General features: G+C 27.4%; 63 protein-coding genes and 1 pseudogene. 21 read left to right on the top strand and 43 right to left on the bottom strand.

The window, feature by feature from the left end:
• Positions 1–128: 128 nt before the first annotated feature.
• Positions 129–939 (bottom strand): annotated as a pseudogene (gene thyX / locus BVAVS116_RS06865) (FAD-dependent thymidylate synthase).
• Positions 940–1,148: 209 nt separating this feature from the next.
• Positions 1,149–1,967, bottom strand: coding sequence for an OMS28 family porin (locus BVAVS116_RS04740; RefSeq protein ID WP_012665701.1), 819 nt, complete (start codon positions 1,965–1,967; stop codon positions 1,149–1,151).
• 527 nt (positions 1,968–2,494) lie between these two features.
• Here BVAVS116_RS04740 and BVAVS116_RS04735 point away from each other — a divergent pair.
• From BVAVS116_RS04735 to BVAVS116_RS04690, 10 genes are all read left to right on the top strand, one after another.
• A complete protein-coding gene (locus BVAVS116_RS04735; RefSeq protein WP_012665700.1) occupies positions 2,495–3,370 on the top strand; it encodes a complement regulator-acquiring protein in 876 nt (291 codons plus the stop codon).
• A 170-nt stretch (positions 3,371–3,540) separates the two neighbouring features.
• Positions 3,541–4,392: a complement regulator-acquiring protein gene (locus BVAVS116_RS04730; protein ID WP_012665699.1), complete on the top strand. Its 852-nt coding sequence runs from the start codon at positions 3,541–3,543 to the stop codon at positions 4,390–4,392.
• Between the two features lie 241 nt (positions 4,393–4,633).
• Positions 4,634–5,416 (top strand): complement regulator-acquiring protein, encoded by a 783-nt coding sequence (locus BVAVS116_RS04725; RefSeq protein ID WP_012665698.1) that lies wholly within the window; start codon positions 4,634–4,636, stop codon positions 5,414–5,416.
• Positions 5,417–5,656: 240 nt separating this feature from the next.
• Positions 5,657–6,367, top strand: coding sequence for a complement regulator-acquiring protein (locus BVAVS116_RS04720; protein WP_012665696.1), 711 nt, complete (start codon positions 5,657–5,659; stop codon positions 6,365–6,367).
• A gap of 238 nt (positions 6,368–6,605) precedes the next feature.
• Positions 6,606–7,391: a complement regulator-acquiring protein gene (locus BVAVS116_RS04715; protein WP_012665694.1), complete on the top strand. Its 786-nt coding sequence runs from the start codon at positions 6,606–6,608 to the stop codon at positions 7,389–7,391.
• 86 nt (positions 7,392–7,477) lie between these two features.
• On the top strand, positions 7,478–7,879 hold the full coding sequence (locus tag BVAVS116_RS04710) for a complement regulator-acquiring protein (RefSeq protein WP_012665693.1): 402 nt from the start codon (positions 7,478–7,480) through the stop codon (positions 7,877–7,879).
• 100 nt (positions 7,880–7,979) lie between these two features.
• Positions 7,980–8,651 carry a complement regulator-acquiring protein gene (locus tag BVAVS116_RS04705; RefSeq protein ID WP_012665692.1) on the top strand — a complete coding sequence of 224 codons (672 nt, stop codon included), beginning with the start codon at positions 7,980–7,982 and terminating at the stop codon, positions 8,649–8,651.
• A 160-nt stretch (positions 8,652–8,811) separates the two neighbouring features.
• Positions 8,812–10,077: a complement regulator-acquiring protein gene (locus BVAVS116_RS04700; RefSeq protein WP_012665691.1), complete on the top strand. Its 1,266-nt coding sequence runs from the start codon at positions 8,812–8,814 to the stop codon at positions 10,075–10,077.
• 169 nt (positions 10,078–10,246) lie between these two features.
• The gene (locus BVAVS116_RS04695; RefSeq protein ID WP_012665690.1) at positions 10,247–11,122 is read left to right on the top strand and encodes a complement regulator-acquiring protein; all 876 of its coding nucleotides are present in this window, start codon (positions 10,247–10,249) and stop codon (positions 11,120–11,122) included.
• A 154-nt stretch (positions 11,123–11,276) separates the two neighbouring features.
• Positions 11,277–12,239, top strand: a complete 963-nt coding sequence (locus BVAVS116_RS04690; protein WP_012665689.1) for a complement regulator-acquiring protein — start codon at positions 11,277–11,279, stop codon at positions 12,237–12,239.
• Between the two features lie 119 nt (positions 12,240–12,358).
• Here the strand turns inward: BVAVS116_RS04690 and BVAVS116_RS06385 are convergent, their stop codons facing one another.
• Positions 12,359–12,535: an Lp6.6 family lipoprotein gene (locus BVAVS116_RS06385; RefSeq protein ID WP_012665688.1), complete on the bottom strand. Its 177-nt coding sequence runs from the start codon at positions 12,533–12,535 to the stop codon at positions 12,359–12,361.
• A 181-nt stretch (positions 12,536–12,716) separates the two neighbouring features.
• On the opposite strand from BVAVS116_RS06385, the gene BVAVS116_RS04685 reads away from it, so the two are divergent.
• The 4 genes from BVAVS116_RS04685 (at position 12,717) to BVAVS116_RS04670 (ending at position 16,552) form a co-directional block, all read left to right on the top strand.
• Positions 12,717–13,403, top strand: a complete 687-nt coding sequence (locus tag BVAVS116_RS04685; protein WP_012665687.1) for a hypothetical protein — start codon at positions 12,717–12,719, stop codon at positions 13,401–13,403.
• A gap of 352 nt (positions 13,404–13,755) precedes the next feature.
• A complete protein-coding gene (locus BVAVS116_RS04680) occupies positions 13,756–14,547 on the top strand; it encodes a hypothetical protein (protein WP_040351377.1) in 792 nt (263 codons plus the stop codon).
• A gap of 98 nt (positions 14,548–14,645) precedes the next feature.
• The gene (locus BVAVS116_RS04675; RefSeq protein WP_012665685.1) at positions 14,646–14,873 is read left to right on the top strand and encodes a hypothetical protein; all 228 of its coding nucleotides are present in this window, start codon (positions 14,646–14,648) and stop codon (positions 14,871–14,873) included.
• Positions 14,874–15,337: 464 nt separating this feature from the next.
• On the top strand, positions 15,338–16,552 hold the full coding sequence (locus tag BVAVS116_RS04670) for a hypothetical protein (RefSeq protein ID WP_012665684.1): 1,215 nt from the start codon (positions 15,338–15,340) through the stop codon (positions 16,550–16,552).
• A gap of 43 nt (positions 16,553–16,595) precedes the next feature.
• On the opposite strand, the gene BVAVS116_RS04665 is transcribed toward BVAVS116_RS04670, so the two are convergent.
• The 19 genes from BVAVS116_RS04665 to BVAVS116_RS04575 form a co-directional block, all read right to left on the bottom strand.
• Complete coding sequence (locus tag BVAVS116_RS04665) at positions 16,596–17,165, bottom strand: DUF777 family protein (protein WP_012665683.1); 570 nt, start codon at positions 17,163–17,165, stop codon at positions 16,596–16,598.
• Positions 17,155–18,093 carry a DUF693 family protein gene (locus tag BVAVS116_RS04660; RefSeq protein ID WP_012665682.1) on the bottom strand — a complete coding sequence of 313 codons (939 nt, stop codon included), beginning with the start codon at positions 18,091–18,093 and terminating at the stop codon, positions 17,155–17,157. The genes BVAVS116_RS04665 and BVAVS116_RS04660 overlap by 11 nt, the downstream gene beginning before the upstream one ends.
• A 77-nt stretch (positions 18,094–18,170) precedes the next feature.
• Positions 18,171–18,980 carry a hypothetical protein gene (locus tag BVAVS116_RS04655; protein WP_012665681.1) on the bottom strand — a complete coding sequence of 270 codons (810 nt, stop codon included), beginning with the start codon at positions 18,978–18,980 and terminating at the stop codon, positions 18,171–18,173.
• Between the two features lie 40 nt (positions 18,981–19,020).
• Entirely contained in the window at positions 19,021–19,584 is a 564-nt protein-coding gene (locus tag BVAVS116_RS04650; protein ID WP_012665680.1) for a DUF792 family protein, read from the bottom strand.
• 17 nt (positions 19,585–19,601) lie between these two features.
• Complete coding sequence (locus BVAVS116_RS04645) at positions 19,602–20,900, bottom strand: hypothetical protein (protein WP_012665679.1); 1,299 nt, start codon at positions 20,898–20,900, stop codon at positions 19,602–19,604.
• 8 nt (positions 20,901–20,908) lie between these two features.
• Complete coding sequence (locus tag BVAVS116_RS04640; RefSeq protein ID WP_012665678.1) at positions 20,909–21,127, bottom strand: DUF1322 family protein; 219 nt, start codon at positions 21,125–21,127, stop codon at positions 20,909–20,911.
• Positions 21,120–21,611: a DUF1473 family protein gene (locus BVAVS116_RS04635; protein ID WP_012665677.1), complete on the bottom strand. Its 492-nt coding sequence runs from the start codon at positions 21,609–21,611 to the stop codon at positions 21,120–21,122. The genes BVAVS116_RS04640 and BVAVS116_RS04635 overlap by 8 nt, the downstream gene beginning before the upstream one ends.
• 44 nt (positions 21,612–21,655) lie before the next feature.
• A complete protein-coding gene (locus BVAVS116_RS04630; RefSeq protein WP_012665676.1) occupies positions 21,656–22,078 on the bottom strand; it encodes a DUF1463 family protein in 423 nt (140 codons plus the stop codon).
• A complete protein-coding gene (locus BVAVS116_RS04625) occupies positions 22,078–23,148 on the bottom strand; it encodes a DUF787 family protein (protein WP_012665675.1) in 1,071 nt (356 codons plus the stop codon). The genes BVAVS116_RS04630 and BVAVS116_RS04625 overlap by 1 nt, the downstream gene beginning before the upstream one ends.
• Before the next feature lie 43 nt (positions 23,149–23,191).
• Entirely contained in the window at positions 23,192–23,731 is a 540-nt protein-coding gene (locus BVAVS116_RS04620; protein WP_012665674.1) for a DUF764 family protein, read from the bottom strand.
• A complete protein-coding gene (locus tag BVAVS116_RS04615; protein ID WP_012665673.1) occupies positions 23,712–24,086 on the bottom strand; it encodes a hypothetical protein in 375 nt (124 codons plus the stop codon). Before BVAVS116_RS04615 ends, BVAVS116_RS04620 begins: the two co-directional genes overlap by 20 nt.
• Positions 24,083–24,457 carry a DUF1506 family protein gene (locus BVAVS116_RS04610; RefSeq protein WP_012665672.1) on the bottom strand — a complete coding sequence of 125 codons (375 nt, stop codon included), beginning with the start codon at positions 24,455–24,457 and terminating at the stop codon, positions 24,083–24,085. Before BVAVS116_RS04610 ends, BVAVS116_RS04615 begins: the two co-directional genes overlap by 4 nt.
• Positions 24,454–24,924: a DUF3890 domain-containing protein gene (locus tag BVAVS116_RS04605; RefSeq protein ID WP_012665671.1), complete on the bottom strand. Its 471-nt coding sequence runs from the start codon at positions 24,922–24,924 to the stop codon at positions 24,454–24,456. The genes BVAVS116_RS04610 and BVAVS116_RS04605 overlap by 4 nt, the downstream gene beginning before the upstream one ends.
• A 2-nt stretch (positions 24,925–24,926) precedes the next feature.
• Positions 24,927–25,844: a hypothetical protein gene (locus BVAVS116_RS04600; protein WP_012665670.1), complete on the bottom strand. Its 918-nt coding sequence runs from the start codon at positions 25,842–25,844 to the stop codon at positions 24,927–24,929.
• Positions 25,845–25,860: 16 nt separating this feature from the next.
• Positions 25,861–26,469 (bottom strand): DUF228 domain-containing protein, encoded by a 609-nt coding sequence (locus BVAVS116_RS04595; RefSeq protein WP_012665669.1) that lies wholly within the window; start codon positions 26,467–26,469, stop codon positions 25,861–25,863.
• Between the two features lie 55 nt (positions 26,470–26,524).
• Positions 26,525–27,127: a DUF1357 family protein gene (locus tag BVAVS116_RS04590; RefSeq protein ID WP_012665668.1), complete on the bottom strand. Its 603-nt coding sequence runs from the start codon at positions 27,125–27,127 to the stop codon at positions 26,525–26,527.
• An 11-nt stretch (positions 27,128–27,138) separates the two neighbouring features.
• Positions 27,139–28,386 (bottom strand): anti-CBASS protein Acb1 family protein, encoded by a 1,248-nt coding sequence (locus BVAVS116_RS04585; protein WP_233486686.1) that lies wholly within the window; start codon positions 28,384–28,386, stop codon positions 27,139–27,141.
• A gap of 350 nt (positions 28,387–28,736) precedes the next feature.
• Entirely contained in the window at positions 28,737–29,345 is a 609-nt protein-coding gene (locus BVAVS116_RS04580) for a hypothetical protein (protein WP_012665666.1), read from the bottom strand.
• 148 nt (positions 29,346–29,493) lie between these two features.
• Positions 29,494–30,168 (bottom strand): hypothetical protein, encoded by a 675-nt coding sequence (locus tag BVAVS116_RS04575; RefSeq protein WP_040351376.1) that lies wholly within the window; start codon positions 30,166–30,168, stop codon positions 29,494–29,496.
• Positions 30,169–30,697: 529 nt separating this feature from the next.
• Here BVAVS116_RS04575 and BVAVS116_RS04570 point away from each other — a divergent pair.
• Positions 30,698–32,284 (top strand): peptide ABC transporter substrate-binding protein, encoded by a 1,587-nt coding sequence (locus BVAVS116_RS04570; RefSeq protein ID WP_012665663.1) that lies wholly within the window; start codon positions 30,698–30,700, stop codon positions 32,282–32,284.
• 150 nt (positions 32,285–32,434) lie between these two features.
• On the opposite strand, the gene BVAVS116_RS04565 is transcribed toward BVAVS116_RS04570, so the two are convergent.
• The 5 genes from BVAVS116_RS04565 to BVAVS116_RS04545 all read right to left on the bottom strand — a co-directional run bounded on the left by BVAVS116_RS04565 (position 32,435) and on the right by BVAVS116_RS04545 (position 36,113).
• Positions 32,435–32,974, bottom strand: a complete 540-nt coding sequence (locus BVAVS116_RS04565) for a hypothetical protein (RefSeq protein ID WP_012665662.1) — start codon at positions 32,972–32,974, stop codon at positions 32,435–32,437.
• A 174-nt stretch (positions 32,975–33,148) separates the two neighbouring features.
• Positions 33,149–33,337 carry a hypothetical protein gene (locus tag BVAVS116_RS04560; RefSeq protein WP_012665661.1) on the bottom strand — a complete coding sequence of 63 codons (189 nt, stop codon included), beginning with the start codon at positions 33,335–33,337 and terminating at the stop codon, positions 33,149–33,151.
• Positions 33,338–33,474: 137 nt separating this feature from the next.
• On the bottom strand, positions 33,475–33,870 hold the full coding sequence (locus BVAVS116_RS04555; protein ID WP_012665660.1) for a hypothetical protein: 396 nt from the start codon (positions 33,868–33,870) through the stop codon (positions 33,475–33,477).
• 293 nt (positions 33,871–34,163) lie between these two features.
• Positions 34,164–35,516 carry a PBSX family phage terminase large subunit gene (locus tag BVAVS116_RS04550; RefSeq protein WP_012665659.1) on the bottom strand — a complete coding sequence of 451 codons (1,353 nt, stop codon included), beginning with the start codon at positions 35,514–35,516 and terminating at the stop codon, positions 34,164–34,166.
• Positions 35,517–35,519: 3 nt separating this feature from the next.
• Positions 35,520–36,113, bottom strand: a complete 594-nt coding sequence (locus tag BVAVS116_RS04545) for a DUF603 domain-containing protein (RefSeq protein ID WP_012665658.1) — start codon at positions 36,111–36,113, stop codon at positions 35,520–35,522.
• Positions 36,114–36,247: 134 nt separating this feature from the next.
• On the opposite strand from BVAVS116_RS04545, the gene BVAVS116_RS04540 reads away from it, so the two are divergent.
• The 3 genes from BVAVS116_RS04540 to dbpA all read left to right on the top strand — a co-directional run bounded on the left by BVAVS116_RS04540 (position 36,248) and on the right by dbpA (position 38,155).
• Positions 36,248–36,556 carry a hypothetical protein gene (locus BVAVS116_RS04540; protein WP_012665657.1) on the top strand — a complete coding sequence of 103 codons (309 nt, stop codon included), beginning with the start codon at positions 36,248–36,250 and terminating at the stop codon, positions 36,554–36,556.
• A gap of 414 nt (positions 36,557–36,970) precedes the next feature.
• Positions 36,971–37,519 carry a decorin-binding protein DbpB gene (gene dbpB, locus BVAVS116_RS04535; RefSeq protein WP_012665656.1) on the top strand — a complete coding sequence of 183 codons (549 nt, stop codon included), beginning with the start codon at positions 36,971–36,973 and terminating at the stop codon, positions 37,517–37,519.
• Between the two features lie 129 nt (positions 37,520–37,648).
• Positions 37,649–38,155, top strand: coding sequence for a decorin-binding protein DbpA (gene dbpA / locus BVAVS116_RS04530; RefSeq protein ID WP_012665655.1), 507 nt, complete (start codon positions 37,649–37,651; stop codon positions 38,153–38,155).
• Between the two features lie 118 nt (positions 38,156–38,273).
• Here dbpA and BVAVS116_RS04525 read toward each other — a convergent pair whose 3' ends face one another.
• The 14 genes from BVAVS116_RS04525 to BVAVS116_RS04455 form a co-directional block, all read right to left on the bottom strand.
• Positions 38,274–38,705: a DUF261 domain-containing protein gene (locus BVAVS116_RS04525; protein WP_012665654.1), complete on the bottom strand. Its 432-nt coding sequence runs from the start codon at positions 38,703–38,705 to the stop codon at positions 38,274–38,276.
• A 573-nt stretch (positions 38,706–39,278) separates the two neighbouring features.
• Complete coding sequence (locus BVAVS116_RS04520; protein ID WP_012665653.1) at positions 39,279–39,824, bottom strand: chromosome replication/partitioning protein; 546 nt, start codon at positions 39,822–39,824, stop codon at positions 39,279–39,281.
• Between the two features lie 29 nt (positions 39,825–39,853).
• Positions 39,854–40,606 (bottom strand): ParA family protein, encoded by a 753-nt coding sequence (locus BVAVS116_RS04515; protein WP_012665652.1) that lies wholly within the window; start codon positions 40,604–40,606, stop codon positions 39,854–39,856.
• Entirely contained in the window at positions 40,582–41,166 is a 585-nt protein-coding gene (locus tag BVAVS116_RS04510; RefSeq protein ID WP_012665651.1) for a DUF226 domain-containing protein, read from the bottom strand. Before BVAVS116_RS04510 ends, BVAVS116_RS04515 begins: the two co-directional genes overlap by 25 nt.
• 43 nt (positions 41,167–41,209) lie before the next feature.
• The gene (locus BVAVS116_RS04505) at positions 41,210–42,406 is read right to left on the bottom strand and encodes a plasmid maintenance protein (RefSeq protein ID WP_012665650.1); all 1,197 of its coding nucleotides are present in this window, start codon (positions 42,404–42,406) and stop codon (positions 41,210–41,212) included.
• Positions 42,407–42,977: 571 nt separating this feature from the next.
• Positions 42,978–43,865 carry a lipoprotein P35 gene (locus BVAVS116_RS04495; RefSeq protein ID WP_012665648.1) on the bottom strand — a complete coding sequence of 296 codons (888 nt, stop codon included), beginning with the start codon at positions 43,863–43,865 and terminating at the stop codon, positions 42,978–42,980.
• A gap of 9 nt (positions 43,866–43,874) precedes the next feature.
• Positions 43,875–44,699, bottom strand: a complete 825-nt coding sequence (gene ospA / locus BVAVS116_RS04490) for an outer surface lipoprotein OspA (protein ID WP_012665647.1) — start codon at positions 44,697–44,699, stop codon at positions 43,875–43,877.
• Between the two features lie 202 nt (positions 44,700–44,901).
• Entirely contained in the window at positions 44,902–45,267 is a 366-nt protein-coding gene (locus tag BVAVS116_RS04485) for a BBA14 family lipoprotein (RefSeq protein WP_012665646.1), read from the bottom strand.
• The gene (locus tag BVAVS116_RS04480; protein WP_012665645.1) at positions 45,257–45,661 is read right to left on the bottom strand and encodes a BlyB family putative holin accessory protein; all 405 of its coding nucleotides are present in this window, start codon (positions 45,659–45,661) and stop codon (positions 45,257–45,259) included. The genes BVAVS116_RS04485 and BVAVS116_RS04480 overlap by 11 nt, the downstream gene beginning before the upstream one ends.
• Positions 45,658–45,837 carry a BlyA family holin gene (locus tag BVAVS116_RS04475; protein WP_012665644.1) on the bottom strand — a complete coding sequence of 60 codons (180 nt, stop codon included), beginning with the start codon at positions 45,835–45,837 and terminating at the stop codon, positions 45,658–45,660. The genes BVAVS116_RS04480 and BVAVS116_RS04475 overlap by 4 nt, the downstream gene beginning before the upstream one ends.
• Positions 45,838–45,860: 23 nt before the next feature.
• Complete coding sequence (locus BVAVS116_RS04470) at positions 45,861–46,895, bottom strand: DUF685 domain-containing protein (protein ID WP_012665643.1); 1,035 nt, start codon at positions 46,893–46,895, stop codon at positions 45,861–45,863.
• Positions 46,896–46,963: 68 nt separating this feature from the next.
• Positions 46,964–47,575, bottom strand: a complete 612-nt coding sequence (locus tag BVAVS116_RS04465; RefSeq protein WP_012665642.1) for a DUF735 family protein — start codon at positions 47,573–47,575, stop codon at positions 46,964–46,966.
• A 2-nt stretch (positions 47,576–47,577) separates the two neighbouring features.
• Positions 47,578–48,450 carry a DUF276 domain-containing protein gene (locus BVAVS116_RS04460; protein ID WP_012665641.1) on the bottom strand — a complete coding sequence of 291 codons (873 nt, stop codon included), beginning with the start codon at positions 48,448–48,450 and terminating at the stop codon, positions 47,578–47,580.
• On the bottom strand, positions 48,447–48,782 hold the full coding sequence (locus tag BVAVS116_RS04455) for a contractile injection system sheath initiator (RefSeq protein ID WP_012665640.1): 336 nt from the start codon (positions 48,780–48,782) through the stop codon (positions 48,447–48,449). The genes BVAVS116_RS04460 and BVAVS116_RS04455 overlap by 4 nt, the downstream gene beginning before the upstream one ends.
• A 170-nt stretch (positions 48,783–48,952) precedes the next feature.
• On the opposite strand from BVAVS116_RS04455, the gene BVAVS116_RS04450 reads away from it, so the two are divergent.
• The 3 genes from BVAVS116_RS04450 to BVAVS116_RS04440 all read left to right on the top strand — a co-directional run bounded on the left by BVAVS116_RS04450 (position 48,953) and on the right by BVAVS116_RS04440 (position 51,865).
• Positions 48,953–49,426 carry a BBA07 family lipoprotein gene (locus BVAVS116_RS04450; RefSeq protein WP_012665639.1) on the top strand — a complete coding sequence of 158 codons (474 nt, stop codon included), beginning with the start codon at positions 48,953–48,955 and terminating at the stop codon, positions 49,424–49,426.
• Between the two features lie 242 nt (positions 49,427–49,668).
• Entirely contained in the window at positions 49,669–50,925 is a 1,257-nt protein-coding gene (locus BVAVS116_RS04445; protein WP_012665638.1) for a hypothetical protein, read from the top strand.
• Positions 50,926–51,025: 100 nt separating this feature from the next.
• On the top strand, positions 51,026–51,865 hold the full coding sequence (locus tag BVAVS116_RS04440; RefSeq protein ID WP_012665637.1) for a S2/P23 family protein: 840 nt from the start codon (positions 51,026–51,028) through the stop codon (positions 51,863–51,865).
• Between the two features lie 110 nt (positions 51,866–51,975).
• Here BVAVS116_RS04440 and BVAVS116_RS04435 read toward each other — a convergent pair whose 3' ends face one another.
• Together BVAVS116_RS04435 and BVAVS116_RS04430 are read right to left on the bottom strand one after the other, a co-directional pair.
• Complete coding sequence (locus tag BVAVS116_RS04435; RefSeq protein ID WP_012665636.1) at positions 51,976–52,494, bottom strand: hypothetical protein; 519 nt, start codon at positions 52,492–52,494, stop codon at positions 51,976–51,978.
• Positions 52,495–52,825: 331 nt separating this feature from the next.
• Positions 52,826–53,311, bottom strand: a complete 486-nt coding sequence (locus BVAVS116_RS04430) for a P13 family porin (RefSeq protein ID WP_012665635.1) — start codon at positions 53,309–53,311, stop codon at positions 52,826–52,828.
• Positions 53,312–53,953 lie beyond the last annotated feature (642 nt).

Below are 53,953 nucleotides of genomic sequence, written 5' to 3'. Positions count from 1 at the left end.
ACTAATAAATGCTTAATGCATAATTCATATAGTTTTTTAAAAAAATTACACTTTATCCTAAAAATTAAACTTTGGCCATAATTTCTAAAATCTGTTTAATACTTAAAAAGATACTAAACAATACAAAGTCAATCAATCCCCGGTTTATTTTTTAATAAGTCCAATTTTTTAGCATCCATACTAAGCTTATTTAAATCCAAAGCATTAATAATTACTATTATTTCTTCACGAGAAAATCTCTTTCCTCTCAAACAATGACTTTCAAAACTGTTAAAAGAGATGGGGACAATTTCTTTTACTATACTTATTAATGCTTTGGCATATTCGCGCATTTCTTTTGGCGAATTTTCTTTAATTTCTTTTGGATTGTCTAAAGCTAATCTCAATTTAATAAAATGGAAAAGATTATTTAAATCAATTTGCCAATACCATTCAGTATATAAGATATAAGCTTAAAGGTAAAATTATTCTTGAAAGTTCTTTTGGAATATTAGAATTAACCATATCTTGATAAAGTTTATAAGAATTTTTTTGATGATGTTTTATTTTGTCTGAGAAACTTTTTTCCAAAGAATTTAATTCTCCTTTGGGTTGACTATTGCTAGAAATTTGATATTCCAAATCTTATGCCAAGGGAACATAAAATTCTTCTCTTGCCAAGCTGTAGTATCCATAAACTTCATTAATCCTTGCGGTTCCATGCTTCATCCATTGCCTTGCAATAAATATTGAGGCTTTAATATGAAATGTAAAAACCACCTGCTCCAATGGACTTTTATGTCCATTCCTTATTAAATAGTCAATAAGTTCCTCATCTTTCCTTTTAACACTGTCTCCTCGATAAGAAATTCTTGCAGCCTAAACTATTCTCTTATCATCTCCCATAAAATCAATAAGCTTTAAAAACCCATTGTATAAAACTTTGTATTCTTTATTCAAAAATTGATACTCCTTGCTTAAAGATAAATTTATTAACTTTTTAAGAATGCAAATATTTAGAATGCAGATGTTATATCATAAAAACAGCCTTAATGGGGGGCTTAATTTTATCTTAACAAAATAAAAAATAAAAAAAAGGCAGAAACTAATATAATTAGCCTCAAACCTTTTCCTTTAACCTTTAATAATTTATAAATCTATATAATCAACTATCTCATATATAAAGAAATGGACATTACTTTTGTAAGATCTCTTGCACCTTGAGCTACCTTAACAACACTAGAAATAGCCTTTGCAACATCTTTTTTTGCTACTGCTTGATCCTTATTTGATGGATTAAAACCATTAACGGTGTTGAGAACTTTTTGAGCCTCTTGAACGGTTTCATCTAAAGCCCTTTCAGAAGCCATTAAAGTTTCTTTAACTTGTTCTACTTTAGCAAATTCTTCTTTTGTCAATTCTAATTCCTTATTATTTGGAGATTTATTTGACATTATTTGCTTCTCTATTAAAAACATTGCTTCGCCTGCAACAGAAACAGCTTTTTGAGTTTCTTGAACAGCCTTTTTGGACATTTCAACAACCTTATTTGCATCCTCAGCAACCATTCCTGAGCACTTAGCTACAATTGTTGCTTCTTCTGATGCAACAACAGTCCCTTTAGCAACATCTGAGATTACAGACATTGAACCAACGAACTTTTTAACTATCCCCGCATCATTTGATTCTACCAGTGCAAGAGATGACTCTCTAACTTCCTCTAATTTAGTAGAAACATCTTCTGTCACCTTATTAATAATATCTAGAGCTTGATTAACTTGATCTTTTTGACCCAATTTTTTATCATCTTTTTGACCCAATTTTTTATCATCTTTTTGATCTAATTTTTTATCGTCTTTTTGATCTGGTTGTTCTAAAACGTTGGATTGAGGTTGAAGAATATTTACATTGTTAGAATCTGCAAACACATTTAAATTTACAAATCCAAACAATAATCCATTAATTATTAAATTACCAAATATTTTCATTGTTAATTCTCCTTATATAAACTGATTTATTTTAAACATTTTAAAACATAACTAAATTAGAATCAATATATATTTGTATAAAAACATATAATTAACTTTTTTAATTAAAGATGCGTTTTAAAACAAAGGCTTTTTAATAAGAATTATTAAACTTAAATTTTACATTAAATGGGGAGAACGGTGTTATTTTATAATAGTTAGATTTATTATTATAAAATAACACATGAAAAATATACTGCAATTATCAATAAAAATAAAGCTAATAACAAAAATTTTTAAAATTAATATAACTTCCAAATACAACATTAACATCAATGTTGATAGCATTACGAACAATTTTTAAAACCCGATCGAAAAATTTTAAACTTTTTTTTTAAAAAAAATTATTTTAAATGGTTAATTTATTGTCTTTTATTTTAAATAAATAAAACAAACATTGAAAATTAAACGAATTGAAATATATTTATATTAGAAATATTGAGCTTGCCAAATAACACTAATGATTAAATTTTTTAAAGGATTACGTCTTGAAGAAAAACACAATTTATAAAATATTAAAACTATTTAAAATAACTTTACTGGCCTCATGTTCTTTTTATTCTAAACCAAACGACAAAGAAGCAACAAATGAATTACAACCAAACCACATTGAACTTAACAAAACTAGCATTACAAAAGAAGGAAATCTTAAAAAGATTTTAAACTTAGGGCAAAAAGAGCCCTCAAACAATGGAAAGGAAAATGTAATTCAAAAAATTACACAAAGATTTAATGAAAATGAAAAATTGATTAATAAAATTGGACCAAATATAGAAATACTTGCTCAAAAAATAAATACAGATGTTCAAAAAATCGAACCTATTAATCAATTTGAAATAAACAAAAACACATTCCCAGAAAAGCAAGACGATAATATTGATGCAATATTGGAAAATAACCTTTTTAGAAGATTATTTTATTCATCTCTTGAGTATGATGAGAATAATATCAAAAGATTAATCACAATCCTTGCACAAGCATCAAGTTCAAATGGCGACCATTACAGAGTTATTGGCTTAATTTTTTGGACAGGATTCAAAATCCAAGAATCATTTGAAAAGGCTGTCAATCTTTTAACAAAAGACGAGCAAAGACGCTTAATGTTCAATTTTAAAACAAAAACAGTAAAAGATGTTCAAGAAAATTTTGAAAAACTAATACAAGAACGAAATGCATGGATAACAATCGTAGAAAACATTATTAGCGACTATGATAAATATGCGGGAATTAGAGCTGATGGAATAGTGCTAAAAGAATTCATAAAAAATGGATACGAGCATAAATTCAATCCAAATAAAAGTATGCAAATTTTAATGGACATTGAAACACTGCTAAAAGCCTGTTGTGACCACATACACTACTAATTAGTAGTGTATGTGGGATAAAAATAATTACAAAATAAAAAAAAATTCCAAAAAAGTTGTTTTTAATATTAAATGGTATTATTATTTAATAATAATGATTATTATATAGTTATAATATTATTTTGTATTAAAATTGATAACTATTAATTTTAATTTATAAGGAGCGTATTTTGACAAACACTAAACTAAATATCATTAAGCTTAATATCATTACAGCGATATTAACTTTAATTTGCATCTCATGTGCACCTATTAATACTATTAATCCAAAAGAAACTAGCAATACTAATAAAAAAGAAACTAGCAATACTAATAAAAAAGAAACTATCAACACTAATAAAAAAGAAAACAACCAAAATTTTGAAAATAAATCTGGTGAATCTGGTGAATCTGAAAATCTCGAACATTTATATCAAGAATATCAAGATCTCAAAATTGAAATTGAAAAATATAAAGAAGATGAAGCTTCACAATTAAAAGCAATTAAAAATCATCTGGAAAAGCAAAAAAATAAAGAAACTGAAGGAATAGCTAAAGTTGATGCAGAAATAGCTAAAACTGATACACAATCTGATTTCCTAAAGACTTTTACTGCCGATACATCTTATGATCATCGCGATAAAGACCTACTAGCAATAAAAAGAATTATTTACTCATCTTTATATTACAACGCAACAAGAGTAAAAACATTAACCAGAATTCTTGAAAAACTTCATGCACATGATGAACACAATATAATAGTTACAAGATTACTTTATCCAATAGCACTGGGTATTCAGCTCCAACTAGAAAGTTGTTTAGAAAACATAACAAAAGATGAATTACATCTTCCAATCCAACAAGATTCTGAAAACCTATTAGAATTTGCAAAAGCCGGCTTAAAGGAAAAAGACGACTTTGGAAAAGCCCTAAACAAGACTATTAACGATTACAATAGGAATTCTGGCGAAATCAAAACCGATATCGAAAAACTCGCAAACTACATGAATGAGCAATTCCCAGATTATGATTTTAAAAAATAATTAATAACTAATTAAAACAAAAAAAATTGATGCACTTGATATTTTTTAAAAGAGAAGTTAATTCTTCTCTTTTTTTTTTATTCACTTAATCTAAATCCAAACTGAAAACAACAATGTCAAAAAATAATATTAAATAATATTAAATAAAACTGTTATTATTTGACATACAAATTAATATAGTTATATTATTATTTTGTATTAAAGTTAATAACTATTAATTTTAATTTATAAGGAGATTATTTTGACAAACACTAAACTAAATATCATTAAGCTTAATATCATTACAGCGATATTAACTCTAATTTGCATCTCATGTGCACCTGATAATCAAATCAATCCTGACCTAAGCAGTAACACCAATCTGGAAAAATTTGGCCAACACTTTAAAGATAGATCTCGTGGATCTCAAGACCATGGACATTCATATCAAGAATATCAAGATCTCAAAATTGAAATTGAAAAATATAAAGGGAATAAAGCCTCACAATTAAAAGCAATTAAAAATCATCTGGAAAAGCAAAAAAAGAAAGAAGATATAGAAATAGCTAAAATTGATGCAGAAATAACTAAAACTAGTACACAATCTGATTTCCTAAAGACTTTTACTGCCAGTTCATTTTATGCTAACCCTGAGAAAGACCTACTAGCAATGAAAAGAATTATTTACTCATCTTTATATTACAACACAACAAGAGTAAAAACATTAAACGAAATTCTTGAAAAACTTAATACAAGTTCCGAGAACAAAAAAGTAGTTACAAACTTACTTTATAAAGTAGCACTGGGTATTCAGCTCCAACTAGAACTTTGTTTAGAAAACATAACAAAAGATGAATCACACTCTCCAAACCAAAGAACCGAAGAACTGCTAGAATTTGCAAGAAATGACTTAAATAGAAAAGACAGATTTGTAAAAGTCCTAAACAAGACTATTAACGATTACAACAGGAATGCTGGCGGAATTAAAACCAATGTCGAAAAACTAGCAAGCTACATGGATGAAAAGTTTAAAGCCCTTGAGTAATAATCTCGCCCATGACTAATTTAAACAAAAAAATTAATATGTTGCACTTGATATTTTTTAAAAGAGAAGTTAATTCTTCTCTTTTTTTTTATTCACTTAATCTAAATCTAACTAAAAACAACAACTTTTAATTTTTATTAAAGTTTAAATTTAAACTTTAAATAATTTGATATACATTTGTAATATGTACTAAAAATTATTTTGTATTGCATTACTGCATTTTTATAAAAGGAGAATATTTTGAAAAAAAATGATTTAATATTAACTAATATTGTCATTGCAACACTTCTTTTGTGCTCTTGTAGCTTGTTCCAAGGAACAATAACCCAAAGAATATCGGCGGAAATAAAAAGATTTAAAGAAAAAGTAGAACAATATAAAGATAAAACTGAAGACTTTGACCAGTTTGGAATGAAATATTCGGTCTTTAATACAGATACAACTGCCGCCCTTAAGCTTGCAAAGCTCAACTCGGACTCAAAAAAAGATGAGAGACGACTATTTTACTCTTCTCTGGATTACAATACAACAAGAATTGTAAACTTTGGCAAAATACTAACACAACTTTACAAACACCAACAAAAAGAACACCATCAACTAATTGAAGAAGTTATTCAAATAGGATATTTTGGCATTCAAAAACCCCTTGAAGAGACAATTTTAAAAATATCTGATGACAAAGATGAATTAAAAAGGCTAGGCAAAGAAAACCTAAAAACTATTGAGACTACAATAAAAGAACTTTTTGAAATAAAACAAAATTGGATCAAAAAGGTAGACGAGATTATTCTCAGCTACAACGAAAATTTAGAAGAAATTAAAGAGAATACTAACAAACTAGCAGACCACATTAGAAATGAAATTAAACCAGAAAAATATGACACACTAGCTGTAATTGTAAAAATAAAAGAAATAACTGAAAACCAATACAACATTGAAATGCCTAAATAAACACCGTAAAAACAGTATTAGCAAAAATGAAAGGGGTGCCTGGTATTAAAGGGTTAAATCTTACAAAATTAAAACAAAAACCTAAAGCTTGCAATAAATATTTAATCCTTTTAATATCAAATATTATTTATATTATTTATAATATTTATATTATTTAATAAAAATAACAATATAAGTTTTATTATTGTTTTATATTAAAAATAATAAATATTGATTTTAAATTTATAAGGAGAATATTTTGACAAAAACTAAAATAAATAGAATCAAGTTTAATATTGCAACAATATTAACTTTAGTTTACATCTCATGTACACCTGTTAACAAAATCAATACAAACAACCAAATCAACCCAAAAAAATCCAGCAACACTAATCTAAGAGAAACCAACAACAGCGATCTAACAGGAATTACCAAAAATTTTAAAAATAAATCTAATGGATCTGAAGATCTCGGATATTCAATTCAAAAACCTAAAGAAGATATAATCGCAAAATTAAAAGCAATTGGCAAAAAGCTCGAAGCTCAAAAAAAACTAGAAAATACAGAAATAGCCAAAATTGCTTCAGAATCCGATTTTCTAAATACTTTTAAAGTCAGTCCTTATGATATTCTTGTAGAAGCTAATCTAATGCAAATAAAAAGAATGATTTACCCATCTTTAAATTACGACACAAAAAAAATAGGAACATTAAAAGAAATTTTTGAAAAACTTAAAAAAAATACCAAAAAATATAATATAATTGGAATCTTTATTCATCACGTATCATGGAATATTCAATTCCACCTAGACAATCATTTGGAATCAATAAATACAAAATTAGACACTCTAAGCCAAAAAGAATCCGAAGAACTACTAACGGCCGTAGAAACTGACATGCAACTAAAACAAAGGTTTACAAAAACCCTAAAAGCTACTATTGAAGATTACAATAACGATGTTGGAAACATTAAAACTGATGAGGAGAAATTAGCAAACCATATGGATGAAAATTACAAAGATAGTAGTGCTTTAAAACCCATTTAAATCCCATATATTACAATATAAATATGTTGAAATTTGGTATTTTTTAAGATTAATAAATATTGATTTTAATTTATAAGGAGAGTATTTTGACAAACACTAAACTAAATATCATTAAGCTTAATATCATTACAGCGATATTAACTCTAATTTTCATCTCATGTGCACCCATTAATAAAATTGGTCCCAAACCAAAAAATTACACCAATCCAAAAGAAAACACCCGAAATTTTAAAAATGCATCTCAGGATCTCGAGCCTTCAAATCAAAAGAATCAAGATCTCGGGCCTTCAAATCAAAAATCTAGAGAAACTATAATCTCAAAATTAGAGGCAATTGGCAAAAAACTAAAAGCTCAAAAAGAACAAGAAAATATAGAAATAGCTAAAATTGCACAATCTAATTTCCTAAATGATTTTCAAATTAATTTTTATGATACTATTCGCAAAGATTGGAAAAATTTAAACAACAATGTTTTTTTAATTTTATAAAGGTTTAAATTTAAACTTTAAATAATTTGATATACATTTGTAATATGTACCAAAAATTATTTTGTATTAAATTATTACATTTTTATATAAGGAGAATATTGTGAAAAAATACAAATTAGCGTTTATTAAGCTATTGACAACGTTACTTTTGTGTTCATGTAATTTAGGCTTAAAACAAGAGCTTGTCGAGAAAATAGAAAAAATCATCAAGCCCGTAGTAGAAAAAATAGAAAGTGACAAAAAAGAAGAAGAATTAATGACTAACCATGCAGAAGCCATTTTTTATTTAATTAAAAAAAATGATGAACTTTGCAAAGACTACAGAAGACAATTTTATTCATCTCTTGAGTACAATAAAATAAGAATTACAAACTTAATAGAAATTTTTTATAAAACTATAATACAAAATGCTGAGCTTATAACTTTGATTCAGTTAATAATTGACATAGGCTCAACTTTTGTTCAAAATCCCCTAGAAATTGCTATTCTTGACATAAATAAAAGAAAAGATGATCTTATTGACTTTAATAACAATGAAAAATTAAAGGATATTAAAAATAAAATTAATAAAATTCTAGCAATGCAACAACAATGGATCAAAAATATAGACAAGATTATTATCACTTACAATAGCAATAAAGATCTTCAAAACAATATTGAAGAGTTCGAAGCTTACCTAAGAACAACATATGACAACATATTAGCGCCAGACTCAAGCGAAATTTACGATTTAATGATAGAAATTGGAAGAGACTTACAAGAAAACTTATAAAGATACCGCAAAAAAAGAGCAAAAGGCTTTGCTCTTTTTTATTTATACTTATTGATTATTTTTTAATTTGAACTAAGTTTTTATTAATTAGTAATTAATTTTAAATTTTAATTAATTTTGATTATTAAAATTCATTAAAAAGAAATCGAGGAATAATATTTTGAAAATTAAATCATTAATGCATTTAAAGTTCATAGTCTTGCTTTTATTTTCTTGCACAGTTGATGCTCATCTAAACGAAGACTATAAAACCAAAGTGGAAGAACTTCTCAATAACACAACAAATGATCAAGCAACAATAAGTATTAATACAAAACCAAATGCTACGCAAAATAGCACAAACGCTAATAAAGTAACAAATCTACAAAAACAACCACAAGTAGCAAATAAACAACCGCAAATTTTGCAAAATCAAGCAAGTCCTGCAAGTCAAGCAAATCTAGAACAATTATTAAAGCAAGTAAATTCACCACAAGGAAGTCTAAAAAATGGACAAGCGAAAATACAAGTCACACCGCCAAAACAAATAGCACCACCAGCAGCACCTACTCAATCAGTTAAAAATGTGACTAAAGGTACAAAAACAACTATAAAAACTCCAAGCAAAAGAATTCAAAAACTTCCAAGACAAAAATCTGCCTTTAATTACGATTTGAGTCAATCAACAAACTATACAAATTTTAGCTTACAGCAAAACAATAATTCTCCTACAACTTATGACAAAGTTCAACTAAGCTTTAGTCAAGCATCTCTTAGCAATCATTCACAAACGTTGAAAAATAAACTTATTAGAAAAATTTTTGCAGAAAAAACTAAAACAAACAATAGTAACGGATTTAGAGAAACTTACGATCAATTTAAAATGAAAGATTCTGCATTTGATCTACTAGATGTTATTTCAAACACTTTAGTTTATGATAGAAGTTACGCGCCACAGCTTAACTCTAATACACCAGAAGCAGAAAATGAAAGATATAAATTCTATGCAATTTTGAATTTTGATCAATCCAAAACCAAAAAATTTGGATCAATAATGGAAATTCTTTACGCTGAGAATCAAAATCACAACCTAATCAGATCATTAATAATATCAGGACTTGGAATACAAATTTCTTTCGAACTTGCACTAGAAGAAATAGAGAAAAAAATTGAACTCTTTACCCAAGAGCTATTAAATAATACAATTGACGGCTTTAATTTTGACATTAAGATGCAAGAACTTAGCTTTAAGCTTAATGAAATATTAGCTGAAAGAAAAGAATGGTCAAAACACGTTGACACCCTTATTGCTAATGTAAACTCCAATGAGAGCCTAAAAAATCCTCAATCTTTGGCACAATACATTGAAAACAGGTATTTAGATAAAATGCAAAATGCTCGTCAAACTGTTCTTGATCTATACCTTAAAATAACAGAATTTAAATAGTTTATTTAAAAAACGAAAATAAACTATTTTACAATTATTTAATCAAAAGAAGAGAGCTGATCTCTTCTTTTTTTTATTGTTCAATTTAAAATTTGAACTAAATTTTAATAATTAAGTATTAATTTTAAATAATTAAAATTACTTAAAATTTTTATTAAAGGATTAAATTTTGAAAAAATTAAAATTATCAATATTTATAACATTGGGGATAATAGCATTTTTTTCTTGTAAGCTAAACTATGAAGATAATCAAAACAAAGTAGCAAGTTTTAAAGAAACAAAATTAGATGAATTAACTCCTCAAGAAGACACAAAAAAACAAGAACTCAAAAGTGCAACAAAAGACTTAAATACTCTCATCAAAGTCAACAAAAGCAATAAAGTCAACAAAAACAACACAGATCTAATTGACAAGCTCTTTGAAATCTTAAAAAAAGAATTGGCAATAATAAAAAGAGACAAACTCCAAACAGAAATATCTAGCCAATTTGGACTGAAAAATAGCATGTTTGAACTAATCAATGTTTACAAAATAAATCCTAATGGGGTAAAACTCAAAGAGAAAATGAACTCAAGCCTAGCAGAATCTCAAAAAATGAGAAGACAATTTTATTCATCACTAAGCTACAACACTACCGACATTTTTAATTTAGCAGAGATTGTAAACAAGCTCTACAAGAACCCAAAAGCCCACGACACAATAAAAAAAATATCAGGGGGCATACAAATTCAACAAAGATTTGAAGTTGCGCTTGAAGATTTATCAATTAACATGGACACACTAAAAGAAAATACTTTTAGTAAAAAAACTTTAGAAGAAATTTATACTGTAATTGTTGATTTAGTCGAAACAAAAAAAGAATGGCTTAATACAATAGAAACACTAATTAAAAGTTCAAACTCCACCTTAGAGCTACAAAACAATATAGAAAAGCTAACAGCCCACATAGAGCAACTCTATAAAGATAAGATAATTTCTCTTTGCTTGAAATCCGAGCAATCACTAATTGACTTAGACACATTATTTAAAAAAGATAATAATTAAAAAAATTTCAGAAAAATAAAAAAAAGAGAGCTTACGCTCTCTTTTTTTTTATTTTTTTTTGTACAATAATAATTTTGAATTAAAGTTATTAATTAGGTAATTAAAATTATTAATTAATATTAATTACTTAAAATTTTTATTGAAGGATAACATTTTGAAAAATAATAAATTAATTGCAATATTTTTATTGCATACATTAACTGTGCTAATTTTGCTTTCTTGCTCACTAGAAATCAAAGACGATACTGAAACTGGGCAAAATAAAAAAGCAAAGACAAAATCAACTAAAGGCACAAATGGCTTATTAGACATTAAAAAAATATCTAAAAAAGCTAAAATTGGTGAGAAAGCAATGGACAATCTGCTTGTTGCCATTAATACTCTAAAAAATCCACCAAAAGTTGCAGCTAATAATAAAAAAAATTCAAATTCAGCAGCCTTACAACAACCTAACAATGTTAATACTTTAAAACAAATAGTAGATCCTGAGGCTAAAGAGTTAATAAAAAAAATATTAGATAGATCTGAAGATATTATTCAAATAAGCGAAATAGATTCTAACAAAGGTGAGCCTGATGACCAATTTGGAATGAAAACAGAAATATTTAGTAAAATATTTTTCAATGCAGATTCAACAGTGACTTTTGAAGATCACGAATATCTAAACGAAAGAAGAATACTTTACACATCCTTACATTTTGACGAAAACGTAATTTTAAATATTGGAAAAATTTTATCAAAACTTAGCCAAGATTCAAACTACAAAAGCTTAGTTAAAGAAACCCTTATAAACAGAGGATTTAGCATTCAATTAGCAATGGAAGAAATCAGTGCAAAAATATTAGATGTAAAAGACAAGCTAGGACAACTAAACAAACCTAATTTGAAAGCACTCTTTTTTGATTTCAATAAACTTTTAACACTTAAAGACAAATGGCTAAAAGATGTAGATGACATTATTAATGACTACAATACTAATCCAGAATTACAAACTAACCTTTCAAAATTATATGACAACGTAAAATCAAAAAATTCAAAAGCTCAATTCGCAGATATTCACAATTTAATTTTAAATTTAGTAAATAAAACTACCAATATTCTTGCCCCAATTCAGTAGTATTGGTTTGTGATCCAAAAGGAAGGAGAGATTGTTGACAATCTCCCCTTCTTGTTTATATTTAATTTTTCTAATAATTGTTTATACTGTATTCTAAATTAATCTAAAATTAAATCCTATTACTTTTTAATTGCCTTCATAGGTTGTTTATTTGACTTCATAGGTTTTTCTGGCATTGGAGCTGTAACTTTTGAATTTTCATCGATAGCATTTTCCATTTCATCTGAAATTTTTGTAGTTTCGCAAGCAACAAATAATATTGCGCTTAAAAACATAGCGTACATTAGTTTTGTCATTATTTAATTCTCCTTATTTAAAATTTATACCATATTAAAATAAAATTTTAAAATAATCAATATTAATTGGTTTTTTATTTTAAAAAATAATATTATAAAATAAGTTATAAACTATTGATAAAATATATATAAAATGATATCTTATATAAATAAATTTGGATTGAGGAATAATTAAATATTTATGCGTGCAACTTTGAGTATTTTAAAAAAGAATTTAAACAATTCTAATATTGCAAGAGATGATATGAATGCATTTAAAAATAATCTAATTTACAAAAGCAAGTATATAAAGCCTTTAAACCCTATTCTTTGTACACAATTTTATATTAGAACCTACAATATAGATTCAAATGCAACAATTGAAATAAAATCACAAGCGCAATATTTAGACCAATACGATAATATTGCACTCACAAAAGGCAAACTAAAATCAATAAGCATCTTGGCTCACAAAAGCACTATGAATAAAAAAGGTTTGCAAAACCTGCTTCAATTAAAAAATCATAAAGATTTTATTGATTTTTTTGAAAATAATTACATACGATGTTGTTTGAATTTCGAAGATAGGCAAAAAAGAGAAATCAATTTAATGCCTTTGTTTCATTACCACAGCTTGTTAAGCATAAATAAAGCAATCCTAAGCAAAGAAAAATCAGGCGATTTGCAATTTGGAAGCTCTTTTTACGTATCAACCAATTACAGCTGGAAATATCTCAACTTTACCAAATTCCAAAAAAGCCTAAGCAAAATTAAACTTATCTATTCTCCTTATTCTAATAAAAAATATTACATTAAAGTAAGTCAAAACATTTACGATACACTCAAAATATTAACCAATGCTTTAAGATTAAAAGAATTCATCAAATAACTTAAATAAAATTTAATTTATTAAACACTTCCCACACACGTTTCAAAGAGGCACTCCCCAGAGAGTCCTCTTTGTATAGATTTATATAACTTAAGTAAAAATTCATCTTTTAAAATAGTGAGCTATATTTAAACTACAACGCTATTATCAAAATTTTAGCTTTTTAAAGCAATATAAATTAATACTACTTTTAACTACCTCCAAAGAAGTTCTTTTATTGCATTAAAGGACTTCTTTTTGCAAAAAATAAATAACTGCTATTTTTAAAAATTTTAATCTAATAATATTTAAAATAATTTATTAATAATCTTAATGGTGTATAATAAAATACATAAAGGATAAGGAACAATAAATGGGTAAAAGGATAATTTTGGTGTTATTGGTAATTCTGATCTTATCCTGCGATTTGTTTACAACTAAATCACCAAAAACTAAAAAACCAAAAAAGACGGAAAAAACAACTCAAGAACAAAAACCTGCAGCAAAAATAATTCCCGTAGTATCAATTCAAAGAGTAGAAATAAGACAATCAAATAACACCCCAACAAGCATTGAAAATTACTACAAACAAGCTTATCCTATTCAAACATTTTCTATTGATTTTAGCATTAACAGAGAACATGAATTTCAACAAGCAGAAGATAAAATCTTGTCTACACAAGGAAAAGTAGCGTCTTTGAGCATCTTAATAAATCAAAAATTGTTAGACTTAAAGCACCCAAAAAATTTCACATTCAAAACATTTAAAGAAATTCAAAATATTGAAAATTTTTTCCAAAATCAAGATCTCTTATTTGTTTTAAACCTTAAATCTAAAAATAATAGCAATATTATTAATATTATGCTCAATCCCCCAAACGACATCGGTAAGCCCAAAAATCACGTTTTAATAGGCATTAAAGATATAATTAAAAATGGCTTGGGTGAACAGTACTTAAATCCTATCTATAGATTTCAAATAAAAAACAACAAAGATTACCATTCAATAGATTACAACAAAGTGTCTATTACCGAAAATAGCATAGAATTAGACCTATTACCTCACAATCAAATTTTTAAACTAAATAAAAATTTTACTCAAATCTTAGAAATACTAACAGACATAAATAATCTAAAATTAATAATTCAAAAAGAATATATCTAAAAATATATTAAGCTTTAAAATTATATTTATTTAATTGATAAATATAATTTTATAATATATAATTACACTTAAATTGCTTAGGTTAGAGGAATGATTAAATGGTTAAAAAAATAATATTTATTTCGTTTTTAGTATTTATGATGTCTTGCAACGCAATTGGTCGTGGGGTTTTAATAGATTCTGTTCTTAATAAAGTGGTAAAAGACTTGGACCGAGAATCAGAAGAAGAAGAAAAAAAAGAAAAAAAAGAAAATTTAAACTCAAAACCCTCAATCAACGAAAATGCTGATGGCGATTCTGAAGAAGACGACGACGACATCGAGTAGGGTAAAATCACTTTATTTGAAAACATTTTATTAGATTAATATTTAAAATTTTAAGCTTACATTTTAAATATATTAATATATTCAAAGGAACATCGATTACATCCGATGTTCTCCTTTATTAATAAATCTGAAAAATTTAAAGTATGCTGTAGACTTAAGTAAAAAGCAAATCCTTTGCATCAATACAAAAGAGAAGAATGGTGCTGAGAATTTTATAAAAATAATTTAAAACAGCACCACTACTTCGACACCAAATTACAAATACACCAAAGGCCAAACACTAAAAAATATTAAATGCTAATTTCTACAAAATAGAAAGAATAAAAATTTAAAAATAATGATATAAAATATATGATACCCCCTTAAATCCCCTGTTAAGGGGATTTTTTATTTAAAATTAAAATCTAACAAATAATGTGGTATAATATTTGTCAATATTCTTGTTTTAAAAGGAGTGCAAGGCTTTGAAAAGCAAGCTTAGAAAAATTTCAAACAAATTCTTGATACTTGCATCATTGCTTCTGATTATTAGCTGTAATGCCAATATGAATGCAAATGACAAAAACAAAGCCTTAAACGAAAATAAATTAACAAATATTTCAGAAATTATTAAAAATAACTTACAAGTTGAATTGGACTTTAAAAAAGAACTTGAAACAAACGTCAATAAAAATACCCCCCCCATTTTAGAAATTGAAAAAATTGAACCTGAAAAACAAGAATTTCTCTTAAAATCTGAATCTGCTGGCGGAAGCTTAATGCCGCTAGAAACACCAGAAGAAATAAATATGGCAAAATCAGAAGAAGAAATTGCAAAAATACAAGAGAAATTGTTGTTAATCGGAGCTTCTGATGAAATTACAGAACAAGAACTGGGTCCAAATATGCAAAAATCTTTAAATCCAACTACAATAGAATTCAAAATTTCAAGAACCCCCGACGGACAAACAATACTTAATCCAATTGAAAAAGAAAAGCTTACTAACACTGAAGACAAAATTTTTGACCAAAAAGAAGAAAATAGCACCTTAAATGAAAATACAAAAACCCAAAATCAATTCCAAAAACAAGAGACATACCTTAGCAAAGATGGCAACTTTATTACAAAAGAATACGCAGAACAAGTTAGAAAATCTCTAGATAAAGCACTAAATGCAATAAAAAATTTAGAAAAATCTAAAGAGTTTGAGTTTGAAATTGAAATTGAAAACTTATCAAAGGATCTGGAAAACTCTGCAAACACAGCAGACAGCTTGACCACAAACAACAATAATATAGAAAAAACAAAAACTAAATTGCTTGAAGATTTAGAACAAAGTGAGCTTATTTTTGAAGACATTAAAGATCCCCTGGGAACAAGCACCATTAAACACGTAATAGATGCTGCTAACAATTGGAAAGAAAAAGAAAATTCAAGTCAAATAAACTGGGACTTCGGATCGAAGTTTCATCCAAAACCAAAGCTTTACAACAAACCAGTAGCTCAAGTATATAAAGCTTTGGCTGAAAAATTTACCGAAGTAAAAAATGAGTACAAAAATACAAAAGAACAACTAAAAGTTCAATCTAAATTGATAACCGTCAACATCAGAAAAATAATTGCCGCATCAAAAGAGTTTGCAACTCAAGTAAGAAATTTAATCTTACTAGTAGAAGACAATAATAAACAATCCTATTAACAATAACCTTAGGGTTGCAAATTATTGATTTTTGCGCGCTACTTCAAGCAATAGGACCCGTTTTTCCGGTTGTAGTTGTTGGCAAACCACTACTATTAATGTACGTCAGAGTACCAGAACTATGCATATGATTTTCGAATTTAGTTCCATTAATCTTTAAATTGCCTTTAATTTCAATATTATCTACATCAATAATCAATTTTTTGGCTCTAACTTTTACATTTTCACTTTGTGTATTAAACTCTTGCAAGCTCACTTTAAGCTCACCAAGATTAATGCCAATTTTTTTAGGATTAAGAACGCTTAGAATGTAAAAATAATTTTTGTCAAAATGATTATTGTCACTTTCTTGAAAGATATTAAAATTACTTTGAAGCAAAACCACTTCATCTTCTTCTGCTAGATCAAAATTAAAATTAGATATATTCATAGTGCTAATCTCTAGCCCTTCGTACTCTTTAATAGTAACAACACCTGTTTGAGTTTCACAATCAAAACTTTTAATAACACCTATTCTGCAAATAAAAACATTCTCAAAAAGATACTCCTTAAACACACCAACAGAAGAACCTTTTGGGTTGTCTACCCCCGCACAAAAATTATTATTTTTCATAATACATTCCTTTTTTACTCTCAGAGTAAAGCTCAAGATTTAAAACACACTCTCTAGTACTGCTTAGTCTGGCACTGGTATTTCTAACCTTACAATTAACATTGTTTCCGTGCCTGTCTTTAAAGCTTAGATTGTCTCCAATCCTAATATTGTGAGTAAACATTACTTGCGCCCGGTAAAAGCTTAAACTTGGATCAGCAGAACCTAAAGCATCTCTTTGAGGAACAAACAAAAGTCCATAATCTTCAAGTCTTTTGTACTGCCCAGAAACAACTTGTTCAAAATTAGTAAAAATAAATCTTGAATCAACGTCTTGCCCGAGATTTCCAATGTCAACGACAACAGAATCAACGTATCCTTGTCTTCTCAAATGTTCTATTAATCCTTTTGGCGAGTTGCAAGCCAAGCTCTCGTTAATCACTCTTGATTTTTCAAGTTCATTCATGCAAAAAATTGCTTTGTCCTTAAAAACATATTTTATTACATCAGCAACAGTACTACCTTTGAAATTTTTATACTCAAACTTTCTCTCTAAAAAGGTAGCCTTGGACAAAAGGTACAATTCACACTCAAAACTAAAATTCTCAGGCCCACCAATTCTCTCAACAGGTGCTCCTAAATAACCAGCCATAATAAATTGATAGTCTTGCTGATGCGTAAACTTCTTATAATAAATTTTTACAATGTCTGCAGTCTTAAAATCAGAAAAATCTAAAGGAACATTAAAAATTTGAAGTTTGGTTTTCTTGCCAATTATTAAATTATTCTCAGAATATGTATTTTGAATAACAATATTCAAATCAGGAGCACCATTTTGCGTAACAATAACAACCCTGGGACTCAAGCCTGCAAGTCTCCCGCCAATGCTGTTTTTAGAATCAACTGCATTGTAAAATTCAATCTTAAAATCGTATTGAAAAATTAACATCTTTTTTAAATAAAACTCCTTTTTTAAATTAACAAACCAATAAAATATTCAAATTAAAAAATTTAGATAAATTGATCTTAAAGAAGATCAAAAAACTCATCTTCACCTTGATCCTCTTCATTAACCCAATCGTCTCTGCTATTTAGCTCATATAGATTCTCATCTAGATCCTCATTTGATTCTTCTAGATTTTTGCTGCCTTTGCACAGATCTTCACTTTCTAACTCGTTTGAAAGCTCACCATTTTCCCGGTTAGCATTACACTTGTTCAAGATTCGTCTTTTGTTACATTCTTTTGAATTTTGTGGTTTTTTTGAAGTTTTTAAGTTTGAAAACTTTGATCTGGGCGGGCTGCTGGGACGACCCTTTAAAGACTTTAAACGACTCTTATCAGGATTTATTCTTTTTTTAATCTTTTCACTATATCTTGCATTCTTAAATTTAGCTTGAAAATAGTTTTCTAGAAAAGCAACTTTTTTAATAATTTTCTCTACAATAAGTTTTGTATATTCCGGATTTTCAATAAAACTTTTATTTTTATGATTTTTTGTTAAACGTTTATATTTCTCCAAAATCTTAAACAGCGGTAATTCAACCTCTTTTTGAAACCTACTCCTAGAAAGTCTGTTTTTTATTATTTTCTGCAAAGTATTAGAATAAATATTCAACTTATTAAGTTTAGCAAGTATTTCTTGACTTTTAATTTTACCGGCTTTATCTTGAGATTTGGTTAAAATCCCATTATCAATGCTGTGCATTAATACATACGCCAAATCTATGTCTTTTTTAAAATTCCATTTTATAAAATTAAATGGCCTTGCTACACTTGCATATGTTGTTGAAACAACAAATAAAAAAAATATAAAAATAAGCTTAAAGTGTCTCATTAATATTCTCCCAATATTAAAGCTATATTTATTTAATATTTTACCCCTTATAATTTAAAATATTAAAAGTTTTGCAAATTTTTACTTGCAAGCTAACTTCTACCTCTTCTAGATAAACCGTGTCTTTAAGCTTTAATGAATTAATACTCACCACCTCGTGAAATCCTACCGAAGGACTGTACATGCTATAATAAACCCCTAAGTTAAATCTCTGTCTAAATTGCATTTTTATAAAATTGCTGTTAAATTCTAAAGCACTGTTCATAAAAGGGGTCTCTTTTAACACACTTAGTAAAGTTTTATCATAAATAGATGACAAAATACCTTTATTGATTGTTACAATCTCGGGCCTTGTTGTAATGTTAAAGTTCACATATTCACTTTTTGTATTTGTAAAATCAATCACCGCTCGGTCTGAACTTATGCTTGAGAGATTTTCTTCTATTAGATCATTCTTTACAAAAATAAAAAACAGTTGGGGAATGTACCCAAGTCCTTTAAAATCAAGCCTTGGAAAAAGTAAAACAAAATTTGAAATGCTTGCTAAACTTGAAATTTGATTTACAATATCTTCTATTAGCCTTGTAGCTTGCTTTGTGATCATTTTAAACCTCTTTTAATTTAAGGCATTCTAGAATCATCATCAACTCCTCTTGAACTTGATCCACCACCATCTCTTAGCACATTTGTCATGTACTCAACCAAAGGCAAGTTTTCAAATGCCTGTCCCAATATATTGCCAAGATTTGAAAAAGTATTTCTTAAAGGATCTAACACACTGCTAGTAAAATCGTAACTTTTAGCCCATTCTAAAAGTTCTACAGTTTTTTCTAAAAGTGGATCTACTTTTGGCTCAAAAACACTGTTTATTATTTTGTTGCTATTTAAAACTTCAGGCTCACCGTTTAACTTATTGTTTAGAGAAATTGTTGGTTTGTCTAAACTTAAAACTTCTTCTAAATTATTCTCTCCGACTAGAAAATCATTTATTAGGCTAATAGCTTTAAAATCATTTTTTGCGTGCCCTTCGTTTTTCAATTTCTGCGCAAGCTCAACAATAAAAGAGAAATCATTTAAATTCGAATTTTGTGAACTTTGAAGAATATAAAGTTTTCTTAAAAAATCATTTCTCTCAAATTCTGTTTCAAAAGATCGCTGGCCTTTTAGTATTTTATTTGCACTTTCTCTCTGAACATCTTTGCAAATAAGATTTTCAAGACTTAGTTGGGAATTTTTTTTGTCTTTCAAATTTCGCAGTTCCTTTAAAGATAACTTAAAATCATTAAAACCATTTTTTATATTTAAAAAATCAACTACCCCTAAGTCTTTTGAAAGATTAAAGCTAAGCTCAGTCTTGTCAAAATTGGAATTTAACCTTAAATCTTTGAATGCATTAGTTTGATCTTTGTTAGAATTATTAAAAAAATTTTGCTTAAAAGCATTTTTAATACTTTCAGTCTTAAAATATGAATATTGTTTGCTAGAATCTAAATCTAATTTATCTATTTCTGGCTTTACATAAAAATCAAAATTGTTGCTTTTTAAATCCAAATTCTTAGCGCTAAAAACATTTTTGTCTTTTGCAAAGTCCCAATCCTTTAAAGCACTCTTTGGTTTGTTTCTCTTAAAATCTAGATTAAGGTAATCCTTAAAAGGAATGCTTTTGTTTGTGGCATTAAAAGATTTAAAACTTAATGGTTTTTGTAGATTGTCGTTTTTTAGCTTCTCAATATTTTTTAGTCTTTCAAGACTTAAGGACAAAAAATCTTTACTACTTCTTGGGCTCAAACTAATATTAAAAAAATCTTCCTTTTTAAAGCCTAAAAGCTCTTTTTTTAAATTATTTCTGGTGGCATTTCTATCAAGCACACCTTCTAATGTAATTGTAAATTTATTCTCATTATTGTTTTCTTCGTACATAAAAACCTTTAAAACATGCCACTAAAGGACAAAACTCGTTCGTACATTTCCTTGTTAAGCTTTAAATTAGCTACTCGAGTAACCTCTACAAGCTCTTTGTAGCTCATTTTTTTAATATCTTTGTATGTACAAATGCCCATTACAATAGGAAAATAGTACTTATTAGATTCCTTTTTCAAATGATCTATGTACTTAAAATAACTGGTTGCAATCTCTGATTTATTCATTAGTACCTTCTTGCAGTAAAGGCTCAAAACTGCCTTGTAGAGAAGCTTCTTGATTTAAGTCTGCGGATAATTTGCTTGTAATTAAAAAATCATAACTCCAGCGCTCATCAATGTAGTCGTACTTGATATAATCGCCGTTTCTATCTTGAAAACTTTCAATGTAAACTAAACCGGGCTGTTTAAATCCTTCTATTGTTTCAAAAAGTGAATACTGAACTGAAAAAAGAATTGTGGGCAGAGCGTACTTGTAAAGCTCAGAATATCTTCTCTCTTTATTTAGAATCTCATAAAATTCATCTAAAAATCCTCTTGAGATCATTAATTTGGTGATCTCTTTTAATGTTTGCAGATTGTTAAGTTTATTAATAAGTTCATCTCTTTCAACATCAAATCCCAAAACATTGTCCCACTCGTACATTGGAATATCTTTTAAAATGTATGTATGTGTTTTGGCTCTGGTTAATATTTTTAACTTGTATCTCATTTTAAATTCTTGTCCTTTATTAAAATATTAAAATTTAAATTCAATCAACTTGCTTTCTCAACATCACAATTGATTGCGTGAATTGTAAACTTAACCGTATCATTATCAGATGAATACTTTCTAGTTGGAATTTCTGCAAAAAATGCACTATTTGAAATAATTTTCAATCCCATTTGATCATTAAACACTAATCTTTTTAACTTTTGAGATTTTGGTACATTCTCGTAAAATTGCTCATTGCTTAGCTTTGTTAAAAGCTTGTAATCAAGAGATCCTTTGCTTACTTCTAAATCAAAAATATGAACAACGGTTCTTGGGTCTCTAAAGCTTGGAATTGGAAAATTTCTGTCTTCTGTACTTGCTTTGGCCATTACATTAGGCTCTGTACTGTACTCAACAGTACCTCTGTCTATTAAATTGTCATTAAAGCTAAAAAATACTAAATCTAATGAATAATATTCTCTCATTATGATGCTCTCCTTAAATATTCATTTATCTCTTGTGCGGTGATTATTAAACTAACATTGTTGAAACTGTCATTGTACTTAAGCGCAACTTCTAAGCTTAAACTCAAACCCTCAGAAGAGTTAATTCTAAGCTTAATCTCTTTGTAAGAGATAATAAGACCTCTTTGTTTAAGTTCATGGAAAAAACATTCAAGCCCCGCTGTGTATTCGTTTGGCAAATTGCCGTCCAAATTTAAAGCACCAAGTTTACTGTTAGCTCTATTGTTCTTATTCCAAATCCTAATAAGCTCTTTGATTGCCTCATTCTTAATATAATAAAGCGTAAAAGCTTCATCAATCGGATCCCCCGAAAGACTAACTCCTTCTTTGAAAGCTAAAATGCCATCATTGCCAGTTTCATTTAAAAGAGAATAAAAATTAATATTGGATTTTCTAAGAGAATCAATTATTAAATCATCATAAATAGGAGTAGCATTTAAAATCATCCCATAAGGATTAACAGCATGAAAAATACTTGCTTGATGCAAATAAATTGCTGCAAACTTAAGATGCAAATTTTCATTGCCGCTGTATACAGCAATAATATTTTTAAATTCACTCTTGTCCTTGTTTTTTAAAAAATTTGCTAAATTGCTATCTTTAGTAGAAATTACAATAAAATTACAAGCCTTTCTAATAGCTTCAAAATCACTGCTAATGTCGTCTCCCGCTTCATTTACAAAAACTACAAATGGATGTAAATTGGATTTTAAAAAATCTTTAATCTCTTTAATCTGATTGTAAACATAAAAATCAACTGATTTGAGTCCTTCTTGTCCAAAAAAATCACCCATTGATTTTTGTAAAGCTCTTAACTGATCGCCTGCTATTTTCTTCTTAGAAGAATCAGACTCATGGGCTTTTTGTATCTCAAGTTTTTTAAGCAATTCCTCAAAATTTGTAACACTTAATGCCAAGTATTTACTTTCTAAAACACTGCTTTTGTAGATTAAAAGCGGATTGTAATAATTAATTTTGTTGGTAATTAGTCTGTTTTGCACCAAACTAACGCTTATTGTATCTTTTGGCATTTTTCCTCCTTTTTTAATTTCTTTTTTAATTTCTTTTTAAAATTTATATTTCTTGTTTTATAACCTGTATATTTGCAAGAAAAATCTGATTAAAGCTAAAACACATATTGCTGTGCATATTCGAAACACCAAGTAGCCCATCATTATTTAAATTACTAAGCGAGCAGAGATAATAAGTTAAAAGCAAGCAATAACCACCTTCAAGCTCTTTTATAAAATCAAACCTGAATTTATTCTCATATAAAAATTCCAAAAAGTGCTCGTATACTTTGCACACGCTCTCATAAGAATCTCTGTAAGCTTTAAGTAAAGTAAAACTTAAAAAATAAAGCGAAAACCTTAATCTAAACTCATTAGATGTTTCACAAAAATTCCTGCCCCTTAGATTTCTAGGAGTAAGCCCTTCGAAAGATTCACTTTTTAATACAATTAAATTACTAGCATTTGTAGCAAACTTTTCTAAATATGGGTGGTTGTAAGTATTTAAAATTTCTAATTCTATTTCTTTAAGATCTAAATATTTCTTAAATTTCGTAAGTATTTGAATTAAAAACTGTACAGATTCATTTAATCCTACAATCATAATGCTTATCCTTTGCTTTTGCTTTTGAAAGATTAAGTTTTTCAACATTGTTGGTAAAACTTTTAAATTCTTTAGCCTTAAAAGCTCTTTTGGACTGAAGTTCTGTTTGTCTGCTAAGTAAATAGTTTTTACAAAAAACTCTAAACTGGTCCTTTATTTCAACAAGTCCTTTTTGAATAGATTTCCTAAAAGCTATTTTTATTCCTTTGTTTGAAAAAATATTAGAATAAAACTCTTTGTAAGCGGCCTTTGCCAGTTTAAAAGTAATATCTCTCCCAAGTTCTTCCGATTTGATATTAATACTATTTTCTGCATTAAAAGAATAAATGTCTTTAAATTCAATTTTTACACTCAACAAGAACTCCTTAAAACTAGAGTGTTGTAATGTAGACCTTCTTTGTAGCCTTTTTGAACTCCCAAAATCGAATAAAAATCGTCGTGGGCCTTAACCAAGTCCCCATACTCAAACTTAAAACTTGCAAGAGTATACACCTTGGCGTAGCTATTTTTATCAAAAATATTTACACCTTCAATTTCAACTGCTTCTTCTGGACTTATTAGCAAAAGCATTCCTTTAAAAACAATAGTATCAGAACTTTTAAATCTAGTTTCATAAGATGCATTAATTGGATCTTTGATTGTTCTAAATTTACAGAAAAAAAGATCTTGTGAATATGTACTTATAATTTTACTTAAACTTGTATTAATCATCTCTAAAGATTTCATTTAGCTACCCCTATTAAAGAGTCTTTTACTCTTAATTCTTCTATTAAGCTATCTAAGCATTTACAAAAATCACCCCCACAGCTACTGTTACTGCTTAAAGTTGTGGGAAAATATTCTAATGATATCTCTTTAAATTTTTCAGATTTGATGTAATTTAAATTAAAACCTTTCAATCTGTTTCGTTTTTTTAATTCACAACCAATAAAATAATAAATTAGAACAAACATTGTAGAATCATTTAAACTTTTAATTCTTATTCTTTTAAGAATTAAAATATTTTCAAGTAAATTCAAATATAACAAAAATTCTTTAATGCTAAAAGCTTTAGCGTCAAGCATTAAAAGCTCAAGTATTTGCTCGTACACTGTTTTTAAATCTGATTCTAGATTCTCAGCGTCTTTTTTAATGTCTAAAGTTTTTAAATTTGCGCTTTGGATTTGATTCGAATCTATTTTACTTTCATTCATTTTTAGCTCAATTTTATTCTAAGGATTGAATTTTTTGTTGCCAAAATTGTTCCAATAGAAAAATCAAGAAAACTTGTTCTGAAATTGCTACTTGAAACTTCTGTGTATGAATTTAATATCGGCTGGTGACCGTCTTTTAAAAGTAGTAGTTTGCTGCTTCTTGGGTATATTAAAATTTCATCGTCTAATAAATTTGTAGTCTCAAGTTCAATATTTGCATCATTATTAATTGCGCTTATAAAATCAAAAAGCATGTCTTTGTATGAATAATTATTGTTTGGAAGTCTTTCTAGTAAACGACCTTTGATTTTGCTAGTTGTAAGTATTTTAAAAGGCACTCTTCTCTCATCTTCTAAATTAATCTTTCCAAGTTCATCATTTATTGATTTTACTTGATCTAAGATGTTCGTCTGTTTAATTGTTTTGTCTATTTGGTTTGGAAGATTTGAAAGTCCGTACATAGTTTCATTGTTAGACTCATCAACAAGAAGAGTTCTTTTACTACTTTTTGAGAGTGTAAGTCCCCCTTTTAAATAATGCGCACTCATTAACTTTTGTATCTCAATTATTGCTCCAAAAAGTCCTTCCCTCATGTTAATGTTTGTGTTTGCCTCCACACTAACTTTTCCATCTGGTGCGTAGTAAGTAAATGCATACTGAAAAGGCAAATAATTAATTTTTACTATTTGTCTTTGGAACTTTATTGTTGAAACCGTATTAAAATCATTAACCTTTAATGTAGGCATGTCCGTTAAATTAGAATACCACTTAATAATTCTATCACTTCCAAGAGAAATATTACTACTCTCTATTTGTTGTGAATCTAGAAAATGATAATATTCTGGAATTGGGCATTCGCGCACCAAAACATCCCTTACTGTGTCTACATATTCGTCGTTATTTAATGTAATGTTGTCCATTTTAAATTCTCCTATTTTAAATTTCATCTCTTATTTGTTTGACTAAAAAAAGAACTCTAACTCCATAAACATCTCTTCTGTCTTTAAATTCTTCAGCCGGTCCTAATGCTAAAGCGTGAATAACTGTTGCATTCTCTAAAGCTTTTTCTAAAAACCCTTCGCTGTTTATTATTAGTTTATCTTCTGCTTTAATTGTTTTGTCTTTAGCAATCAAAACACATTCAAAACTACAAGTCATTGGTACAACTGTACCGGTTCTTGAAAAATCATCAAAGTCAACACAAACCCCATAAAGATCACTACCGCCGCCTCTTGCTATTTGCAAATGTGAGCCGTTAACAATAAGCTTGACCCCACATTTGTAGCAAAAATCTTGAGCTTGATAATTTTCAAACTTATCCGCTGAAGAGCTTTTAAGAACACCTTTTTGAGCAAAATAAAATCCCCCATCTTTGAATTTACTACTCTCAAATACAGGGTAACTGTTAACATTAACACTTTGTAATTTGTCTAAAACAATTTTTTGAGCTTGATTTTTTTTTAAACTTTCAAGCTGACTCTCAAGTTCTACTTTTGATGCTTTTAGTTTTTCTATCTCTTTTTTAAAATCAAGTGATTCACTCATTAATAAATATCTCCTTTTTTAAATTATTTTTTTTAAAAGCTTAAATTACAAAAATTTAAACTAATACTTTTTTATTACAATAAAATTCACGCTTAAGCTCTTCCCATTCATTAAACATTGCTTTTCTTAAATCATGGTATGTGCTAAAAAAAGCATTTTTGTTTCTTAAATTATTTTCCTGATTTGATTTTACTTTTTGGAAATTTATTATTTTGTATGAATTTTCTACATTCTTGTTCTGATCAATATTAGTCTTTGCAACCCGTATTAGTATTGCGCGAGAAGATGAATCAATCTCATCAAGATTGTTAGTCCCAGCTATTGCTAAGATTTGAGTTGCTTTTACATACTTTCTAATAAGCTCTAAAGCTTGGCCTTTTACCACCTCTTTAAAAGAATACCCTTTTGATAAAAGATTTTCTGTATTGTACTCAAAACTTAAATTATCATTTGCAAGTTTATTTATCTCAACAGATTCTCTTAAGTCACTATGAGAAAAATTACTTGAATCATTATTAGCACTTTTAAGATTTTTATATTCTAAAAACTCCTTAATCAAAGCATTATTAGAGACTCCATTGTCTGTGCTTAGCTTTTTTGGATCTTCTTGGTTGCTTTTACTCTCGTAATCTACACCCTCAAAAGACGTTTTTTCCATAATTACTCCTTTTAAATAACTAAACTTAATTGTTCTTTTAAATTTTCTCTTGCCTTATGACTTAGATTTTCATTTTTAATTAAATCTAAATATTTTATATAAACATCAAGAAGCAAATTGTCTCTCTCAAGTCTTTGCTCGTAGCTTAAAACTTCAAGTTCATTAAACTTCATATTTAATCTGTAATATTTGTTAAGCTTAAGATTGCATGCATTAGCAACAGATTCTTGTACGCCTTTTAAATAATCGTAATAATTGCTTTTGTCTCCCTTGCCACTACTGCCAAGTCCTTTGACCTGCTCATTAAAACTTCTAGTAAGAGGCTCTTTGGTATCAGCACCAATTTTTGCTTTAACAAGGTCAAAAGCGTCTTTTAAAAACTCTAAATCATATTTTATTACTTCTAAACGCGCATTCTCTGATGCTGTATAAAAAATTCCATCATTGTTTAGCGTGCTTTTAATCTTGCTAAGTTCTCTGTTAAGCTGCTCAGAAGCACTACTTAATGCTGAAAAACTCTTGTTTGACTCTTGACCTTTAAAAAAAGTAGAAAATATTTTGCCTTTATTATTGTTTGCTAAAACGCTAATTTCTTCTTTTGCAAGCTCTAAAGACTCAACAAGTCCCACTAAATGCTCGTCTTTGTAAAACAAAAAATTATAGTTTCTTATTCTCTTTTCTATTTCTAAATAAATTTGTTCTAAAAGACAAATATTAAGAAGCAAACTTTGTGTATAAGCAGGTTCGTGTGATCCTAAAACATAATCATAATTTTCATAAATTATTACTCTACTTTTATCTATTTTTACAACCCTTGCCTTCTCACCCACACCATCTAAGTCTTTTGAGGTGGAAAGGTACTCTATGTACTCAGATTCTCTTTTGTTAATAATTTTTTGAAAATCTAAATACTTAAAACCTGTGGGCAGTTCACTGTTAACCTTTTTACTTAAATCTTCATCTTCTCCTTTGGGTTTTACCAAAATATAGCCTGCTCCATTAAATCTATAGCTTATCATTGCTTCAAGAAGAGCTTCTTTTAACTCCACCTTTAAGCCCAAAAGAGATTCTCTGCCTTCTTTTAAACAAGAAGTTTCAAGCAAGCTTAAATTAATTCCATTTTTAAGAGCATCTTCTGCTGAACTTTCTATGTAATTCCTAAAAAAAATTGAATATTTGTAAACATCAATAGGATTAATTTGGGACTGTTTGCTTTTTATTTCCATTTTAAATTCATTAATCATTTTTTTAAATATCATTATACATTATTATATCAAAAACCGTTTTTTATGCAAATCGTTCTTATTTAATATTTATTATTAAATAAGATTTATGCACAACGTTTAAATATTAAAATTCATTTAAAATTTTATAAAAAAACAATATGTTTTAAAGTATTTATGCTAATATTAACTTAAGAATATAAGTAAAACTTACAAAGTATTCTGCTTACTGTTAAGCGCATTGTTAAAAGATAAACATTATAAAATAACATTAAAAAGAATATTAAATTAATACTTTATCCAATCCCAATAAATATTAAAAAGGTAGAGAGCCGTCTCTCTACCTTTTAATATTTAAAAACGTCTGTAAATCAAATCATCATAACCTAAATATAAAAAAATAAAATCTGCTTGCCTTCTATTCCCCGTTGCGCAATAATAGATGTTGCCAAAAGTGATGCTCTGATTGCTTTTATTAAGGCTTTGTCTGCTTGAAATGTGGATTTAATAACCAAAAGCAGTCCAAAAAGAAATTCTCTTTTCTCAAAATTTTCAATGCTGCTAATCTCTTCTTCTGCTGATCTCATTCCTTCTTCTTCTTCGTATAAAAAATCAATCTCTTTTAACCCTATTGATTCAATCTCACTTACTGTATGTGAATCAAAATTGACTATTGTCCAATAAAATATTTTTAAAATCTTGTCAACAATGCTAAATGTTACAGGAATATCAAAATCAAAAGGAATTTTATCAAATTCTAAGAGTAAATGGTTGTTTAGTTTTTTAGCCAGCTCAATCGTAGAAATAAGTCTTGATTTTGACTTTTGAAGCTTTAAATACGCATCATCCAAATTGTTTGTCTTTAAAATTTTATTTAAATTAGTCTCTATTGTTAAGGAAAATTCAATAACTTGAGTTGACAATTCTTTGGCAAATTCAACATTATTAAATTTAAAATCCTGAAAATTGCCAGTTGTGTTGTTATTATCACCCATAACCTAAAGATAGAATCTTGCAAAAGTTTTTTTAAAGTCGCTTCTAAAAAACAAAAAAGACAAGTTCACACTAGAACCTGCCTTTATAATAAATCATATCTCAAATACTTAAAGATTCCCATCATTTTTTAAATTTTGCAATTCTTTGTTACTTTGCTGCTTCTAACTTATAACTATTTAAATTTTTCAAATCTTTCAATTCTTTATTACTATCGCTTTCAGTAAACACCTTTTTAATTGCTTTAAAAATCTCTTCATTGCATTTCTCAGGTTTTTGACTACTATTATCATCTTTGTTCTTGTACGCTTCAGTACCAAATGCATCAGCTACCTTTTGGAAAAATAAACTTAAATCATCGCCTTTCCTATTTTTAATGTCGTAACAAACGTATTCATTAAAACCTAAAGATCGATTATTATCACTATGATACACTTTTTTGCTTTCATCTACTGCTTTAGCGACAATCCCACAAATATTGTTAAAAGAATCTACAAACTCTTTTTGTCTGTTAACATCCTTAGAAAGCCAATCAAAAAATTCTTTATAGGATTTCTCATACTCAGCTTTTACATCTTCTCTACCATTAACACTTATTGCGTCTTTTAAAAAGCTTTTTACAGCCTCTAGCCTTTCAGACTCCTGCGATGTTAAGGTAGGTCTTCCAGCTTCAGCAATTAGATCTTTAACCGATACACTGTCGCTAACAACAATAGGCTTACCATCCTCAGCAGCAATTTCTGTGAGCGACTTAACACTAGCACCAAACTGCTTACAAGAAAATAATAATATTAACAATGTCAATAAAACATTTATCCTTCCCATTAAAACCTCCACTAAAATAGTCCGACATTATAGTTCATTTTTTAGCATTCTCAAGACATACAAAAAAATTGTTTTTGTTTTACTTTTTAAAAACAATTAAACTTTAAGAATTAAACCTTAAATTTTTATTCTCTTTAAAAGTCTTAAAAACCTAAATAAAGGTTCAAAAATTTTTTTGGAAAAAACAAAGAGAGATATATACTTGTTTATTGTTATAAATCAACAATTCATTGAAAACTTCTTTAAAACTACAAATAGGGCCTCAAAGCCCTATTTGTAGTTTTAAACCCAATAACAAAAACTATTGTGTAAGTAGTCTTTTGAGTTTATTATTTATATTGTTTTGATTTTTTATTAAAATTTTTCATACTCTAGAGCACCTCTTTTAAAACTGAAAACATTTAAATTGACAAACAAACAACAAGCCTTTTGAAGCTCAACAAAAGTAGCAATTGTATTTTTAAAAAAATTTTGCAATATAATTTGCTATACAATAAATTAATTATTGAAAATAAAAAAAGGAGGCATTATGATAATAAAAAAAAAATTATTTTTGATACTGGCCATCATAGTTGTAATCTCGTGCACAATTTCTAAAACACAAGAGGACCTTATCTTTGGCGTTGGAATTGGAAACGAACCAACATCACTTGATCCACAATTTTGCAGCGACAAATTGGGCCAGTTAATTATAAACGAACTATTTGTTGGACTTTTAAGAGGTGATCCCAAAACGGGTGGATACAGACCAGGTCTTGCAAAAAGCTGGGACATTTCTCACGATAACACTTGCTATACATTCTATTTAAGAGACGACATTTATTGGAGTGACGGCGTTAAAATAACAGCAGACACTATTAAAAGCTCATACATAATGGCCTTAGAAAGTGATGATAAGATACCAAATATTAACCTATTAGCATCAAAAATAAAAAATGCAAAAGAATTCCATACAACAAAATTACATGCAGATGAAGTTGGAATACGGGTAATTAATGAAAAAACTTTAGAAATAACTCTTTCCACTCCAACAATATATTTCCTTGATATGCTTACAAACCCAATATTTATACCTATTCCTATTCACGTTGTTAAAAAGTTTGGAAATAAATGGACAAGTCCAGAAAACATGGTTACAAGCGGGCCTTTTAAACTAAAAAGAAGAACCTTACACGAAGAAGTATCTCTTGAAAAGAATAAAAATTTTTATGATGCCAAAAACGTTGCTATTAATGAGATTAACTTTATTACTGTAAACGATGCCCGCAGAATTTACAGCATGTACGAACACAATGAAATTGATGCTATTTTTAACAGCATACCTTTAAACCTTATTAATGAACTTATTTTAAGAGAAGACTTTTATTCAGCTGACATTAGCCGAGTTGGATTTTTTTCATTAAATACAACTGTCAAACCCCTTGACAACGTAAAAGTAAGAGAAGCATTATCTCTTGCAGTTGACAGAGAAACATTGACCTACAGAGTACTTGATAATAACTTCAAAGCATCAAGAAAAATAAGTCCTAACCTTAACAATTATAATTACGGCAAAAAATTAAAACTATACAACCCGCGAAAAGCAGAAAAACTTTTAGCTGAAGCTGGATATCCGGATGGGAAAAAATTTCCAACTCTTAGAATACAATACAATAACAATGACCTTGAAAAGGAAGTTGCCATTTTTATTCAAGGCCAATGGAAAAAAGTTTTAAATATTGATGTAGAAATTGAACCTGTAGCATGGAATACTCACATATCAAACATTCTAAAAGGACAGTATGAGATCTCAGTAAGGTCCTGGCAAGGAGATTATTTAGATCCCATGGCATACTTTGATATATTTACAACTAAAAACTCACATCTTTCATCTTACGGATATTCAAATTCTGAACTTGATGAACTGCTTGTTAAATCTGAACTTGAATCAGATGAAAAAATAAGATTAGAACTATTAAAAAAGATTGAAGAAATAATTATTGAAAAGGATTATCCAATAATTCCAATATACAGTGTTGTGGGAAACTATCTTTTTAAAAATGATAAATGGACAGGATGGAGCACAAACAATTCAGAAAGATTTGCCCTATCAGAAATAAAACCTTTAGAAGAATAACTGCTTTTTTATAAATAGAGTCAAAATTAATGGCTCTATTTATAAAGTCCTTTAAAAAATATAAATTAATAAATGTTTATTTTTTTTAATTTGCTTGGCTAAGCATAAGAAAAAATACGCAAATAAACGTAATAAATAATAAATTAAAGCTTATTTTTGCATTAATGCTAAAGAACTCTCTTTTAAAGAAGTTAAATCCTTTAAAGCCTTATTAAAGTTAATACTGTTACTAAGAATGTAATTACATATTTCTCTTAATTTTTCATCTATATCTGAATATTTTTGGTTTAAAAGTCTCAATTCTGGCTGTGGATCAAGAACAGCATAATTGCCTTCGCTTAACATGCTAAGCTTACTTAAGCTATTACTACTTTTTTCCATTAAACCATGCTGTACATTTAAAATCTCTAATATTTTATTTAAAAGATTAATTTTTTGTTCGCTAAATTCGCTAAAGAAATTGCTAACTTTAATCTCATTATAATTAGAGATTCTAGAGCTTAGTCTATCCGTAAGGCTTTTAAATTTCCTTTGAATTTTTAAAATAGCGCTCTCTCTTTCAGCTAAAGAAAGTTCAGCAAAATTTAAATCGTATTTATTTCGGTTGCTTTTTTTCATACTAGAGAAATCATTTAAATAACAAGAATTTACTACTATTGCCAACACATATACATAAATATATCTCTTCATGTATATTCTCCCTAATTAAAATTTAATTTATTTCAAAAACCTGCGAAATATTTTAAGCATCTAACAAACACACATCTTTTACATAAATCCACCAATCAATTTAAATATATTGCTTAATATTAAAATTACTTATTATTTTCAATAAATTTAAAAGTTTAATTCTTTCTATTTTATTTAATGCTTTCTGTTTCTACGATATCGCTCTCTAGCTCTTAATTTAAGTTTTTCTCTGTTCTTCTGATAATATTCTCTGTTATAATTAGAAGCTCTCTCCTTATTTTCAAATAATGAATTCTTATTGTGAGACTTATTAAAAGAACTACAACCAAAAAGACATATTAAAAAAAAAACGGCCATTCTCATATTTCTCTCTCCTTGAAATATATTTGAATAGATAAAAAAATATCTGAATATCTGATCGGTCTTTTTAAATTATCGAAATTATTAAATAATACATTTTAAAAATAAACTTCTTTAAATTTTCTTAAATTAAATACATTCTACTTGGTAGTTTTAGGGTCAACAAAATTATCAAATTCTTCTACTAACTTTTCAAACTCCTCTTCTGTGTAATTAAGCTGTTTTAGTTTAGATTTAAAATCACTTTCTAAGGCTTTCAAATCAACAGGTTTTTTATTTTTATTTTCTTTAGCCTCTACATATTTAAACCCAACTGAAAATAGGTTTAAAATTACATCTCTTTTAGAGTCGCCAACTTGCTTAAAATATTCATCAACTCTAGATTTTTTTGCAGGGTCGCCCTTATAGTGGTCTTTAACATTTTTTAAAACTTCTGACCTTTCTAAATCTGTAAGTTTTACCCCAGACCCCAAATTACAACTAAAAATAAAAATTAAAACTGGAAATAAACATATATAAAAACATTTACTTCTCATTTTCACTCCTTTAAAAATTCAATTCATAGAAGTTCAATTATAAATCATATCAATAGCATTTCCCAAACAATTGAATTTAAAAATAATTTTTAAAAACTTTTAAAAGATTAAATATTGATTTTATTTTTTTACAAAAAATTGTTATTTTTAAAAATAAATTTTAACTGCTTTAAATTAACTTAATCTTAGGTTTAAGGCAAAGTAAATTCAAACCAAAATCAGCACAAGGAATAAAAAATTTAACATGGTTGTTAATCACAAACTTAAATTAGTTACTAACAATTTAGATCAAATCATAAATATTTAAACTTACCGAAATGAAATAATTTTTCTTTATAATTTAGTGTTAAAAGAAGGTAAGCATTTGCAAGAGAATCCAGTGCATCATCTTTTGTTTTACCGTCTCCTTTGTAGCTGTAAATATCAGCTACCACATTTTTACTGATTATTTTTAAAAATTCTATTTTACGGCTTTCAAACAAAGGAATAAGAGCACATATTCTTTTGAATTTACTACTTAAGGGTTTTATTGGTGCAACTTTAAAATAATTAATACTTTTATTTCTTAGAAAAAGAATGGTTTTGGTTAAAATCCCATCTCCTTTGGTACTATCTCTCTCTTCAATATAAACAGTATTTACATTGAAATTTTCTATTAAAACTTGAATAGAACCAAGCATTAAACTATCACTTACTGGTTTTTGGTCCTGATAAATATATGCATAAAACTTCTCAAAAGTGCGTTCTAAAACACAAATAGCTGTATTGTCTCCACCTACTGAGAATGCAGGATCAATGTACATTATTGGGCTTTTAAATTCATAATCTTGATTAAAAATCATTTCATTAAATAATGCAGATTCATTTAAAATCCACTCGCCGTAAAGCACTCGGGCCTTATATGCAGGAAAATGTTTGTAAAGTTTCTCCTGAGTTTCAATAAAATCTGCTGAATTTAAAGGGTTGTCATACGTTGTGAAATTATATGTTTTAAAAACATCTGTATTTTCAATATAATCTGTTTTAAAATAATGCGCTGGACTTTCTGGATTTGTATCAAAAATAATGATTGATTTTCCTTTTCTAAGTCTTTTTATTACTTCAAGCAAAGTTTCTTTGTGGATTACTGTTGCTTCATTTACATAAATTATTGCGCTATTGCCCCCTCGAATCTTAGAAAAAGCATCTCTGTTTCTACCTCCGTAGATATTAAGCTCAAGTCCTGCTATTTTACAAAAAGATTCACCACTTTTCTTTTTCTGATAATCAATTCCTAAAAAACCACAAATTTTTTCTATTTGCTTTATGGTATTTGTCATTAACAGGCCAATAGAATTGCCTATAATAAAATTATTAGTATCTCTCTCATATAAGGATTTGTTTTCAATAAGCTTTTTAATAAGCAAATATGAGGCTAAAAATGTCTTACCACTTGCAATTCCACCACTAAATATTACTTTTGAATAATCGTGGCTTTCTATGTCAAAAAGCACTTCCTTTTGCTTAGCGGTCAAACATTTGTTTTCAAAATCTTTAAAACAAATATTGGTTGATTTTGGCTTAATATAATCCAAAATATTGATATTAAATTTATTTTTAAACTTTTTCTGAAGATTTAGAAATATTAAGGATCTTGAAAATTTCAAATTTTACTCCAATTTTAAATTCTTACTACTTAAAACAGATTTAAGTTTAACAAGAGCATCGTAATCTTCTCTCATGCAAATATTAATAAGCTCTTTTTCAAGATCTTCTCTCTTTTTAATCTTAGCATCAAGCTCCATTTCAAGGCTTTCATTACCACTTAAGCCTCTTTTTTTATTGGTGTCAATCTCGCTTTGAAGCTTACTAATTTTTAAATCCAAAATTAATGCATCTTTTTTTATTGATTTCAAACTAAGATTTTTATATCTATGGTGAGAATCAATAAAAGAACAAACTATTTCATAAAATAATCTTTCGGTATCATTTTTAGCATTTTCTAACTCACAAGCCTTTCTTGTAGCAAGTAGCACTAAATTGTCAAAATTATCCTCATTAGCTGGAACTCTAGAAATACCCTCTACTGCCAAATTACTAGAAGAAGAGTTTTTTTTACAAACAGAATCATTGGATTTAAAATATTTGTTTCGGGCTTTTGCTACAAAAGATTCACCAACACCTAAAATTTGAGCAATGTCTAAATCTTTTAAACCTTTTTTAAATAAAAAAATATATTCTTCTTTTCTATTTTTAAATATCATTATTTTATTTTAATTAAGTTTTTTTAAAAACTCAAGAAAAATTAAATTGTTTTTATTGGGAATAATTAATTTAACGATATATATTTTTTAATTAGAATTAAATTAATAAAAATAAATGGTAAAGGAGAAAGAAAATGTTTAAAATAAAATATATTTTGCTGCCCGCGCTAATATTATCCTGCAATATGGACAAGGGATTTACTCAAGAACAAGAAACGAGAATCAAAGAAATAGTTGTTACCGAACAAAATGAATCATTAAAAAGCTTAATAGAAGCTGCTGGCAACAACACATCTAATGAAAGTTTACTAGACATAATAATTAAGGGAAAAAATAAAATAGTTTCTGGAGCACATAAAACAGGAAGGTTCTTTAAAGGCTTAAAAGGCGCTATTATGCCCACTAAACCTGCTTCTCCTGCTCCCGCTACTCCCACTCCTTAAATGAAATAGTATTCAAAATAGTCAAAAGAGAAGCCAATAAATTGCGGGAGCATGGCTTCTCTTTTATTTTTAAGACCTAAATTCTTTTAGATCTTTGATTTAATTTACAAAATAATTAATTAGCAACATTTTAGCAAACTCTCACCAAATCTTAAAATCAAAAACTCGCTTACAAAAATTAGCTTGTAATTCCAAACAATAGTATTGCTATATTTGCATAAAACAAACTTATGCTTCCCAACAAAAATAAAATTTAAAATAATAAACTTTAAAATAAAAATTTTGCTTTAATGCAAATCCAAAAATTATGTTAATTTTATTAACTACTGTGTTTTATTTTATTTCAAATAAAATGGTCTAGAATTTAGATTTTGATATTAATTATTTTTAATAGGAGGTAACAAAACAGAAAAAATGAAAAAATTCAATTTAACAATTGTAGCTTTGTTTGTTGCTCTGTTGGTAGCTTGTAATTTTGGACTAACGGGAGAAACAAAGATAGCTCTTGAATCGTCTTCTAAGGATGTAAAAAACAAAATTTTACAAATAAGAAAAGACGCTGGCTTAAAAGGTGTGAATTTTGAAGCTTTTACAGACAGAGAAACCGGTTCTAAAGTATCAAGCGGGGGATCAGTCATAAGAGAAGCAAAAGTACAAGCTATTGATGCAACAGAAAAGTTCTTCAAAACAATAGAAGAAGAAGCTTTAAAGCTTAAAGAAAATGGAAATAGCAGTCAATTCTTGGCTATGTTTAAAATAATGCTTGAAATTTTAGAATCATTAGAAGCTATTGGGATAAAAGGGGTTAAAAACTCTGCTTCAGAGGAAGCTAAAAGTAATCCTATAAACACATGTGAAAGATTGCTTGAAGCCAAGGTAAAAATAGAAAATAAGCTAGAAGACATTAAGAAAAAACAAAAAATTAACAATGAGGAGAAAAAAAATAATAAAAGCAAAAAATAAAAATAAATCTTAAAATATTGTAATTAGAATGGACTAAAAATGAAATTTTAGTTTGTCCTAATATTTACAATTTAATATTTATTTAATGCTTTTATTAAAATTTAAATTCAAAATAAGGAGATTAATTGTATGACTATATATAATAAAATTTTAATTAAAATAACTTTACTTGTTAGCCTGTTTATAGCATGTAGCTTAACAGGAAAAGCTAGATTAGAATCATCAGTTAAAGACATTACAAATGAAATAGATAAAGCTATAGAAGAGGCTAAAAAAGACGGCGTAGAATTAGACAAAATAACAGATAAAAAAGCAGGTGGCAAGGTGGCAGGACCTAAAATAAGAGAAGCAAAACAACGCGCCATTTCCTTAACAGAAAAATTCCTAAAAGAAATAGAAGAGGAAACTATTAAGCTTAAAGAGAATGGGGGGGGTAAAGATGAATTTTTAGAAATGTATAAATTAATGTCTAAAGTCTCAAAAGCAATAGAAGGTATTGGGGTGCTAAAGATGTCAGAAACAGCCTCACAGGCAGCTGAAAAAACTCCTGCAACTACAGCTGAAGGGGTGATTGGGATTGCAAAAGCAATGAAAGCAAAATTGCAAAATATTAAAGAAAAACAAAATAAAAAATAATACTACTACATAAGAACTATTTTTATTGTCTAGCTTAAAACAATGGGCCAAACAATCTAAAGCTTTAGATTGTTTGGCCCTATAAGTTTAATATATATAATTTAGTAAACATTCCCTTTTAAAACATAATATCAAATATTCTTTTTGATATTATTTCAAATTTCTTTCCTTTGGCCTGTAAATCAAGACTGTCGTAAAGTATCTTATTATTGTCCATTACAATAAAATGAACAAAATCCTGATCTTTCAACTTAATCTCTGTTATTTCAAACTCTCTACCAGCTACAGGCAAATAAAGTGAACTTTCATACCTAACCTTAGAAAATATTTTATAACAACTAAGAATTTTACATGGATTTAAAATATAACAATCGTTTCTAATGTAACCTAATTCCAAAAACCTAAGGTAATTTAAATTAACATCTTTTGCCTTGAAATCAAAGCCTGTTAAAATAAATATCCAATAGTGTAGAGATAAAAAATAACACCCGGACTTTTGAATGTCTTTTAAAAGCTCTTTATTGCTTTGCAATATTTTTTCAATAAACATTTTTTAATTCTCCTAAAACCTTAAATTGGAATAAAAGGATTAAAACAAATTGTGTGTGCAAGCACAATTTGTTTTTCATATATTTTGAAATAAACAATTTTTAAATATAGTTTTTAAATAATTAAACATGCCTTATCAATAAGAAATCTCAATTTAGAATCTAAAAGCTTAATAAGAAAATATTTGGTTTAAGAACGGTCTTTAATATTGCTAAAACCAAGCCACTCAAACTAATTGTTTTTAATGGCAAAAGTTTTAATTAAAAACTTGTAGTACTCTTTCCTTTTAATCTTATTAAGCCTTTTCATCTTAACCCCTAATATAAGTTTTTTACTAATATTATAGTATAAAAAAATTTATGTTTTGTAAATACTTTTCTAAATTTTTCTAAAATTGCTGTTAAAAAATGAAAATCTTTAAGTCAAAAATTAAAGGGTTTATTGGAATTTCTCTAAAAAGAATCCCCAATAAACCCTTTAAGGTAACAGGTCCTTATATTAAGAGCGACACATTGCGTGTCAGTCTGTACCTATAAAGTATACACTAACTTTTTAAGTTTTGCAAATAAATATTTTATTTTCGTTTATTTCTTGAAGTTTTAAATTCTTCAATTATTTTTAATAAAAAATCTTTTTCCTCAAAAAAAATTTTTTCCAAAAGAAAGCTTGTAAGCTTAGCATTTTTTTTATAAAAAGAATAAGATTCTTCCTTTTTAAGCTGAAATCTCAGCGGTTTTATTGGGTTTTGGTTAGATTTTTTTAAACTCGGACTTTCTTTTGTTTTAAGCAAACAAATTGTCTCATTGATCCCGTTTTTAACCACATACTTCTCTTCAATCAAACCTTCTTCTATTGCTGTTGCAATTTTTAGATACTTATATGTTTGAGTTCGAGCAAGTCTGTAGTCTTTTGCAAAATCATCAAAACTAGAATAGTTGTCAAGTTTATAATATTCTTTATCTTTAATTTCTTTTAAAACCTTCATTGCTTCTAGTTTACAATAAATTTCTTTTTGAAAATTGATGTTTAATTTTTCTTTAAGCTTATTATAATGAATAAGTGCTTGTTCTTCTTCGTTAACACTCTCAGATAAATTCCTTTTATTTATCTTTATCTCCACTTATACTCCTCCTTTACAATTGAGTACACTTAGTGTACGTAACCTGATTTATTTAAAAACATGTTAAGCGTGTTTTGGTACTCCATTATGTAATCCTTCGTCAAATCAAATCTGTCGTTTTTTGCTATTCTTTTGTTCAAATCTTCTCTCTCAGATATTGTCCCCAAGAAATTACTATTCTTCTCTAAAACCTTTAAAAGTTCTTTGTGAGTGTTGTTTTTTTTAAATTTAGTATTGATTAAATACATTGGCAAAGTTAATAATAGCTTGTTCATGAAAAAAGTAAACAAATCTAAACTCTCAACAGCCCATTTTTCTGCTGTTATTGGTATTATTATATAATTACTGCACACAAGAGCATTCGTTAAAGTAAAATCTAAACTGGGATTTGTATCAAGTATTATATAATCATAATGATTACTAAGTAACTTTAGCTGTTCTTTTAATTTAAATTCTTTATACGGAATAGATTCTGAATTAAATTTATGTAATGTTAAATAGCTTGGAATTAAATCCAAATTTTCGTCAATCGTTATTAATGCATTATCTATATGCAAATTTGATATTAATACCTCGTATATATTTCTGTTTATTAGATCTACGTTGTTATCTTTAATTTTATTGAAAAAATAGCTTGTTGTTGAAGCTTGAGTGTCAATATCTATTAAAAGAACTTTACATTTGATTGAAAGCAGTGTGGCAAAAATTAAACTTGTTGTGCTCTTGCCAACACCACCTTTTATGCTTGCAATAGTTATTACTTTTGTCTCTTTTTTACCCATTCAGGAATAATTCCCCCCTTTGATAATTTTTTGTTATAGAACGCATAAAGCTCGGTTTCTAATTCTAAAATAATATTTAAAAGTGTATTGTAATAGGGACTGTTGACCCGATCTTTTTTGAGTAAAATATGAAGACCGTTTAAATAACAAAAAACAGAACCTTTCTTAAACTTAAATTCAATATATTCACATTTTCGAAGAGTATACGTTTCTTTTTTATTGAAATTCTTTACAATAAACGCTTTATCAAGCTTTCTTATTCCGTAATAAATTCCTAAAAATTCATCGTCTTCTCTTAAAGAAAATAAATGAAACATACTTATTTCTTCTATATTAAAAATTCCTCTTAAGGAAATGAAAAATTTAGTAGGCTCATTTTTGCTTATTCCAAATGTATAAAAATCATTAAAGATTTTAGTATGGTATATCTTTCTGCCTTTAACCTCCTCAATCTTAGAAAAGACATTGGTCTTTTTTTCTTTTTTGAATTTTGATTTATTGTCTGTGTCTAATTTTAATTCTTTTTGTTTTTGCTTTAATCGTTCAAGTAAAGCCGTCATTTTTTTCCTTTTTCCTTATTAGCAACGCTAAACTATACATTTTTTAGCTCACTATTTTAATCAAATTATTATAGTAGGAATTGTCAAATACCTTGCTATATTTAAGATCAGGCTCATTCTCAATGAATTTCTTTAAAGTAGGAATTAATTTATCATTATCTACTTTATGCCTTAACTGTTCTAATAATATACTAAAAATATTGTTTTTTATACTTTTTAGCTTGGCCATTTTGTCTTGGATCTTGGAAGTTTCTGTTTTTGCTCTTTTTACCAGTTTGTCTAAATCTGGATATTTTTTATATTCTATTATGAAATGTGGTTTTACTTTGTAGATTTCGTATGTTTTGCTAAAAAATTTCTCTAAATCTTCCTTTTTATATTGCTGGTTTTCTAACTCTTTTATTTTTTCTGCAAGTATTTTTCTTAAAATTTGTGTTTTGTTTTTATATTTTTTATTTGTTTCTTTTATTTTATTTATTAGCTTTTTGTATCCATTGTTCTTGAAAAATTTACATAAGTATCCTGGATTGTTTATATTTTCTTTTATTGCATTTGAGAGGTGCTTTTCGATGTTTTTAGGATCTATTTCTTTAAGGTCGTTTTCGATGTGTTTTAAGTTTCTTAGATGGTAAATTTTGATCTTATTTGTTGTTTTTAAATCCATTATTAGAGATGGAATTTCTGTTTTGAAGTTACATTTACTTAAATATTTTTTTAATATTTTGTTACTTGTTGTTTTTTGATAATTTTTGTGTATATTTCTATATTCTTTATATTTATATATATTATTAGTATTATTTATACACTCCCATTTAACACTACTATTTATTTGATTGAATTTTTTTATTCTTTGCATAAATTCATTAATTTTATTAGTTGTTTTTTCCTTGAAGTATGTGTTAATTATTAAGTAGCATTTTTCTTTTTCATATTTAAGTTTATAATAAGTTTCACTGCCAGAATTTTTTCCTAAATGTTTGCAGTAGTTTAGTGTGACTTTAAATTTTTTCTCTAGTATGTATAAATAGTTTTGTAGTGTTTTTAGTTTTATGGGTTTTTGTTTATTTCTTTCAAGGTTTTTATTTAGAAAATAAAGTATGTTTTTTTGTGTATATTTTTTTAAATTTAAGTTTATAAAGTTGAGAGTAGAGATTAATACAATTAAGTTGTGTTGGAAGTTCTTTGTAGTTTTTTTTACCTTTTTTGTAGTGTTTGGTGATTTTTGATTTGATGTTTTCAATTTTATACTCCTAATATAAGTAATTTCTTTAATTCTAAATTAATTAATAGTACAGTTTCATAAAAAAGTAAAGTATTTTTATATAAAAAATATAAAAAAAGTATATTTAATATATATTTGTTAAATATACTTTACAAAAATAAGTTTTTGTAATAAAATAAAATACAATAAAGAATAGACTTATATTAAGAGTAAATTATTTTTACGTGTTAATTTTTATTTAAAATAGTGAGCTTATTAGCGATGGGTTTAATTTTATTAAGAATTTAGATTATGTTATTTATATTATCCTTCATTCAAGAATTAGGCTTGAGTGAAGGAATTAGCCCCATTAGTTTTCTTAATTTTAGTTGTGCATTTAGTTTATTAGAGATTTTTTATTTTAATTTTAAAGACTTAAATTTCCTGATTGGTGTATTGTTTTTATGTTTTTTCTTTTTACAAGGGAAAAAGTCTCCTAAGAGACTTTTTCTAGAAGTAACAAATTGAAAAATATATAAATTCAATTTTTAGGTTATAATAAACAATATCCTACATTGGCCAATGCCTTTGTAGGATGTTTACTTATATATTATTTTAAAGCACCTTGAAGTTCACCAAGGCTCTTAATTTCACTTGCTTGGCCGTCAAGCTTGCCTGCTGAGTTATAGTTTTGTACTGTAATTGTACCATCGATTAAGAACACTAAATCTTTAGTTTTCTTGCGGTTAGAAGTAATTGTTAAGGTGTTAGTACTGTCTTCCCATTTTGCTGTTTTTTTAGTAGGACTAGAATCAGTATCATTCAAAAAGAGCTTTATTCTACCGTCCTTCTCAATTTCTCTTGTTAATGTAACAGTACCTACTGTGATTTTTAATGTTGTTTTTCCGCCTACAAGATTTCCTTCAAGCTTAATGCCATTTTTTAGAGTTTCTACTGCTTTTGTAGCATTTTCAGCATCTGTCATTTGTGAGTATTCAAGTGTGGTTCCGTTTGATCTTGTTAATTTTTGTGAGTCTAATTTATCAGCTTTGAAATTTTCTTCTGTTAATAACCCATGTTTTTTAACAACTTTGCTTGAAACTTTTTTGTTGCCTGAATCAAATGTTTCCACAGTTACTGAATTTAGATCTTCGGTAATTGATATTGTCATCTTAGTCTTGTCAGCTTTTGAACCTTTAAGTGTTCCAGATCCATTATCTTTATCAGAAGTTCCTTTAAGCTCAAACTGATCAACCACTGCTCTTAAATCATATTTACCAGATGTATTTTTTTCTTTGCTTACGAAAATGGTGTAACCATTAAATAGAGACACTGCTTTTTCTGTTGATGTAGTAAGAACTTGCTTAGAATCTTTTGACGAGTCTTTGTTGGAGTCCATAATTTCTCGATCACTATTTTGAGTTTTTGGCTCAGCACCTTTTTGTGCACATGCTAGTAAAGCTAATACTAATGCAAATCCTATTAAGTATTGTCTCATAAATTCTCCTTATTTTAAAGCGTTTTTAAGTTCTTGAAGTGTTTTAATTTCAACTGCTGTACCTTCTAGCTTGTTGCCTGCAGGGTTATAGCTTTGTACTGTTATTGTGTCTTGTTTTGTAAATACAAGTTTTGTCTTGTTTTTGCTGTCAACAATAATTGTTAAAGTTGAATTTCTTGCATCCCATTTTCCAGTTTTTTTAGTATTTGGAGTGCTTGAAGTGTCGTTAATTTCAACTGTTACTTCTCCAGATTTTGCAATGTGCTTGCTTAAAGTAACAGTACCTTCTGTGATTTTCAATGTTGTTTTTCCGCCTACAAGATTTCCTGGAAGCTTAATGCCATTTTTTAGAGTTTCTACTGCTTTTGTAGCATTTTCAGCATCTGTCATTTGTGAGTATTCAAGTGTAGTTCCGTTTGATCTTGTTAGTATTTTTTCAGACACTTCACCTTTTTCATTGAATTTTTCTTCTGTGAAAGACTTGTCTTTGAAATTTACTTTTCTTGACACTAATGTTCCATCTTCTTTGAAAGTTTCAAGTTTGGTTTCGCCTAGATCATCAGAAATTGTTAATTTTACTTTACTTTTGTCATCTTTTACGCCTTCAAGTGTTCCAGAACCATTGTTTTTATCAGAAGTTCCTTTAAGCTCAACTTTGTCTACTGTTGCCACTAGACTGTATTTACCGTCTTTGTCTTTTTCTTTGCTTACAAGAACTTTCATTTCGCCGGGTAAATCTACTGAAGCGCTGTTTTTTTCATCAAGGCTGCTAACATTTTGCTTACATGCTATTAAGGCTAATATTAGACCTATTCCCAATAAATATTTTTTCATAATATATTCTCCTTTTATATTATATTAATATAACTTAATACAAGTATAATTATAGTATAAGATTAATAAATAACAAATAGAAAATTAAAAAAAAATAAAATGATAATAGACTTTGATTGGTTAAAGATCAAATATATACTTTTTATTAAAATAAAAAGTCCCAAAATTGGGACTTTAGGAAAAAAAGAAAAATTAAATGACTTTAAGGTATGTTTTTTGAGTATTTTTTGTAAATTTGGGTTGCTATTGGTTTTATTTTATCGATGTGATTTTTTAAATTAGTAATGTTTGTTTTGATTGATTTTAGATTTTGATCTTTTTCTAATTTACTAGTGTCAAAAAGTTTAAACTCAGGATAATTTTTGTTATTTACTTTTTGTTTAGTCTTAACGAGAAATGTTTGTAAGTACATAACATAGCTTGAAAGATGCGCTTCATATAAGCTTAAAGCCTTTAATGTTTGCTCTTTTGGGTATGAAGGCTCTTCTGGAAGGCTTGCTATTGTAGAGCATGAAAAGATTATAAGCATGTTTAATAGAAATAAAAAAGGCAAATTTTTAATTTTCAATTTTATCTCCTTTCTTATTATGGCTTTTTTGTAAATCTTCTGGGGATCCTTGAATTTGTTCTTGGAGCGCTTTGGTTTTTATTGCCATTAGTTCATTTCTCTCTTCTCTTAAATACTCGATAATACTTACATCTCTCTCGTCATTAATGCTTGATATAAGTTGAGTTATTTTATTATTCACATTTTCAATATCATTTAATATTTTTATTGATTCTTCCTTCTCAAGGGTGTTTATTTTGTCTTTGTAAATACTCATTATTAGGTTGTAAAGATTGAGTCCTAAGTATATTCCCTTTTCTACTTTGATTTCTGTTGGAGAATCACCGCTTTTTAGAAAATCATATAAATTATTTAAAGCTTCAAGACCGGATTTAATATTTATTTTACTGTTCATTTTGTTTCCTTTTTATTTGTATTTTTTAAGAGCTTTTTTATAATAAGGTTTAAATTTTCTCTAAACTGCGGATTTATTGCTGAAATCATCGGCAGAATTGCCAGCACAATAAATCCTCCTAATATAATGAGTTTTGTATTGTCAATTGTTGACAAAAAAATAAGTATTGTATTCATAAATATCTCCTTTAAATTTATTTTTATACTTTGTATAGTATTGGCATTGTTTGACCCATGCCTATGCTTCCTGATCCAACGAAGTACCAACCATTGTAAATTGGTGTTTTGAGTGTAGGCATGTTTTCTGAAGAAAATGAGGCTATTAGTATTTTGGCAGAACTTCTTGAAAATTGAAGGTAAAATTGCTTATTGTGATCTTCTGTTGAGCTTGAATACCTAATTTCTGCGTCAATTTTTAAGTAAATGTATTCTTCTTTGTGCGATTCGTCAATGATAATTGATATGCTGCTTTTGTTTTTAAGCACAATAGTTGTGGCTTTGTTTTTATATTGAAATTCTAATATTGAGGTGTCATCAATTATTGTGTGTTGTCCCCCAAAGCCATATGGTTTTCCTTGCCACCAAATGGGAGTATCTACAGTTTGTGGGATTCCGTTTTGATAACAGCTTACAATTTGTTCATTTTTTACATCAAAAGTTTTTTTAGGGATTGATTTGAAAGCGTTTAGGAATTTATCTGTAAAATCACTTATTTGTAAATAGTTAATTAAGTCACTTTTGAGTTGATTTATTTCAGATTTTTCTGCAAAAACTTCTTTTAAACTTTCAATTAAAATTTCAAATTGAATAAGTTCAAGATCTTTTGTGGTTGAGTTGTAAATTGAAATTTTATTTGAGGGCAATTTTGTATTTGTGTGTTTTAAGCTTGAAATAAACGTAGATTTAACTTTTTTAAAAACAGTGTCAAAATCTATGTTCTCAGGTGATTTGCTTAGTTTTAAAAGCTCAGAGATTACTTTAATGTAAATTTTTTTTATATATTCTTTGTTTTCTAAAAGTTCTTTGCTAATTACATCTTTTATTGCTTTTTTAAAGCACTGAAATTCGCTGTTGTAAAAGGTATCATTTTGTATTTGTTCTAGGAGATGTTTGTATGTGATTGCACAAGTATCTTCTACTATGTCGTCAATAGGAATAAGATCACTTTGATTAACTTTTGTTTTTCTATTTAAATCTTTTATCTGTATGCTTTCTTGTGGTTCGTTTGTATTCATAAATTCTCCTTTTTAATTTCTTTAGTTTTAAATTTTTATTTAAACTTTAGTAGATCAGAAAAAATAATCTACTTTGCAAAATTTTTTATTCTTGTGCTTTTTATTTCTATTTGTTCTTTGTCTATGATTTTTACTATCCTTCCTACGGGGATTAATATTTTAATAAACTCATATACTGAATTTTTGTAATCTTTGGGCATATAGTTAGAAACCAGAGCTTTTTTAAATCCAAGGTGTTTTGCAGTTATTTTTTTAAGTTTATTTTGATTTTTTGCTGCAATATTAAATTCAATCGGAGACTTAATGTTTCCAAGTAATTTTATTATTATCTCGCCTGGAGTGTCTTCGTTTGAGCTGACTTCTACATTTGCGTGTAAAAATGCCCTAAAGAGTACAATAAAGCTCTCATCAGTGCCAATAGATTTGATTGCAAAAATAATGGCGTCTAAAGAGTTAACAAGATTTTTGCCCAACTCTTTTTTAAAGTGAAATGCGTTAAATATTGAAAGCATTATTAATGCAATAAATTTGGAGTTAATACTGCCTTTAACATTGATTGTTCTAAAGTTTTCAAGCAGTTCTTTTAGTTCTCTTAATATCTCTTTTTTATAATCAAGCTCATTGTAAATGAACTTTTCAATTTGGGTATTTTCTAAAAATTTTGGTATCTCTTTGTGCATTTTTATTCTCTGTTAATAAGTAGTCTTTTGTTTGTATCAAAAATAATAATTTCATTCTCTTTAGTGTTTTCGTCTTTATTGAATGTAAAATCACCATCATTAAGGTCTGTGATTTTTTTTGTGAAATCTTTTTTAATGCAAGTTCCGATTCTCAGCTCTTTTATTCCTTTAATAATGCTAACTGGTGCAAGAAAGTCTTGATATCTAAGAGATGTGCCCATTTCAGTGTATTTTTCGTTTAGGATTTTGTTGTAGATGTCTCTGATTTGAGTATCTATTTCTTTGTAGATTGCGTCTTTTGTTTCTGTTTTGTAGATTGCCTTAAGATATGCATATTTTTTCTCACCTAAGCTGAATTTGTATGTTTTTTTTTGATTGTGTTTGTTTAAAAACTCAATTCCAACATTACCTTTAAAAACAGTTCCGCTTGGTGCTGTATAGTATATTGCTTGCCAAATATTTTGCTTAGTCTCAATTTTAATTTGATTTTTTTCTTTGTCCGCAAAACAATCGTCTTGTAGTATTAAGTAGAGGTTAATTGTTCCAGGCCCACTTAGAATGTTTAAGTGCTTAACCCCGTCAACGTTTAGCAGAGCTTTTCTTATTGCTTCGTAGGTTGAGCTTTTGGGTGTGCTTAAGTCTTCTTTGAGTGCATTAAAATAGCTTCCATTTTCTTTTATTTTGGAAAAAAGCTCTTTTAAGACTTCTGATATTTGTTTGTCAATGCTTGAGCTTGGAAAGTTTATTATGTCGTAAATTGAATTATCTTTAATGTTTATGCCGTATTTTGTTCTCAAAATATGTTTTTTTTCAGTTTGAATTTCTTCTATTGTTTTTTCCAATATTCCTAAGTTTTTATCAAAAATTATACTCATATTTTAAAATCCATTTTTAAAGTGTCTTTTCCTAAAAAGAAAAATTCTATTGTTATTGTTTTGTTTTTAATACTTGGTTTTACGTTAATAAGATCTATTTTTAGTTCTTTTGAAAGGTTTAAAAAAAAATTTTTAATAGATTCTAGTTTATTGGCTTTGCAAAGCTTAAAGTAAAAGTTAAAGTCAAATCCATAATTTGGATTTTCTTTCAAGCTGCCTTTTGGTGTCTTAAGATAAAAGAATAAACGTTGTTTTTGTTCTTCAATGTTTTCTATTAATTTAAGATCATTGTTAAATACTATATTAAATTTTTCGTCGATTTTAATTTCCATTTTTAACTACCAAGGTCATTCTAACATATTTTATTCGAATTTGCTATAAAGTTTTATAAAATGTTTATTATTTTAAATCTTGAGATATATTATAATTTATATTTTTTTTTAAAAAAAATCATTTAATTTTTAAATTTAAATATTTGTTTAATCACAGTGTGGGAGACGGTATGAAAAAAATTTTATTATTTGTTATTTTATTATTCTTTTCCTGTAAAGAATTTAATTATTCTGATATTAGGAGAAAGTCTTCAAAGGTGTTAAATTCTTCTGATGGCTCGTTAAGTGGAGCACCTAAAATCTCTTTTGTAGATTCTTTAAATGATGACCAAAAAGAAGCTTTGTTTTTTATTGAGCAGGTAGTTCTTGATAGTAGTCCTGATAAGTTTAACCAAATTTTAAATTTAAATGAAAATAAAATAAAAGAAATGCTTGCTACTGTTGTTAAGTGCTTAAAAGCCAAAAGAAATGCCAAAATTGCTCTTGAGCGCTCAAATGATGCAAATGTCGCTAATGCTAAGCAGCAATTGTTACAGGTTGAAAAAGCTTACATAGATAATTTGAGGCAATCTTTTGCTACTACTAAAAACATTGAAGAGGCTTGTAATCTTGTAAAAAACTATGATGCATCCGCTTCGTTTTAACTTTTTTATGTTGGCTAATTGTTTGATTAACTCTTCTAAAGAAGAGTTAATTTTTCTATTTATATTTGTCTGTTTTTGTTGTAAATATATGGCTTTGTTGGCTTTCTTTAAAAGGTAATTATTAAAACAATTTTAAGCTTAATTCCTTTTATGATAAGAATTAAAGTGGTACATACATTTAGTGTATATAAAGTGAGCTATAGTTTATTTAAACCTATAATTAAATAGAGGAAATTCAATTTATGAATAAAATAGGAATTGCAGCTGTTATTAGCTTTTTATTGCTTCTTAGTTGTAATAGTAAATCTTTAGAAGAAGATTTAAAAGTTACCATTTCCAGCAATAAACAAAATTTAATCAGCAATCAAAAAAAATCTTTAGAGTCTAAAAGTAATAAGCTTAAAGATTCTAATTTGGGTAATTTAAAAAGCAAAAAGAATGACCCAGCAAATTCCAGAGAATTTAAGGACTTTAAAAAGGATTTGCAAACTTTGGAAAATTCTAAAAATTTAATATCGACAGGCTCAGATCATGAAGGTAATGATTTGAATAGTTTAGATGATTCTGGGTCTGTGCTAAAAATGTCTTCAAAGCGTAATATTGGTAAGTCAAGATACAGTAAAGCTTTGCTGAAAAATACTAATGATGGGATTTGGATTCCCAATTTAAACTTGGAAGAGGACAAAAATTTTGAGTTTTTCAAGAAATCTTTGCAAAATGATGAACATAGATATACTCTTGGTGGATGGCTTTTAAACAATGATGAAATGTTGGAAAAGTATAAGTACAGCGAAAAAGATGTTAATCAATTTTTGATTGATATAGGGAAAAAGCGGTGGGAAGATTTATCTTCTAAAATAAGTATTTTAGTGAGATTGATTGAAAATTATTCTGACAAAAGTGATAGAGAAGATGAAATGTCTCTTTTAGAAATGAATTTGTGTCAACAATTTTATTTAACCAAGATTAATGCCGGCGGTTCAAACGCGGACATTCTTGTTGCTCTTGAAAAAACAATCGATCAACAAATTAGTAGTGTTAGCAAAGAGCTTCTTGAATTGAAAAATTTTTCTCTTGCTACAAAGGCAGAGCTTGATTGGCATTTAAATTGGAATCGCAGCTTAACAGACGAGGAAGAAGAGACGTTGCGACTTTGTGGGGTTTTGTTATACGGAGAGTTCGATTTTGAAAATCTTGATGATTTGTTTAAAAAACTTGGTAAGGAATATTCTAGGTTAATATTGAGAAAGCTAGAGGAAATAACATCAAATTATGATGTTAAAGGTTTCTTAAAAGAAATGGAGAAATCAAATAAATCTTTCAAACAAGTATTAGGCTCTATTGGAAATAAAAACAGAAGAAGATTGATTCTTAAAGTTAGAAATACTCTTTTAGAAATTTTTAAACTTTATTATACAAATATTGGTAAGAATAAAAAACTTTATGATTATATAGATCGCATTTTAAACAGTTTGAAAAAAGAGATTATCAGGCGTTAAGTTTTTATTTTGATTTTTTTGTTAATTGATCTACATTTGCTTCTAATAATATAATTTAAAATTTTTAAATTATATAGGAATTTTTAAAAGGGGGAGCGTTTTGAAAATAGTCATTGTATTTGTTGTGATTTTAATTCTTTGTTGCCATTTAGATAATAATTCAAAAATGGAGAAAGAGAGTAGTGGACTTATTGGAGAAAATGCATCTAGGCTAGGTCAAAAAAAAGAAACTTTGGGTTCAATGAATTTTGGATCATTCTCAGACGATTCTGGTTTGGCGTCTGATTTTCAAAATTATGGGACCTTAAAATCGCTTGAAAATAAAAATAAATTTATTGATTACAACCAAATAGAGTTTTTAGAAGGAACAAAAACAATCACTGTAGGTTTTTGGTCGGTGTATGTTCGTTGGATGAAAATTAAAGCCAGAGATTTGTGTAATGAGTTTGGGAATTGTATTGAAGAGCTTAAGGGTATTAAGTATTCTTATCTTGTTACTCCTGTTGATGGGAATTACGTTTCTTATGCTATGCCGTTAATAATCTTTGAGACCACTAGTGAGAGTGATCCGTTTTATTCTGTTTCTGGATTTAGATTGATAAGCAAGGGAAGCGATATAAATTTTGATGAAAGTAGAGGAGGAGTTTTGGGAGGAATTCCAATGTCTGAAAAATCAGTTGAATATGGGCTTGTGACCGCATATCCTTTTGGCTCTAAGGATGCTAAAACAGTAGTTGAAGCTTTTACTGATCTTTATAGTAATGGAGTTTGGAGGGACATGATTGCTGAGATTACCATTAAGTCTAAGAAATCTCCACAAAATAAAAAAGTTTATAAAATTTCACTTGATTCTAAGCTTTTTAATGTTACTATGAAAAAAATAATTGAAAAATATCCTAAAATAAAAAGTGCAAGTTATTTTAATTCTTTGGTTAACTAAGAAGTTGTTTTAAAAGTTAGTAGTTTTTAATCACTAGCTTTTAACACTAGTTTTTATACTAGTATAAAAACTAGTGTTTTTAAAAATTAATTAATTTTAAACTTGGTTGATTATATAGCGTCTTTAAGGTTATTAAATGTGGCTTTGGAATCTGTTTGATTAAAAATCCCATCGAATCCACTAGCAAGCGCGGTTTTGTAAGTATCTAATTTATCAGGATCTTTTTCTTTTGCATCTTTATTTTCTTTAATTTTTGCAAGCATTTCTTTTATTTCATCTTCTTTTAGATCTGATAGAAATTTGTGTATAGTTTCTTCTATTTTGCTCTCATCTGCGCCAGTATTTTTAAAATGTAAACCAATATTTGGGTCTACTAGTTTTTCTTTTAATAAGCTTGTTAAAAATGTTAGTGTTTCTTTTTCATCATAGTTTAAATTTAATTTGCTTATTAATTTTTCTAAAGGTGTTGTTTTGCTAAATTCAATTCTATTGTCATCAACTAGATTTGATTTAGATTGTAATTTTTGAGATTCTTCATCCAAATCATTATTTAACTCGGCATTATTAGTTTTTTTTGTACAATTAAACATAAATACTAATATGGTAAATACAATAATCGTTTTTTTCAAAATAGTCTCCTTAAAAGTAGTTTTAATTAATAATAAGTAATTATATCATTTTAAGATAATGTTTAGAACATTTTAATTAGTAATTGTTATTATTAATTGTTAAAAATATTGTACCAATTTGGCATTGAGAACAATTTCTTAATTGGGTTGAATATTATACAAGTTTTTAATATTTTAAGATTTTTTGTATTTTAAGGGTTTAAGGGACATTCTAAATTTAATTGGTAAGCCTAAGAAGAGAGTACTTGTGTTAATGCTTTCTTAATAGGTAAATTGATTTTTAATATTAGATTTTAAAAAATTATTGTTTTACATTTTTTTTAATAACTATTTAATAACTCTTTTTAAAAGACAGTTGAAATCCGCTTGTTCCAATATCAAAATTGGGTTCAAATCCCACAAGTTCAGCGCTCAGTCTTTTTTTAAGATTTTCATTGTACCGATTTGCAAATGTGAATGGAATAATAAGTGAGGTCACGTAGGATGTTAAAATCATGCTTGCTCCTACTCCTATTAGTATGGATCCGGTTAATTGTGTTTCTCGAGTATTAAGAATAATTCCAGTTCCACAAAGAATTGCTCCTAACAAATTAAATCCAAGTACTGAGCCGCCACCAATATAATCCCCCTGGACAAAGGATCCTATTCCAAAAGGCAAAAATAAATTCAAAAGGAACGGCCCGATTGGATTTTTTTTGTCTTTATCATATTTATTAAAACTTTCAATACCTTTTTCAATTCTATCTTGTCTATCGTTTTTAGCAAAAATTTGAATTGTCAAGCCAAAAATTAATATTAATATGAAAAATTTTTTCATATTACCTCCTCTCTTAATGTAAGTTTTGATAAGTAAAATATTAGCTCAATTTGTAATAAATTAATATTAGTTTATTGTAATTTAAAAATTAATTTTTGCAAAAATTAATTTTTAAATTGTATCTATTAGAAGTTTGTAGGGGTATAAGGATAATTATGAGACTTAAGGGGTTAAAATGTAGTAATGTATTCAATTTAATTCTTAATATAGTCTTAGAGACTAAAATTACAACTACATTAAGTCAAAACAGAAAAGAGTAAATCCCCCCCTGATTAATTATTTAAGTGGGTAAATTTATTGAATATATGAGCCATTAACAAGTTGCGGTATACAAGTATGGTACTATAAAACCAAATTATTAATTAAGTTTGAATAATATTTTGTTGGGAGCTTTCAGAATTAATACCTTTTTTTGTGAATTATTGTGAAAATATTTACACTTTTTGTTATTGTTGAGCCCAATTTTAAGTTAATCTTTAGTTAAAGTATTATGTATTTATTTTATGATTAAAAGAAATTAAGGCTTAATTCTTCTTTTCCTAAATGAAATTATCAATTTAATAATATTAGTTTATTTAAAATCGTTTAAAATTTTTTACGGCCAAGAATTGATTTTTAGGTTAGGACAAAGTGTAATTTTTT

Origin of the sequence: Borreliella valaisiana VS116 (assembly GCF_000170955.2) — a bacterium.
GTDB lineage: Bacteria > Spirochaetota > Spirochaetia > Borreliales > Borreliaceae > Borreliella > Borreliella valaisiana.
Note: the sequence above shows the minus strand (reverse complement) of the source record. Positions and strands in the feature narration are given on the sequence as shown.

Coding starts and splice junctions, on each gene's coding strand:
- BVAVS116_RS04740 (WP_012665701.1), bottom strand. CDS start 1,967: ATGAAAATATTTGGTAATTTAATAATTAATGGATTATTGTTTGGATTT.
- BVAVS116_RS06385 (WP_012665688.1), bottom strand. CDS start 12,535: ATGACAAAACTAATGTACGCTATGTTTTTAAGCGCAATATTATTTGTT.
- BVAVS116_RS04685 (WP_012665687.1), top strand. CDS start 12,717: ATGCGTGCAACTTTGAGTATTTTAAAAAAGAATTTAAACAATTCTAAT.
- BVAVS116_RS04680 (WP_040351377.1), top strand. CDS start 13,756: ATGGGTAAAAGGATAATTTTGGTGTTATTGGTAATTCTGATCTTATCC.
- BVAVS116_RS04675 (WP_012665685.1), top strand. CDS start 14,646: ATGGTTAAAAAAATAATATTTATTTCGTTTTTAGTATTTATGATGTCT.
- BVAVS116_RS04665 (WP_012665683.1), bottom strand. CDS start 17,165: ATGAAAAATAATAATTTTTGTGCGGGGGTAGACAACCCAAAAGGTTCT.
- BVAVS116_RS04660 (WP_012665682.1), bottom strand. CDS start 18,093: ATGTTAATTTTTCAATACGATTTTAAGATTGAATTTTACAATGCAGTT.
- BVAVS116_RS04655 (WP_012665681.1), bottom strand. CDS start 18,980: ATGAGACACTTTAAGCTTATTTTTATATTTTTTTTATTTGTTGTTTCA.
- BVAVS116_RS04650 (WP_012665680.1), bottom strand. CDS start 19,584: ATGATCACAAAGCAAGCTACAAGGCTAATAGAAGATATTGTAAATCAA.
- BVAVS116_RS04645 (WP_012665679.1), bottom strand. CDS start 20,900: ATGTACGAAGAAAACAATAATGAGAATAAATTTACAATTACATTAGAA.
- BVAVS116_RS04640 (WP_012665678.1), bottom strand. CDS start 21,127: ATGAATAAATCAGAGATTGCAACCAGTTATTTTAAGTACATAGATCAT.
- BVAVS116_RS04635 (WP_012665677.1), bottom strand. CDS start 21,611: ATGAGATACAAGTTAAAAATATTAACCAGAGCCAAAACACATACATAC.
- BVAVS116_RS04630 (WP_012665676.1), bottom strand. CDS start 22,078: ATGAGAGAATATTATTCATTAGATTTAGTATTTTTTAGCTTTAATGAC.
- BVAVS116_RS04625 (WP_012665675.1), bottom strand. CDS start 23,148: ATGCCAAAAGATACAATAAGCGTTAGTTTGGTGCAAAACAGACTAATT.
- BVAVS116_RS04620 (WP_012665674.1), bottom strand. CDS start 23,731: ATGATTGTAGGATTAAATGAATCTGTACAGTTTTTAATTCAAATACTT.
- BVAVS116_RS04610 (WP_012665672.1), bottom strand. CDS start 24,457: ATGAAATCTTTAGAGATGATTAATACAAGTTTAAGTAAAATTATAAGT.
- BVAVS116_RS04605 (WP_012665671.1), bottom strand. CDS start 24,924: ATGAATGAAAGTAAAATAGATTCGAATCAAATCCAAAGCGCAAATTTA.
- BVAVS116_RS04600 (WP_012665670.1), bottom strand. CDS start 25,844: ATGGACAACATTACATTAAATAACGACGAATATGTAGACACAGTAAGG.
- BVAVS116_RS04595 (WP_012665669.1), bottom strand. CDS start 26,469: ATGAGTGAATCACTTGATTTTAAAAAAGAGATAGAAAAACTAAAAGCA.
- BVAVS116_RS04590 (WP_012665668.1), bottom strand. CDS start 27,127: ATGGAAAAAACGTCTTTTGAGGGTGTAGATTACGAGAGTAAAAGCAAC.
- BVAVS116_RS04585 (WP_233486686.1), bottom strand. CDS start 28,386: ATGATATTTAAAAAAATGATTAATGAATTTAAAATGGAAATAAAAAGC.
- BVAVS116_RS04580 (WP_012665666.1), bottom strand. CDS start 29,345: ATGGGTGATAATAACAACACAACTGGCAATTTTCAGGATTTTAAATTT.
- BVAVS116_RS04575 (WP_040351376.1), bottom strand. CDS start 30,168: ATGGGAAGGATAAATGTTTTATTGACATTGTTAATATTATTATTTTCT.
- BVAVS116_RS04570 (WP_012665663.1), top strand. CDS start 30,698: ATGATAATAAAAAAAAAATTATTTTTGATACTGGCCATCATAGTTGTA.
- BVAVS116_RS04565 (WP_012665662.1), bottom strand. CDS start 32,974: ATGAAGAGATATATTTATGTATATGTGTTGGCAATAGTAGTAAATTCT.
- BVAVS116_RS04560 (WP_012665661.1), bottom strand. CDS start 33,337: ATGAGAATGGCCGTTTTTTTTTTAATATGTCTTTTTGGTTGTAGTTCT.
- BVAVS116_RS04555 (WP_012665660.1), bottom strand. CDS start 33,870: ATGAGAAGTAAATGTTTTTATATATGTTTATTTCCAGTTTTAATTTTT.
- BVAVS116_RS04545 (WP_012665658.1), bottom strand. CDS start 36,113: ATGATATTTAAAAATAGAAAAGAAGAATATATTTTTTTATTTAAAAAA.
- BVAVS116_RS04540 (WP_012665657.1), top strand. CDS start 36,248: ATGTTTAAAATAAAATATATTTTGCTGCCCGCGCTAATATTATCCTGC.
- dbpB (WP_012665656.1), top strand. CDS start 36,971: ATGAAAAAATTCAATTTAACAATTGTAGCTTTGTTTGTTGCTCTGTTG.
- dbpA (WP_012665655.1), top strand. CDS start 37,649: ATGACTATATATAATAAAATTTTAATTAAAATAACTTTACTTGTTAGC.
- BVAVS116_RS04525 (WP_012665654.1), bottom strand. CDS start 38,705: ATGTTTATTGAAAAAATATTGCAAAGCAATAAAGAGCTTTTAAAAGAC.
- BVAVS116_RS04515 (WP_012665652.1), bottom strand. CDS start 40,606: ATGGGTAAAAAAGAGACAAAAGTAATAACTATTGCAAGCATAAAAGGT.
- BVAVS116_RS04510 (WP_012665651.1), bottom strand. CDS start 41,166: ATGACGGCTTTACTTGAACGATTAAAGCAAAAACAAAAAGAATTAAAA.
- BVAVS116_RS04495 (WP_012665648.1), bottom strand. CDS start 43,865: ATGAGACAATACTTAATAGGATTTGCATTAGTATTAGCTTTACTAGCA.
- ospA (WP_012665647.1), bottom strand. CDS start 44,699: ATGAAAAAATATTTATTGGGAATAGGTCTAATATTAGCCTTAATAGCA.
- BVAVS116_RS04480 (WP_012665645.1), bottom strand. CDS start 45,661: ATGAACAGTAAAATAAATATTAAATCCGGTCTTGAAGCTTTAAATAAT.
- BVAVS116_RS04475 (WP_012665644.1), bottom strand. CDS start 45,837: ATGAATACAATACTTATTTTTTTGTCAACAATTGACAATACAAAACTC.
- BVAVS116_RS04470 (WP_012665643.1), bottom strand. CDS start 46,895: ATGAATACAAACGAACCACAAGAAAGCATACAGATAAAAGATTTAAAT.
- BVAVS116_RS04465 (WP_012665642.1), bottom strand. CDS start 47,575: ATGCACAAAGAGATACCAAAATTTTTAGAAAATACCCAAATTGAAAAG.
- BVAVS116_RS04460 (WP_012665641.1), bottom strand. CDS start 48,450: ATGAGTATAATTTTTGATAAAAACTTAGGAATATTGGAAAAAACAATA.
- BVAVS116_RS04455 (WP_012665640.1), bottom strand. CDS start 48,782: ATGGAAATTAAAATCGACGAAAAATTTAATATAGTATTTAACAATGAT.
- BVAVS116_RS04450 (WP_012665639.1), top strand. CDS start 48,953: ATGAAAAAAATTTTATTATTTGTTATTTTATTATTCTTTTCCTGTAAA.
- BVAVS116_RS04445 (WP_012665638.1), top strand. CDS start 49,669: ATGAATAAAATAGGAATTGCAGCTGTTATTAGCTTTTTATTGCTTCTT.
- BVAVS116_RS04430 (WP_012665635.1), bottom strand. CDS start 53,311: ATGAAAAAATTTTTCATATTAATATTAATTTTTGGCTTGACAATTCAA.